General features: G+C 72.6%; 37 protein-coding genes and 1 pseudogene. 15 read left to right on the top strand and 23 right to left on the bottom strand.

Going from position 1 to position 40,522, the window contains the following annotated elements; genetic code table 11:
- Positions 1–485: 485 nt before the first annotated feature.
- On the top strand, positions 486–1,295 hold the full coding sequence (locus KBB57_RS15370) for a folate-binding protein (protein ID WP_290751933.1): 810 nt from the start codon (positions 486–488) through the stop codon (positions 1,293–1,295).
- Here the strand turns inward: KBB57_RS15370 and KBB57_RS15365 are convergent.
- From KBB57_RS15365 to KBB57_RS15305, 13 genes are all read right to left on the bottom strand, one after another.
- On the bottom strand, positions 1,270–2,061 hold the full coding sequence (locus KBB57_RS15365; protein ID WP_290751930.1) for an inositol monophosphatase family protein: 792 nt from the start codon (positions 2,059–2,061) through the stop codon (positions 1,270–1,272). The two genes, KBB57_RS15370 and KBB57_RS15365, sit on opposite strands and share 26 nt — an antisense overlap.
- A 66-nt stretch (positions 2,062–2,127) precedes the next feature.
- Positions 2,128–2,388, bottom strand: a complete 261-nt coding sequence (locus KBB57_RS15360) for an EF-hand domain-containing protein (protein ID WP_290751928.1) — start codon at positions 2,386–2,388, stop codon at positions 2,128–2,130.
- Between the two features lie 282 nt (positions 2,389–2,670).
- Positions 2,671–4,242: an FGGY-family carbohydrate kinase gene (locus KBB57_RS15355; RefSeq protein ID WP_290751925.1), complete on the bottom strand. Its 1,572-nt coding sequence runs from the start codon at positions 4,240–4,242 to the stop codon at positions 2,671–2,673.
- A gap of 265 nt (positions 4,243–4,507) precedes the next feature.
- A complete protein-coding gene (locus KBB57_RS15350; protein WP_290751922.1) occupies positions 4,508–5,188 on the bottom strand; it encodes an HAD family phosphatase in 681 nt (226 codons plus the stop codon).
- Positions 5,189–5,212: 24 nt separating this feature from the next.
- On the bottom strand, positions 5,213–6,697 hold the full coding sequence (locus KBB57_RS15345; RefSeq protein ID WP_290751920.1) for a mannitol dehydrogenase family protein: 1,485 nt from the start codon (positions 6,695–6,697) through the stop codon (positions 5,213–5,215).
- 12 nt (positions 6,698–6,709) lie between these two features.
- Positions 6,710–7,498, bottom strand: coding sequence for an SDR family oxidoreductase (locus KBB57_RS15340; protein WP_290751918.1), 789 nt, complete (start codon positions 7,496–7,498; stop codon positions 6,710–6,712).
- 44 nt (positions 7,499–7,542) lie between these two features.
- Positions 7,543–8,313, bottom strand: coding sequence for an L-iditol 2-dehydrogenase (locus KBB57_RS15335; RefSeq protein ID WP_290751916.1), 771 nt, complete (start codon positions 8,311–8,313; stop codon positions 7,543–7,545).
- A gap of 19 nt (positions 8,314–8,332) precedes the next feature.
- Entirely contained in the window at positions 8,333–9,343 is a 1,011-nt protein-coding gene (locus tag KBB57_RS15330) for an ABC transporter ATP-binding protein (RefSeq protein ID WP_290751915.1), read from the bottom strand.
- Positions 9,344–9,355: 12 nt separating this feature from the next.
- Positions 9,356–10,180: a carbohydrate ABC transporter permease gene (locus tag KBB57_RS15325; RefSeq protein WP_290751913.1), complete on the bottom strand. Its 825-nt coding sequence runs from the start codon at positions 10,178–10,180 to the stop codon at positions 9,356–9,358.
- 10 nt (positions 10,181–10,190) lie between these two features.
- On the bottom strand, positions 10,191–11,060 hold the full coding sequence (locus KBB57_RS15320; RefSeq protein WP_290751910.1) for a carbohydrate ABC transporter permease: 870 nt from the start codon (positions 11,058–11,060) through the stop codon (positions 10,191–10,193).
- Between the two features lie 117 nt (positions 11,061–11,177).
- On the bottom strand, positions 11,178–12,485 hold the full coding sequence (locus tag KBB57_RS15315; protein WP_290751907.1) for a sugar ABC transporter substrate-binding protein: 1,308 nt from the start codon (positions 12,483–12,485) through the stop codon (positions 11,178–11,180).
- Between the two features lie 126 nt (positions 12,486–12,611).
- Positions 12,612–13,562 carry a sugar-binding transcriptional regulator gene (locus tag KBB57_RS15310; protein WP_290751904.1) on the bottom strand — a complete coding sequence of 317 codons (951 nt, stop codon included), beginning with the start codon at positions 13,560–13,562 and terminating at the stop codon, positions 12,612–12,614.
- A gap of 97 nt (positions 13,563–13,659) precedes the next feature.
- Positions 13,660–14,388 (bottom strand): intradiol ring-cleavage dioxygenase, encoded by a 729-nt coding sequence (locus tag KBB57_RS15305; RefSeq protein WP_290751901.1) that lies wholly within the window; start codon positions 14,386–14,388, stop codon positions 13,660–13,662.
- 162 nt (positions 14,389–14,550) lie between these two features.
- On the opposite strand from KBB57_RS15305, the gene KBB57_RS15300 reads away from it, so the two are divergent.
- Genes KBB57_RS15300 through KBB57_RS15290 form a run of 3 tightly spaced genes read left to right on the top strand, consistent with a single transcriptional unit; the run spans position 14,551 to position 19,642 of the window.
- Entirely contained in the window at positions 14,551–15,177 is a 627-nt protein-coding gene (locus KBB57_RS15300; protein WP_290751899.1) for a TetR/AcrR family transcriptional regulator, read from the top strand.
- A gap of 8 nt (positions 15,178–15,185) precedes the next feature.
- On the top strand, positions 15,186–16,367 hold the full coding sequence (locus KBB57_RS15295; RefSeq protein ID WP_290751897.1) for an efflux RND transporter periplasmic adaptor subunit: 1,182 nt from the start codon (positions 15,186–15,188) through the stop codon (positions 16,365–16,367).
- Complete coding sequence (locus KBB57_RS15290) at positions 16,364–19,642, top strand: efflux RND transporter permease subunit (RefSeq protein ID WP_290751895.1); 3,279 nt, start codon at positions 16,364–16,366, stop codon at positions 19,640–19,642. Before KBB57_RS15295 ends, KBB57_RS15290 begins: the two co-directional genes overlap by 4 nt.
- Positions 19,643–20,511: 869 nt before the next feature.
- Here the strand turns inward: KBB57_RS15290 and KBB57_RS15285 are convergent.
- The 3 genes from KBB57_RS15285 to KBB57_RS15275 form a co-directional block, all read right to left on the bottom strand.
- A complete protein-coding gene (locus tag KBB57_RS15285) occupies positions 20,512–21,507 on the bottom strand; it encodes a P1 family peptidase (protein ID WP_290751893.1) in 996 nt (331 codons plus the stop codon).
- Positions 21,508–21,520: 13 nt separating this feature from the next.
- A complete protein-coding gene (locus KBB57_RS15280; RefSeq protein WP_290751891.1) occupies positions 21,521–22,261 on the bottom strand; it encodes a glucose 1-dehydrogenase in 741 nt (246 codons plus the stop codon).
- A 408-nt stretch (positions 22,262–22,669) separates the two neighbouring features.
- Complete coding sequence (locus KBB57_RS15275) at positions 22,670–23,506, bottom strand: universal stress protein (protein ID WP_290751889.1); 837 nt, start codon at positions 23,504–23,506, stop codon at positions 22,670–22,672.
- Between the two features lie 126 nt (positions 23,507–23,632).
- Here KBB57_RS15275 and KBB57_RS15270 point away from each other — a divergent pair, with 126 nt between their 5' ends.
- The gene (locus tag KBB57_RS15270) at positions 23,633–23,854 is read left to right on the top strand and encodes a hypothetical protein (protein ID WP_290751887.1); all 222 of its coding nucleotides are present in this window, start codon (positions 23,633–23,635) and stop codon (positions 23,852–23,854) included.
- A 151-nt stretch (positions 23,855–24,005) separates the two neighbouring features.
- Positions 24,006–25,346 (top strand): MATE family efflux transporter, encoded by a 1,341-nt coding sequence (locus KBB57_RS15265; protein ID WP_290751884.1) that lies wholly within the window; start codon positions 24,006–24,008, stop codon positions 25,344–25,346.
- Here KBB57_RS15265 and KBB57_RS15260 read toward each other — a convergent pair.
- Positions 25,327–25,740 carry a RidA family protein gene (locus tag KBB57_RS15260; protein ID WP_290751882.1) on the bottom strand — a complete coding sequence of 138 codons (414 nt, stop codon included), beginning with the start codon at positions 25,738–25,740 and terminating at the stop codon, positions 25,327–25,329. The two genes, KBB57_RS15265 and KBB57_RS15260, sit on opposite strands and share 20 nt — an antisense overlap.
- 650 nt (positions 25,741–26,390) lie before the next feature.
- Here KBB57_RS15260 and rimO point away from each other — a divergent pair.
- Entirely contained in the window at positions 26,391–27,812 is a 1,422-nt protein-coding gene (rimO, locus tag KBB57_RS15255) for a 30S ribosomal protein S12 methylthiotransferase RimO (protein WP_290751880.1), read from the top strand.
- Here the strand turns inward: rimO and KBB57_RS15250 are convergent.
- Positions 27,791–28,267, bottom strand: coding sequence for a hemerythrin domain-containing protein (locus KBB57_RS15250; protein ID WP_290751878.1), 477 nt, complete (start codon positions 28,265–28,267; stop codon positions 27,791–27,793). The genes rimO and KBB57_RS15250 overlap by 22 nt on opposite strands.
- An 89-nt stretch (positions 28,268–28,356) precedes the next feature.
- On the opposite strand from KBB57_RS15250, the pseudogene KBB57_RS15245 reads away from it, so the two are divergent.
- A pseudogene (locus KBB57_RS15245) lies at positions 28,357–28,785 on the top strand (Rrf2 family transcriptional regulator); the annotation flags it as partial.
- A gap of 15 nt (positions 28,786–28,800) precedes the next feature.
- Here the strand turns inward: KBB57_RS15245 and nagA are convergent.
- Genes nagA through KBB57_RS15225 form a run of 4 tightly spaced genes read right to left on the bottom strand, consistent with a single transcriptional unit; the run spans position 28,801 to position 32,604 of the window.
- Positions 28,801–29,964, bottom strand: a complete 1,164-nt coding sequence (gene nagA, locus KBB57_RS15240) for an N-acetylglucosamine-6-phosphate deacetylase (protein WP_290751877.1) — start codon at positions 29,962–29,964, stop codon at positions 28,801–28,803.
- On the bottom strand, positions 29,961–30,995 hold the full coding sequence (locus KBB57_RS15235) for an SIS domain-containing protein (protein WP_290751874.1): 1,035 nt from the start codon (positions 30,993–30,995) through the stop codon (positions 29,961–29,963). Before KBB57_RS15235 ends, nagA begins: the two co-directional genes overlap by 4 nt.
- The gene (locus KBB57_RS15230; RefSeq protein WP_290751872.1) at positions 30,992–31,762 is read right to left on the bottom strand and encodes a GntR family transcriptional regulator; all 771 of its coding nucleotides are present in this window, start codon (positions 31,760–31,762) and stop codon (positions 30,992–30,994) included. Before KBB57_RS15230 ends, KBB57_RS15235 begins: the two co-directional genes overlap by 4 nt.
- Positions 31,759–32,604: a BadF/BadG/BcrA/BcrD ATPase family protein gene (locus KBB57_RS15225; protein WP_290751869.1), complete on the bottom strand. Its 846-nt coding sequence runs from the start codon at positions 32,602–32,604 to the stop codon at positions 31,759–31,761. The genes KBB57_RS15230 and KBB57_RS15225 overlap by 4 nt, the downstream gene beginning before the upstream one ends.
- 120 nt (positions 32,605–32,724) lie before the next feature.
- Between KBB57_RS15225 and KBB57_RS15220 the strand changes: the two genes are divergently transcribed.
- Positions 32,725–33,612, top strand: coding sequence for an N-acetylmuramic acid 6-phosphate etherase (locus KBB57_RS15220; RefSeq protein ID WP_290751866.1), 888 nt, complete (start codon positions 32,725–32,727; stop codon positions 33,610–33,612).
- A 46-nt stretch (positions 33,613–33,658) separates the two neighbouring features.
- Positions 33,659–34,924, top strand: a complete 1,266-nt coding sequence (locus KBB57_RS15215; RefSeq protein WP_290751864.1) for an ABC transporter substrate-binding protein — start codon at positions 33,659–33,661, stop codon at positions 34,922–34,924.
- Positions 34,925–35,072: 148 nt separating this feature from the next.
- Here KBB57_RS15215 and KBB57_RS15210 read toward each other — a convergent pair whose 3' ends face one another.
- The gene (locus tag KBB57_RS15210) at positions 35,073–35,324 is read right to left on the bottom strand and encodes a hypothetical protein (protein ID WP_290751863.1); all 252 of its coding nucleotides are present in this window, start codon (positions 35,322–35,324) and stop codon (positions 35,073–35,075) included.
- Between the two features lie 197 nt (positions 35,325–35,521).
- Between KBB57_RS15210 and KBB57_RS15205 the strand changes: the two genes are divergently transcribed.
- From KBB57_RS15205 to KBB57_RS15185, 5 genes are all read left to right on the top strand, one after another.
- Positions 35,522–36,430: a carbohydrate ABC transporter permease gene (locus KBB57_RS15205; RefSeq protein WP_290751860.1), complete on the top strand. Its 909-nt coding sequence runs from the start codon at positions 35,522–35,524 to the stop codon at positions 36,428–36,430.
- Between the two features lie 169 nt (positions 36,431–36,599).
- The gene (locus tag KBB57_RS15200; protein ID WP_290751858.1) at positions 36,600–37,439 is read left to right on the top strand and encodes a carbohydrate ABC transporter permease; all 840 of its coding nucleotides are present in this window, start codon (positions 36,600–36,602) and stop codon (positions 37,437–37,439) included.
- A gap of 217 nt (positions 37,440–37,656) precedes the next feature.
- Positions 37,657–38,685 (top strand): Gfo/Idh/MocA family oxidoreductase, encoded by a 1,029-nt coding sequence (locus tag KBB57_RS15195; RefSeq protein WP_290751856.1) that lies wholly within the window; start codon positions 37,657–37,659, stop codon positions 38,683–38,685.
- A 10-nt stretch (positions 38,686–38,695) separates the two neighbouring features.
- Entirely contained in the window at positions 38,696–39,697 is a 1,002-nt protein-coding gene (locus KBB57_RS15190; RefSeq protein ID WP_290751853.1) for an ABC transporter ATP-binding protein, read from the top strand.
- A 71-nt stretch (positions 39,698–39,768) separates the two neighbouring features.
- Complete coding sequence (locus tag KBB57_RS15185; protein ID WP_290751849.1) at positions 39,769–40,095, top strand: hypothetical protein; 327 nt, start codon at positions 39,769–39,771, stop codon at positions 40,093–40,095.
- Positions 40,096–40,522: the final 427 nt, after the last annotated feature.

Raw genomic sequence — 40,522 nt, 5'->3', positions numbered from 1 at the left:
GAAGGATTGGCGCCGCATCGCGACCCGATACGACCGCTGCGCCCACACCTTCTTCTCTGCGATATGCCTCGCGGCAACCGTCCTGTTTTACTTGAGCAATGAGTCCTGACCCTATAATTCGAAATATTTTTCGCAAACATTTTGAATATAAACGGTGAAAATCACTGCACAGTCATCAGCGCCGCATTTCGCGGCGCCGTTCGACTCACTTCGAACTGGCGCCTTCTCCGCCCCGGCCGCTCCGCCCCGAGCAGGTTGACATGCGCATGTCAACCTGCGGGAGCCGTCGCGAGGCGAGACGGCGCCGTTGGTCGGCCCTTGCAGCCTCCGTCGTGTAGCGCGAACCCTCCGGCGACGTTCCGCTAACAATTACATGAAATCAACCTCTTAGCCAATTGCCAGGCGTGGACAGCCCGTTCGGGACGGCGTGGACCAAGCCTCCGCCTGCCCTCGCCGTCGCCGCCCGGCCGTGCTAAGCCCGGACCATGACCGAGACAGTCACACGGGGAATGGCGGCGACCGACCGGGCGACGCTCAGGGTCGGCGGGCCGGAGGCGCGCGACTTCCTGCAGGGGCTGGTCTCGAACGACGTGCGCCGGCTGGCGGAAGGCGCCGTCTACGCGGCGCTGCTGACGCCGCAGGGCAAGTACCTCTTCGACTTCTTCCTCATAGCCGACGGCGACGACGTGATCCTCGACGTCGCGGCCGCGCGCGCCGCAGCGCTGGCGCAGCGGCTGGCGATGTACCGGCTGCGGGCGAAGGTGACGATCGCGCCGGCCGGGCTGGAGGTCGCCGTCGGGCTCGGGCCCCTGCCCGCGGGCGGGCTCGTCGTCGCCGACCCGCGCGCGGCGGCGATGGGCTGGCGGGCCTACGTTGCCGACGCGGCCGCGTTCGTGGCCGGGATGGCGCCGCTCGATCCGGCGGAGATCGCGGCGCGGCGGGTGGCGCTCGGCGTGCCGGAGAGCGGGGTCGAGCTGGTCCCGGACGACAGCTACATCCTCGAGATGGGCTTCGAGCGGCTGAACGGCGTCGACTTCCGCAAGGGCTGCTATGTCGGGCAGGAGGTCACGGCGCGGATGAAGCACAAGACCGAGCTGCGCAAGGGCCTCGTCCGCGTCGCGGTGGCGGGCGACCCGCCGCCGCCGGGAACGGAGATCGCCGCGGGGGGCAAGCCCGCGGGGACGCTCTACACCACCGCCGGGGGCGAGGGCCTCGCCTATCTGCGCCTCGACCGGGCCGGCGGCGAGATGCGCGCCGGGGATGCGGTCGTCACGCTGCCCGAAGGAGCTTCGTGAGCGGCTCGAAGACGTTGGCGTTGCCGGCGACCACGCCGCCGCCGGCCAGCGGGTCGCCGCCCTCGGCGAGCGGGCCGGTCAGGCCGCCCGCCTCGCGCACGAGCAGCACGCCCGCGGCGAGGTCCCAGACGTTGAGGCCGCGCTCCCAGAACCCGTCGACCCGCCCCGCCGCCACATAGGCGAGGTCGAGCGCCGCCGAGCCCATGCGCCGCACCCCGGCCGAGACGCTCGCGACCGCGGCGATCTCGCGCAGGGCCGGCGGCAGGTCGGTGCGGGCGCCGAAGGGGATGCCGGTGGCGAAGATCATCTCCAGCATGTCCTTGCGCCCCGAGACGCGCAGGCGGCGGTCGTTCACGTAGGCGCCGGCGCCCTTCTCGGCGACGAACATCTCGTCCTTGGCCGGATCGTAGACCACCGCGGCGACGATCTCGCGCTTGTGCTCGAGCGCGATCGAGATCGACCAGTGCGGCATCCCGTGCAGGAAGTTGGTGGTGCCGTCGAGCGGATCGACGATCCAGCGCCGGGTCGGGTCGGCGCCCTTCACCTCGGCGCTCTCCTCGCCGACCCAGCCGTAGTTCGGCCGCGCCTCGGTCAGCTCCTCGCGGATCAGCTGCTCGGCGCGGGTGTCGGCGCGGCTGACGAAGTCGCCAGGTCCCTTGGAGGAGACCTGGAGGTTCTCCACCTCGCCGAAGTCGCGCAGGAGCGACCGGGCGGCCTTGCGGGCCGCCTTGATCATTACGTTCACGTTGGCGGACGCCTGCGCCATACCCTGCCCTCCCGCTCCGGCCCGCGCCCTATAGCGGGGCGCGGGCGCGGCAGGAAGGGGGGCGACTCAGCGGGAGCGGAACATCGCGTTGACGACCGCCTGGAAGGTCGGGAACTCCGAGGCGTCGATCACGCCGTCGTGGTTGAAGTCGGCCTTGTCGAAGGTGACGCGCTGCAGGCCGGGGATCAGCTGGCGGGCGCGGGTGAAGGTGAGCCCGTCCGGGCTGTAAGCCGCGCTGCGGAGCGCCGCCATGTTCGTCGGCCGCGCCTCGGCGGGGACGGCGAGCGTGGTGGCCGCGAGGATGGCGGCGAGGAGAAGGGCGCGCATGGGTTCGCTCCTGTTCGCTGGGCGATCACCGGCGGGCGGCGGGGCGCGGCGGCGCCGCGCGTTCGCTCGTCCCGGGCGATGCGATGGGGTTGGGCGCTCGCCCCCGCCTGCGCCTCGACGGGCGTCGCTTGCGGAGGCAGGGGTGGCAGGGGTGGCGGTACGAGCTGTCACATCGGGGTCTCCTTTGACAGGTCGCTGCGGGGCGCAGTGTAGGACCGCGGCGCGCCGGCGGAAAGGCGCAATGGCCCCTTGCGCTCCGGCGGCCGGCGGGAGGGCCGCGCCCTACGGCGCCGCGAGGGCGTCGAGGCCGGCCTGCGCGGCGGCGAGGGCGGCGAGGGCGGCGCGGTCGCGGGCGATGCGGGGGGCGGCCGCCGGGTCGGGGTCGCGGACCGCGCCGTCGCGCGCCATCGCCGCGCCGGCGGCGGCGAGGCCGGCGTGGAGGCCGGCGGCCGTGGCGGCGGCCATCGCCGTGCCGAGGAGGGTCGCGTCGGGCGCGGCGGATTCGACGATGCGCCGGCCGGTGGCGTCGGCGTAGAGCTCCATCAGCAGCGGGTTGCGGATATGGCCGCCGGCGACGTGGACGACGTCCGCTCCCTGGCCGTGGGCGACGAGATGGTCGAGGACGGCGGCGAGGCCGAGGGCGATGCCGACGCAGGCGCGCCAGTAGAGCCGGGCGAGCGCGTCGAAGGAGGCGTCGAGCGGCAGGCCGGCGACGGCGCCGAGCGCCTGCGGGTCCGGGTCCGGGCCGCGGCGGCCGTGGAAGTCGGGCAGGACGTGCAGGCGGGGGGCGAGGTCGGGCGTGGCGGCGCGGAGCTCGCGGACCCGGGCGATGACGCGGGCGTGGGTCTCGCGGCCGGGCTCGAGGCCGCGGAGCGCCAGCACGTGGTCGAGGAGCGCCCCCGAGGCGGACTGGCCCGCCTCGCGCATCCAGAGGCCGGGGAGCGCCACGTCGAGATAGGGCCCCCAGACGCCGGGGAGCGGCCGGGGCGTGGGGCCGAAGCCCATCAGGCAGGAGGAGGTGCCGGCGATGAGCGCGACCCGGCGCCCGGCCTCGGCCGGCGCGAGGCCCCCGAGGAGGCCGAGCGCGCCGGCATGGGCGTCGATCAGCCCGGCGGCGACGCGGGTGGCGGGGGTCAGGCCGAGGTCGCGGGCCGCGTCCGGCGTGAGCGGCCCGAGGTCGGCGCCGACCGCGGTGGCCGTCTCCGGCTGGCCGGTGCGGGCGCGCAGGTCGTCGAGGCCGACCGCGTCGAGGAAGTCCTGCGGCCAGCCCGCGGGCTCGTCGGCGAGGAAGCCCCACTTGCTGGCGAGGGTGCAGCGGGAGCGGGCGGTGGCGCCGGTGGCGCGCCAGGACAGGAAGTCGGCGAGGTCGAAGGCGAGGCCGGCGCGGGCCCAGGCGCCCGGCAGGCGGCGCTTCAGCCACATGAGCTTCGGGATCTGCATCTCCGGCGACAGCGTCCCGCCGGAGCGGGTCACGACGCGGTGGTCGAGGCGCGAGGCCTCCGCCGCCTCGGCGACGGCGCGGTGGTCGTGCCAGAGGATGGTGTCGCGGGAATCGTCGCCGGTCGTCGAGACGCCGAGCGGGCGGCCGGCGCGGTCGCGCAGCACGAGCGAGCAGGTGGCGTCGAAGGCGAGGCCGGCGACGTCCTCGGCGCGCGCCCCCGCCTCGGCCCGGGCGGCGCGCAGCGCCGCGGCGGCGGCGGCCCAGACCTGCTCGGAGGCGTGCTCGGCATGGCCGTCGGCGCTGCGGTGGATGTCGAGCGGCGCCTCGGCGCGGCCGAGGAGCCGCCCCGCGGCGTCGAGCACCCCGGCCCGCGCGCTGGCCGTGCCGACGTCGATGGCGGCGACGAGCGGCATTCAGGGGGCCGTCGCGCGCGGGGCCGGGACGCGGCCGGACGGATCGCCTGCCCTCGGGGCGGGGAGACGGCGAAGCCCGCGCGACGCGGCAGCGCGCCGCGAGCGCGACGGCCGGGCTGGCGGGACGCCGACGCGGCGCCCGGGTCCGGCCGGCGCAGCCGGGCGGAACCGCTCCGGGCGGGCGTGAGCGTCCGGGACCGGCCGGGAGGCTAACACACGTGTTAGGTAGGTCAACTCATTGAATTTACTGAATGATCCGGATCGCTCAGGCGACGAGGGCGGGGAGGTCGCGCATGTCGGCGAGGATCGCGTCGGGGCGGAGCGCGGCCACGCGGGCGCGGTGCTCCTCGGTCGACGCATGGCTCCCCCCGGTGAACGCCGCCACCCGCATCCCGGCGGCCTGCGCCGCGCGGATGCCCGCGGGGCTGTCCTCGACCACCCAGCAGGCCGAGGGAGCGTAGCCGAGGGCGGCGGCCGCGTGCAAGAAGAGGTCGGGCGCCGGCTTGCCGTGCGCGACCATGGTGGCGGAGAAGGCCCGGCCGGCGAAGCGGGGCCAGAGGCCGGTCACGGTCAGCGAGAGCTCGATCCGCTCCGGCTGCGACGAGGAGGCGACGCAGAAGCCGCAGGGCAGGCGGTCGAGCGCCTCGGCGATGTGGGGGATCGGCCTCAGCTCGGCGCGGAAGGCGGCGTAGAGCCGGGCGCGCATGTCGGCGAGCGCGGCGTCGGTCAGCTCGACGCCGAAGTCGGAGGCGAGGATCGCCCGGGTCGAGGCGAGGCTGCGGCCGAGGAAGCGGGCGTCCGCCTCCTCGTGGGTGATCGTCAGCCCGGCGCTGGCGAGGGTCTCGAGCAGCAGGCGGAAGGCGATCGGCTCGCTGTCGACGAGGACCCCGTCGCAGTCGAAGACGACGAGGCCCGTGGTCGTCCGCGCCGCCATCCGCGTCGCCATGCGGGCCCCCGTCCCCCGCCGGCCTCAGCCGGCGAGGTAGCGCTGCAGCGTGGCGGCGGCGCCGTCGGACCAGAGGGCGCGCAGCCAGCGGCCGAAGGGCTCGACGAACTCCGGCGCGTCCGCCGCGCGGCCGTAGATGTCGCGCATCTCGAGCCAGGCCGCCGGGTTGTCGCGGGCGGCGCGGGCGCGCTCCTGCAGGCGGTCCCAGCTCGGATCGTTTGGCTCGATCGTCTTGCCGCCCTCGGTCGTGCCCTCGCAGTAGCGCGCCCAGAGCGCGCTCTCGAGCGCCAGGCCCTCGACGGGCAGGCCGCGGTCGAGGCGGTCGAGGATCGAGGGGATGATGAACTTCGGCTGCCGGTTCGAGCCGTCGAGGCAGAGGCGGCGGATGGTGTCGCCGATCTTGGGGTTGAGGCAGCGCTCCTCGACCTTGGCGAAATAGGCGTGGAGGTCGGTCCCCGGCACCGGCGGCACGATCGGGATGATCTCGTCCTTCTCCACCTTCTGCAGGAAGGCGCGGACCAGCGGGTGCTCCATGCCCTCGTGGACGAAATGCACGTCCATCAGCCCGGCGGCATAGGCGATGATGGCGTGGCCGCCGTTGAGGATGCGGATCTTCATCATCTCCCACGGGGTGACGTCGGAGACGAACTCGGCCCCCGCCGCCTCGAAGGCGGGGCGGCCGGCGGTGAAGCTGTCCTCGACCACCCATTGCAGGAAGTCCTCGCAGAACACCGGCCAGGCGTCCTCGACGCCGAACTCGTCGCGGGTGATCGCGCGCTCGCGGTCGGAGGTCGCCGGGGCGATGCGGTCGACCATGGCGTTCGGGAAGGCGACCTCGGCGCGGACCCAGTCGGCGAAGGCCGGGTCCTGCGCGGCGGCGAGGCCGGCGACGGCTTCGCGGCAGACGTTGCCGTTATGCGGCACGTTGTCGCAGGACATCACCGTGAACGGCCCGCGCCCGGCGGCGCGGCGCGCGGCGAGGCCGGCGAGGATCAAGCCGAACACCGTCTTCGGGTCGCGCGGGCTCTTCGCGTCGGCGACGATGGCGGGGTTCGCCGGGTCGAACTTTCCGGTCGCCGGGTTCACGAAGTAGCCGCCCTCGGTGACGGTCAGCGAGACGATGCGGGTCGCCGGATCGGCGAGCGCCGCGACGATGGCGCCGCCGTCCATCGGCGGCAGGAAGTCGGTCATCACCCCGGTGACGCGCGCGGCCGAGACGGCCGCCGACTGCTCGACCACGGTCGAGAGCAGGTCCTGGCCCATCAGCGCGTCGCGCATCTTGACGTCGTAGGGGGTGACGCCGGCGCCGACGATGGCCCAGTCGCGGTCCTTCCCCTCGTTCATCAGCCGGTCGAGATAGACTTGGAGATGGGCGCGGTGGAAGTTGCCGACGCCGAAATGCAGGATGCCGGGCGACAGGTCGGCGCGGGCATAGGCGGGGCGGGCCACGCGGTCGAGCTTCGGCAGATTGTCGAGCGAGAGGGGCGTCGCGCGGGTGGTGGTCGCCATGGATGGGCCTCCTCAGATGGTGCGGAGCATGCCGCCGTCGACGTGGAAGGTGGAGCCGACCGCGTAGGACGCGCGGGGGGAGCAGAGGAACACCATGAAGTCGGCGAGCTCCTCGACCGTGCCGAAGCGGCGGATCGGCGCGTGCTCGTCGGCGACGGACTGGAGGTAGCCCTCCCAGTCGCCGCCCGTGCCGGCCGAGAGCTGCTTCGCCGTCTTGACCCAGTCCGGGGTGAGGATCAGCCCGGGGTTGACGGTGTTGACGCGGATGCCCTTCGGGATGAACTCGGTCGCCATGTTCTTGGAAAGCATCAGCAGCGCCGATTTCGTCACATTGTAGATCGGCTCGTACCAGAGCGGCTGCACGGCGCAGATCGAGGCGTTGTTGAGGATGGCGCCGCCGCCCTTCGCCTCCATCTGCGGCACGAGGCCGCGGGCGAGGCGGACGGCGGCCATGACGTGCAGCTCCCAGTAGGCCTGCCACTTGTCGTCCGGCGCCTCCATGATCGTCTCGTTCGAGCCGGTGCCGGCGTTGTTGACGAGGATGTCGGCGCCGCCGAGCGCGCGGGCGGCCTCGACGAGGCCGGCGCAGCCCTCGGCCGTCGCCACGTCGCAGGCGTGGCCGACGACGTCGACGCCGCTCTCGCGCGTCAGGTCGGCGGCGGCGGCCGTGGCGCGGGCGCCGTCGCGGGCGGCGATGAGCACGCGCGCGCCCTCGCGGGCGAAGGCGCGCGCGACGCCGAGGCCGATGCCGACGCTGCCGCCGGTCACCACCGCGAGCTTGCCGGAGAGGTCGAGATCCATGGGTCAGCTGGCTCCGTGGCGGCGGGACGGTCGGGCGGCGCCGGTCAGCTCATCCATTGGCCGCCATCGACGTTGTAGGTCTGGGCGAGGATGTAGTCGGCCTCCTTCGACGCCAGGAACACCGCCATGCCGGTCAGGTCCTCGGGCGTGGCGAAGCGGCCGGCGGGGACGCCGGCGGCGACCTCGGCCTTCTTCTGGCCGGGCTTCTTGCCCTCGAGCTTGGCGAACATGGAATCGACATGCTCCCAGTGCTCGCCGTCGACGACGCCGGGCGCGATGGCGTTCACGTTGATGCCGTGCTGGATCAGGTTCAGGCCCGCCGACTGGGTCAGCGAGATCACCGCGGCCTTGGTGGCGCAGTAGACGGCGACGAGGCTCTCGCCGCGGCGGCCGGCTTGCGAGGCCATGTTGATGATCTTGCCGCCCCTGCCCTGCCTGATCATCTGCCGGGCCGCCGCCTGCATGGTGAAGAGCGTGCCGGCGACGTTGACCGAGAAGAGCCTGTCGTAGCTCTGGCGGGTGATGTCGGCGATGTTGTCGGCGTCGAAGAGCGCGGCATTGTTGACGAGGATGTCGAGGCCGCCGGCGCGCTCCGCCACCGCGGCGATGGCCGCGTCGATGGAGGCCTGGCTGGTGACGTCGAGCTTCACCGCGTAGGCCGCGGGGCCGATCTCGGCGGCGGTGGCCTCGGCGCGCTCCAGCGCGACGTCGCCGATCGCCACGGTCGCGCCCTCGGCGACGTAGGCCTTGGCGAAGGCGGCGCCGATGCCGCGCGCGGCGCCGGTGATGAGCGCGGACTTGCCTTGCAGTCTCATGGTGTTCTGTCCCGTGATTTCAGTAGATCGCGAGGCCGTTCGCGTCGAAGCGGTGGATCTTCGAGGGGTCGGGCGTCAGCCAGACCTCGTCGCCGTGATGGACCGGGACCTCGCCGGAGGCGCGGACGTTGAGGGTGCCGAGGCCCTCGGTGTGGACATGGACGAAGGTGTCGGCGCCCAGATGCTCGGCGACGCCGACCTTGCCCTTCCAGACGCCCTCGACGGGCTGGCGCGAGACGGCGATGTGCTCGGGGCGCACGCCGATCGTCTTGCAGGCGTAGCGGGTCGTCGCCTCGGGGCCGGTGACGAAGTTCATCGTCGGCGAGCCGATGAAGCCGGCGACGAAGAGGTTCTTCGGACGGCGGTAGAGCTCGAGGGGGCTGCCCACCTGCTCGATGTTGCCGGCGTTGAGGACGACGATCTTGTCGGCCATCGTCATCGCCTCGACCTGGTCGTGGGTGACGTAGATCATCGTCTTGCCGAGCGACTGGTGCAGCTCGGAGATCTCGAGCCGCATCGTGCCGCGGAGCGCGGCGTCGAGGTTGGAGAGCGGCTCGTCGAAGAGGAAGGCCGCCGGCTGGCGCACGATGGCGCGGCCGATCGCCACGCGCTGGCGCTGGCCGCCGGAGAGCTGGCCGGGGCGGCGCTCCAGGTAGTTGGTGAGGTTCAGGATGCGGGCGGCGTTGGCCACCTTCTTGTCGATGGTCGCCTGGTCCTCGCCGGCCATCTTGAGCGGGAAGGCGATGTTCTTGCCGACCGTCATGTGCGGATAGAGGGCGTAGGACTGGAAGACCATGGCGAGCTGGCGCTTGGCCGGGGCCTCGTTGGTCACGTCGCGGCCGTCGATCATGATCTTGCCGGAGGTGGTGTCCTCGAGCCCGGCGATCAGGCGCAGGAGCGTCGACTTGCCGCAGCCGGAGGGGCCGACGAAGACCACGAACTCGCCGTCCTCGATGTCGAGGTCGAGCTTCGGGATGATGACGGTGGCGCCGAAGGACTTGTTGACGTCGCGGAGCTGGATGTTGCCCATGGGTCTGTTCCCTTACTTCACGGCGCCGAAGGTCAGGCCGCGGACGAGCTGCTTCTGGCTGAACCAGCCCATGATGAGGATGGGAGCGATCGCCATCACCGAGGCCGCCGAGAGCTTGGCCCAGAAGAGGCCCTGCGGGCTGGAGAAGCTCGCGATGAAGGCGGTCAGCGGCGCTGCGTTGGTGGTGGTGAGCAGGATCGTCCAGAACGACTCGTTCCAGGCGAGGATGATGTTGAGGAGCAGCGTCGAGGCGATGCCCGGCACCGCCATCGGCGTCAGCACGTTCCAGATCTCGCCCCAGAGCGTGGCGCCGTCCATGCGCGCCGCCTCGAGGATCTCGCCGGGGATCTCGCGGAAGTAGGTGTAGAGCATCCAGATGATGATCGGCAGGTTGATCAGCATCAGCACGATGGTGATGCCGATATGGGTGTCGAGGAGCCCCATCCAGATGAAGAGCAGGTAGATCGGCACCAGCACCGCCGCCGCCGGCATCATCTTGGTGGAGAGCATCCACATCAGCACGTCCTTGGTCCGCTTCGTCGGCGAGAAGGCCATCGCCCAGGCGGCGGGGATGCCGACGATCAGGCCGAGAACCGTGGATCCGACGGCGATGATCACCGAGTTCATGAACGGCTTGAAGTAGTTCTGCTGGGTCTGGACGGCGTGGTAGGCCTCCAGCGTGAAGGACGGGAAGAGCGTGAAGCCGCTGATCGCCTCCTGCTCCGTCCGGAGCGAGGTGATGATCGTGTAGAGGATCGGGAAGAAGATGATCAGGGCCACGACCCAGGCGGCGATCGTGTAGCCGACGCGGGTGCGGGTGGGGACGGCGCGGGCCATGTCGCTCTCCTCAGTCCAGGTTCTTGCCGACGGCGCGCATCAGGAAGATCGCGACGATGTTGGCGAGCACGACCGCGACGATGCCGCCCGCCGCCGCGCCGCCGACGTCGTTCGAGAGACGCGCCGCGCGGTAGATCAGGAACGGCAGGTTGGTCGAGGCGTAGCCCGGGCCGCCGTTGGTGGTGACGAGGATCTCGGCGTAGACCCCGAGCAGGAAGATCGTCTGGATCAGCACCACGATGGTGATGGCGCGGGCCATGTGCGGCAGCGTCAGGTGCCAGAAGCGGCTCCAGATCCCGGCGCCGTCCATCTCGGCCGCCTCCTTCTGCTCGCCGTCGAGCGATTGCAGCGAGGTGAGCAGGATCAGCGTCGCGAAGGGCAGCCATTGCCAGGCGACGATGACGATGATCGAGGCGAGCGGATAGGAGGCGAACCAGTCGACCGGTTGCAGCCCGAGGAAGCGGGCGATGTCGGCGGTGACGCCGTAGCCGGGGTGGAGGATCATGTTCTTCCACACCAGCGCCGCGACGGGCGGCATGACGAAGAACGGGGAGATGACGAGGATGCGCACCACCCCCTGCCCGAAGATCGGCTGGTCGATCAGGATCGCGATGGCGATCCCGAGGCAGACGGTGATCGCCAGCACGCCGACGACGATGGCGAGCGTGTTGCGGATCGCCTGCCAGAAGGCCGGGTCGGTCAGGAAGTACTGGTAGTTCTCGAACCCGGCCCAGCCGCCGGCGGCGGGATTGAGCAGGTTGTAGTAGCGGAACGAGAAATACACCGTCATCGTGAGCGGCACGATCATCCAGATCAGCAGAAGGACGATCGCGGGCAGGCGCATCAGGCGCGCGATGCCTTCGGTCTGTCGGGTGGCCATGACGTCTCCCCCTGGGGTCGGCCGCTCGGGAACGGCGGCTCTTGCGAGGTCGGGAAGGGGCCGCCCGGACCGGTGCGGGACCGGCCGGGCGGCAGAGGCGCCGGGAGGAAGGGCGCCTTACTTGTAGCCGGCGCGCCGCATCTCGCGCTCGGTCACCGACTGCGCCTGCGCGAGCGCGTCGTCGACGCTCGACTGGCCGGCGAGGACCGCGGAGAACAGCTGGCCGACATTGGTGCCGATCGACTGGAACTCCGGGATCGCGACGAACTGGCCGCCGATATAGGGCACCGGCTTCACCGTCGGCTTGGTGATGTCGGCCGCGTCCATCGCCGCCTTGGCCTCGTCGGCGAAGCCCGCCGCGTCGAGGTAGTTCTGGTTCTCGTAGAGCGAGGTGCGGGTGCCCGGGGGCACGTTCGCCCAGCCCTCCTTCGAGGCGACGAGCTCGGTATAGGCCTTGTCGGTCGCCCACTGGATGAAGGTCTTGGCCGCCTCGGCGTTCTTCGAGCTGGTCGGGATCGCGAGGTTCCACGACCACAGCCAGTTGCCGTGGTTGTCGACGCCGTCCTTGTGCGGGTAGATCGTGTAGGCGACCTTGTCGGCGACGGTCGACTGCTTGGGATCGGACACGAACGAGCCGGCGGAGGTGGCGTCGATCCACATGCCGCACTTGCCCTGCTGGAAGAGCGTCAGGTTCTCGTTGAAGCCGTTGGACGAGGCGCCCTGCGGGCCTGCGTCCTTCATCAGGTCGGCGTAGAACTGCAGCGCGTCCTTCCACTCGGGGCTGTCGAACTGCGGCTTCCACTGCTCGTCGAACCAGCTCGCGCCGAAGGAGTTCGCCATCGAGCTGATCAGCGCCATGTTCTCGCCCCAGCCGGCCTTGCCGCGCAGGCAGATGCCGTTGACGCCCGTCGAGCGGTCGGTGATCTTGCGCGCCGCCTCGCCGATGAACTCCCAGGTCGGGTCCGCGGGCATGGTGAGCCCGGCCGCCTCGAAGAGGTCGGTGCGATACATCAGGAAGGCGCTCTCGCCGTAGAACGGCGCGGCGAAGAGCTTGCCGTCGACGGTCAGGCCGCCACGGATCGCCGGCAGCATGTCGTCGACGTCGTAGGCGGCGTCGAACTCGAGCGGCACCAGCCAGCCCTGCTTGCCCCAGATCGGCACCTCGTAGTTGCCGATGGTCAGGATGTCGTACTGGCCGCCGCCGGTGGCGATGTCGGTGGTCACCCGCTCGCGCAGGATGTTCTCCTCGAGCGTGACCCAGTTCACCGTGATGTCCGGATGCGCCTCGGTGAACGCCGAGGTCAGGCCCTGCATCCGGATCATGTCGCCGTTGTTGACCGTCGCGATCGTGATCGTCTGCGCCTGCGCCGCCACGGCGAGCCCGAGGACGGACGCCGCCCCCAGAAGTAGGGTGATCGTTCTCATGATTCCTCCGGTTGGTCTGCCCTTCATGGGCATTTGCTATCGTTGTGGGCAATTACTCATGCACGGCGGCGAGTCTGTCAAGCAGATCCTTAACGCGGTCCGCGTCGCGGGCGTCCGGAAAATCGCTCATGCGAGCAGGGCCTCCGCCGTGGCCTCGTCCGTGACGACGGCGTTGGCGAGGCCGCCGCGCAGCGCGGCGCGCAGCGGCGCGATCTTGCGGGGTCCCTTGGCGATCGCGAAGACGGTGGCGCGGTCGCGCGGCGGGATCGGAGCGCTGGCCACCCGGCGGTTGACCCCGTCGGTGAGGAGCCGCCCTTCCCCGTCGAAGGCCCAGCCGCAGATCTCGCCCTCCGCCCCCGCCGCCTTCAGCGCGTAGAGGTCCTCGCGGCCGAGGAAGCCGTCGACGAAGAGCGGCGCCGCGTCGTCCATCTCGCCGACCCCGATGAAGGCGACGTCGGCCGCCGCGGCGAGCTCGAGCGTCGAGCGGATCAGCGCCAGTCCGTGCATGACCGCCCGCTCCTCCTCGGAGGCGAGAAACACCGGAAGCGGCAGGGGAAAGCGCCGCGCCGTCACCGCTTCCGCCATGGAGAACACCACGTTGTAGTACGCGGCCGATCCGTCGGGGCCGATGCTCCCGGTGAGCGACACGACGCGGTGCTGCGGGCAGGAGATCGGCGGCAGGTGCTCGACCACCGACTTCAGCGTCCGCCCGCTGCCGATGCCGACCACCAGCGGATCCGGCCGGCCGAGCCAGCGCATCATCTCCGCGGCGCCGGCCTCGCCGATGCCGGCGAGGCCGGCGGCGTCGTCCGGGTCGGTGGGGACCACCTCGGCCCCGCGCAACCCGTAGCGCTCGCGCAGCCGCGCGCCGAGCTCGAGGCAGCGGGCGATCGGGTGGTCCATCCAGACCTTGACGAGGCGCGCCTCGACGGCGAGGGACACCAGCCGCTGCGCCGCCTGGCGCGAGATGCCCATCTGCGCCGCCACCTCGTCCTGGGTCCGCCCGGCGATGTAGTAGAGCCAGCCGGCGCGGGCGGCGTCGTCGAGGCGGTCGGTGGCGGCGCGGGCTCGCGACATGAGGTCGCCCCTTCGGTCATTCGCCCGCAGAATGAACAAACGCCCGCGAAACGCAAGCGCATCGCTCCGGGGGTCGCCGTGCGTCGCGCGACGCGACCTATCCGGATCGCGAGCGGCGCGCGCGCGGATCGACGCCCACCACCAGCGCGGCGGCGATCCCGTCGCGGCGCATCTCGACGTCGGCGAGGGTGGCGGAGCCGCCGGCGGCGGCGATGCGGTCGTTGGCGTTGAAGGTGGTCGGCCGGCCGCCGCGGCCGTCGTAGGGCGCGACCTCGGCGTAGACCCGGCGGCTCAGCGCGTCGGGGAAGAAGAGCTGGCTGGTCAGCACGCGGCCGCCGTCGAGCCGCGCCTTGAAGTGGATGTGCGGGGCCCGTCCGGGATACCAGCCGGGATAGAGCGTGCGGAACCGCGCCACCCCGTCGGCGCCGGCGGGCTGCGCGCCGCGCAGGAAGGTGGTCCCCGGGCGCTGGCCGACGCCCGAATAGGCCCCGAGCGCGTCGCATTGCCAGATCTCGACCCGGGCGCCGGGGATGGGCGCGCAGTCGGCGTCGACCACCTGCAGGGCGAGCTCGACCGGCAGGCCGGGCAGGCCCTCGGTCACGTCGGCGCGGTCGAGGCGCGGGTCGAGGTAGAACGGCCCCTCGGTCAGCTCCGGCGTCGCCCGGCAGACCTCCGCGGCGATCAGCCCGGGCGCGCGCGCCGCCCGCGCCGCGGCCCAGGGACCGGCGGGCGCGGCCAGGGCGGCCCAGGGGGCCGCGGGGGCGAGCGCGAGGGCGGCGAGGAGGCGGCGGCGGAACGGCCGGGCGGGAGGGTCGTCGCGGGTCATTCCCCTACCCTGCCCCGCTCGCGGGCGTTCGCGGCCTCACGATCGCGCGACGCGGGCCGGCGCGGCCCGGGCAAAGGTTAATTCTTCGCGTGAATGAACGTTCATTCTCGTGTATAGGGGCCGAGTCGCGCGCGGCTCGCGCGGCGGCGCGGGGGACGGGGTTTGGAAGAGGCAGGGAGCGATCCGCGGGCGCTGGGGATACTCGACAGCGTCAAGGCGATCTTCGCCAGCAAGGGCTTCGACGGGGCGTCGATGCAGGACCTCGCGCGCGCCGCCGGCATGAGCGCGGGCAACTTCTACCGCTACTTCCCGTCGAAGAGCGCGATCATCGAGGCGATGGTCGAGCGCGAGCTCGACGAGGTGCGGGCCAAGTTCCGCGCCATCCTGCGCTCGCCCGACCCGCTCGCCACCTTCCGCGCCACCGTCGCCGAGCGCATCGCCTGCGGCGACGTCTGCGACGCGGCGATGTGGGCCGAGATCGAGGCGGCGGCCACCCGCAGGCCCGAGTTCGCCGCCCTCCTCGACCGCGTCGAGGACGAGATCGTGCGCAGCCTCGTCGCGGTCTTCGCCCGCATCGGCGGACTGAGCGAGGCCGCGGCGGCCGCCCGGTTCGGCGCCCATGCCGGGCTGGTGCTGATGCTCGTGCAGAGCGTGTCGCTGCGCTGCGGCGCGCGCCGGGCGCCGGGCGCCAACGACGAGATGGTCGCGCTGGTCGAGCGCACCATCTCCTTCATCCTGTCCGAGGTCCTCCTCGCCGGCCGGCCGGCCGAAGCGGCCGCCGCATCCTGAGAACGCGCATGCGCCTGATCCTTCTCCCCGCGCTCCTCCTCCTCGCGCTCGCCCCGGCCGCCCGGGCGAGCGACGACGCCGCCCCCGCCCTCGCCGAGGCCGGCGCGCCCGCGATCACCGTCTCCACGGTCGCGACCGCCCACCTCGTCGACCGCGTGCGCGGCTCCGGCATGATCGGCCCCGTCGAGCAGGTGCTGGTCTCCCCGCAGATCGAGGGCCAGGCCATCGAGTCGATCGAGGTCGAGGTCGGCGACTGGGTCGAGGCCGGCCAGGTGATGGCCCGGCTCTCCGACGCGGCGCTCCAGCTCCAGCACAGCCAGCTCGAGGCGAGCCGCGCCACCGCCGAGGCGACGATCGCGCAAGGCGAGGCGCAGCTCGCCGAGGCCGAGGCGCTGCGCGACGAGGCGCTGCGCGACCGCGACCGCGCGGTCAGCCTCGCCGCCCGCGGCGCCGCCTCGGGCGCGGCCGCCGACACCGCCCGCTCGACCGCGGCGGCGGCGGCGGCGCGGATGAACGCCGCGGCGCAGGGGCTGAACGCGGCCCGCGCCCAGCTCCGCCTCGTCGACGCCCAGCTCGCCGACATCGACCTCCAGCTCCGCCGCACCGCCGTCGCGGCGCCGGTCGCCGGCCGGGTCACCGAGCGCGACGCCACCATCGGCGCCATCGCCAGCATGGCCGGCGAGCCGCTCTTCGCCATCGTGCGCGACGGCGCGCTCGAGCTCCGCGCCGACGTCGCCGAGCAGGACCTGCTGAAGCTCGCCCCCGGCCAGAAGGCGCAGCTCGGCATCGTCGGCCTCGCCGGGCCAGTCGGCGGCGAGATCCGCCTCGTCGAGCCGACGGTGAACGAGACCTCGCGCCTCGGCCGCGTCCGCATCGCCATCGACGATTCCGCCCGCGTCCGCTCCGGCATGTTCGCGGACGCCGAGATCCGCGTCCGCGAGGCCGAGGCGCTCGCCGTGCCGATCTCGGCGGTGAACGACGGCGCGGTGCTGCGCGTCACGGGCGACGTGCTCGAGAGCGCCCGGATCGTCACGGGCATCCGCGACGGCGGCCTCGTCGAGGTGGTCGACGGCCTCGCCGCCGGCGACGTGGTGGTGACCAAGGCCGGGGCCTTCGTGCGGCCCGGCGACCGGATCAACCCGGTGCCGGCCGCCGCGACGGCCGCGCCCACGGCGGAGGCGCGGCCGTGAACTTCTCCGCCTGGGCGATCCGCAAGCCGATCGCGCCCCTCCTCGCCTTCGCGATGCTGCTGCTCCTCGGCTGGCAGAGCTTCAACACGCTGCCGATCACCCGCTTCCCCAACATCGACGTGCCGCTCGTCGCCGTCACCGTCGCGCAGGAGGGCGCGGCGCCCGCCGAGCTGGAGACCCAGGTCACCAAGGAGATCGAGGACGCCGTCGCCGGCATCGCCGGCGTCAAGAACGTCAACTCCACGATCAGCGACGGCATGTCGCAGACGCTGATCGAGTTCCGCATGGAGGTCCCGACCGACCAGGCGGTGCAGGACGTCAAGGACGCCATCGACCAGATCGTCGGCGACCTGCCCGGCGACATCGAGGCGCCGACGGTCACCCGCATCGACGTCGAGGGCCAGGCGATCCTCACCTTCGCGGTCTCCTCGCCCGACATGTCGATCGAGGAGCTGTCGTGGTTCGTCGACGACACCATCTCGCGGGCGCTGCAGGGCAGGCCCGGCATCGGCCGGATCGACCGCTACGGCGGCGCCGACCGCGAGATCCGCATCGAGCTAGACCCGGCCCGGCTCGACAGCTACGGCATCACCGCGGCGATGGTGAACGCCCAGCTCCGCGAGACCAACGCCAACCTCGGCGCCGGCCGCGGCAAGGTCGGCGGCCAGGAGCAGGCGATCCGCGCCCTCGGCGACGCCGCCTCCGCCGACAGCCTCGCGGACACGACCATCGCGCTGCCCTCGGGCCGCTTCGTCCGGCTCGGCGACCTCGGCGAGGTGATCGACACCTACGAGGAGCCGCGCTCCTTCGTCCGCGTCGACGGCAAGCCTGTGGTCACCTTCGCGGTCTTCCGCGCCAAGGGCGCGAGCGAGGTCTCCGTCGCCGAGACGGTCAACGCGACGCTCGCCGACCTGCGCGCCGCGCATCCCGAGGTGTCGATCACGCTCGCCGACGACACGGTGTTCTACACCTACGGCAACTACGAGGCGGCGCTGCACACGCTCTTCGAGGGCGCGCTCCTCGCCGTGCTCGTCGTGCTCCTCTTCCTGCGCAACTGGCGGGCGACGCTGATCACCGCGGTGGCGCTGCCGCTCTCGGCGATCCCGACCTTCTGGCTGATGGACCTGCTCGGGTTCTCGCTCAACCTCGTGAGCTTCCTCGCCATCACGCTCGCCACCGGCATCCTCGTCGACGACGCCATCGTCGAGATCGAGAACATCTCGCGCCATATCCGCATGGGCAAGACCCCCTACCGCGCCGCGGTCGAGGCGGCCGACGAGATCGGCCTCGCCGTCATCGCCACGACGATGACCATCGTCGCGGTGTTCGTCCCCGTGTCGTTCATGCCCGGCATCCCCGGCCAGTACTTCCGCCAGTTCGGCCTCACCGTCGCCATCGCGGTGATCTTCTCGCTGCTGGTCGCGCGCCTCATCACGCCGATGATGGCGGCCTACCTGATGCGCGACAGCGACGCCGCCGACCATGGCGAGCCGAAGGACGGGCCGTTCATGCGCGCCTACCTCTGGCTGGTGCGCACCACGCTCCGGGCGCGCTACCTGACGCTCCTCGCCGCCATCGGCGTCCTCGCGGTGTCGCTGTTCTTCATGCTGCGCATCCCGGGCAGCTTCATCCCGCCGGAGGACGTCTCGCGCATCCCGATCAGCGTCGAGCTGCCGCCCGGCGCGACGCTCGCCGAGACCGAGGTCGCCGTCGACCGGGTGCGCGAGCTCGTCGGCGGCGTCGAGGGGGTCGACAGCGTCTTCGTCCTCGGCGGCGCCTCGCCGACCGGCGACCTCGACGTGCGCCGCGCCTCGGTCACCGCGCTCCTCGAGAAGCTCGACCACTCGATCCTGCGCAAGCTCGCCTCCGGCCTGCGCGACATTCCCGTCCTCGGCGCCCTCGTGCCCGAGATCGCGCCGCACGGCCGCCTGCGCCCGCAGAGCCAGATCGAGGCGGAGATCTTCGACAAGCTCGCCACGGTGCCCGACATCCGCGCCTTCAAGCTCAACGACCGCGGCGAGCGCGACCTCTCCTTCAGCGTGCTCTCCTCCGACGAGGCGAGCCTCGCCGAGGCGGTCGGCCGGCTCGAGGCGGCGCTGCGCGGCGATCCGCTCCTCGCCGACGTCGCCTCCGAGGGCGCCCTGCCCCGCCCGGAGATCCAGGTCACTCCCCGCCTCGCCGAGGCGGCCCGGCTCGGGGTGACCACCCGGCAGATCGCCGAGACGGTGCGGGTCGCCACCATCGGCGACATCGACGCGGCGCTCGCCAAGGTCTCGGTCGACGACCGGCTGATCCCGGTGCGGGTGCAGCTCTCCGAGGACGTCCGCACCGACATCGGCCGCATCGCGGCGCTGAAGGTCACCACCGCCTCCGGCGCGACCGTGCCGCTCAACGCGGTGGCCGACGTGGTGGTCGCCGAGGGCCCGAACAGCATCGAGCGGCTGAACCGCCAGCGCCTCGCCACCATCGGCGCGAACCTGCCTCCCGGCGTCGCGCTCGGCACCGCCTCGGCGCGGTTCAACGAGCTGACCCGCGCGGTCGAGCTCCCCCCCGGCGTGCGCATCGCCGAGGCGGGCGACGCCGAGATCCAGGCCGAGATGCAGCAATCCTTCGGCAACGCGATGGTCATGGGCCTGATGCTGGTGCTGACGGTGCTGATCCTCTTGTTCCACAGCGTGATCCAGCCCTTCACCATCCTGTTCTCGCTGCCGCTGGCGCTCGGCGGCGTGGCGGCGGCGCTGATCGTGACCGGCAACGCCATCTCGATGCCGGTGCTGATCGGCTTCCTGATGCTGATGGGCATCGTGACGAAGAACGCCATCCTGCTCGTCGACTTCGCCATCGAGATGCGGGCGCAGGGCATGGACCGGGTGACCGCGCTGATCGAGGCCGGCCACAAGCGGGCGCGCCCCATCGTGATGACCTCTATCGCCATGTCGGCGGGGATGCTGCCCTCGGCGCTCGGCGTCGGCGAGGGCGGCGCCTTCCGCGCCCCGATGGCGATCGCGGTGATCGGCGGCATCATCGTCTCGACGCTGCTCAGCCTCGTGGTGGTGCCGTCGTTCTTCCTGATCATGGACGACCTGCAGCGGCTGCTCGCCCGGGTCTTCGGCCGCTTCGTCGGCCGCAAGGAGCCCGATCCGGAGACGCGGTCGCCCGAGGAGGTCGCCGCCGCGCTCACCGCCAGCGAGAGCGAGATCGACGCCCTGCGCCAGCGCATCGACCGCCTGGAGAACCCGCCCCCCGGCGGCCGCAGCGGCCTGCACGTGGCCTGACGCCGACCACGCCGGCCGCCGGCGCGGCGAAGGCGGCGCTTTCGCCCGTCGCGCCGATGCCTCGCGGGCGGTCAGAGCCGGCAAGGGTCCAGCCCGCGTCACGCGGGCCTCGTGACCCCCTGCGCGACGGTGAAGCCGAAGCCCGCCCGGAACCAGGTCGCGACGCCGACGCCAGACGGATTTGACCCGCGGCAAATCCGTCCGCGATCGCCCCTGCGGGGGGCGAGCGCGTTGCCGCGCTCGCCGGGGCGATCACGGACGGATTGCGCGCTTCCGGAGAAATCTTCACCCCTGACGGCTTCCGCGCGCAACCGCGCTCCAGCCGTCGGCGCGGCGAAAGCCGTGCTTTCGCTTGTCGCGCCGGGCCTCGCGGGCAAGCCCGCTTCGGTCGCTCGGGGCCGCGTGGATCCGGCAGGGCAGGCGTCGTGCAATGTGGTCACGCGCCAGACTGCACGACAGTGGAGAGAAACCCCGGTCGGGAGAGTGCGGGACGGCGCCGCCAGACGGATTTGACCCGTGGCAAATCCGTCCGCGATCGCCCCTCGGGGGGCGAGCGCGATTCCGCGCTCGCCGGGGCGCTCACGGACGGATTGCGCGCGACGGAAAAATCTGGACCCCCTACGGCTTACGCGCCAACGCGCTCCAGCCGTCGGCGCGGCGAAAGCAATGCTTTCGCTTGTCGCGCCGCAGCCTCGCGGGCAGAGCCCGCTTCGGTCGGGGGGAGCGACGCGGCCTCGGGCGGCGACCGGCTCCTGTCGTGCAGTCTGGTCACGCGGGTAATCTCCCATTTACCCCTACGTAGAATCAATGGCTTACGCAATTTTCACGCGTGAACAGCCTCGGCTCGCGGCCGGCTCGCCCGTCCGCCCTCAGCCGGCCATCGCGCTCCAGCACGGCAGCAGGTCGCCCGGGGCCGGGGTCGCCGCGTGGACGCCGCGGGCGATCGCCCGGGCGAGGCACAGCGCGGCGGCGTGGCCGAGCTCGGCGCGGCGGCGGGGATGGACCTCGCCGGGGGCGCCCGTCGCCACGGCGAAGACGAGGTCGCCGTCGCTGATCGAGTGCGACGGCACCAGCGCCCGGGCGATGCCGTCCTGCGCCGCCTCGGCCATCCGCCGCGCCGCCGCCTTGTCGAGCCCGGCGTCGGTCGCGACGATGGCGATCGTGGTGTTGCCGGCGTGGAAGCCCGGGCCCGGCTTGCCCGGCGGCATCCCCGGCGCGACGCGCCGGCCCGCAGGCCCGAGCCCGCCGAACTCGTCGCCGATCTCGAAGACCCCCGCCCAGAACTCCCGCCCGCCCGGCACCACCGCCTCGCCCATGGCGTTGACCGCGACGAGCGCCCCCACCGTCTCGCCGGTCGCGAGCCGCAGCGACGCCGAGCCGAGCCCGCCCTTGAGGCGCGCCGTCATCGCCCCCGTCCCCGCCCCGACGGAGCCGAGCGCGAAATCCTCCGCCGCGGCGGCCAGCGCCGCGGCCCCGAGGCCGCGATAGGGGTTGACCGCCCAGGCCTTGTCGCCGCCGTTCGCAAGGTCGAAGAGGATCGCCGCCGGCACGATCGGCACCCGATGCCCCCCGGCCGGATAGCCGCGCCCCGCCGCGGCCAGCGCGTCCGCCACGCCGGAGCCCGCGTCGAGCCCGAAGGCCGAGCCGCCGGCGAGCACGATCGCGTCGACCGCCTCGACCAGCAGCCCCGGCGCGAGCAGGTCGGTCTCCCGCGTCCCCGGCGCGCCGCCCATCACGTGGACGGCCGCGGTGAACGGCCGATCCGCCGTCAGCACCGTCGCCCCGGACTTCAGCCGCGCCTCGGCGGCGTTGCCCACCCGCAGCGGGGCCACGTCGGTGATCAGGTTGCGCGGGCCCGGGACCATGGGGACCATCGCCTCAGATGCACCGCCCGCCGTCGACCTCGAGCGCCACGCCGGTCAGCATCGAGGCCTCGTCCGAGCACAGGAACGCCGCCGCGTGGCCGAGATCCTGCGGCGTCGAGAACCGGCCGAGCGGGATCGTCGCGAGGAACTTCGCCCGCATCTCCGGGGTGTCCTCGCCGAGGAAGCTCTTGAGGAGCGGCGTCTCGCCCGCCACCGGGCAGAGCGCGTTGACCCGCAGCCCGAAGGGCGCGAGCTCCACCGCCATCGCCTTGGTGGCGGTGATCATCCAGCCCTTCGAGGCGTTGTACCAGCTGAGCCGCGGCCGCGGGCTCAGCCCCGCCGTCGAGGCGATGTTGAGGATCGCCCCCCGCCCCCGCGCCTTCATCTCCGGCACCACCCGGCGGGCCGTCAGGTAGACCGACTTGGCGTTCACCCGCAGCACCCGGTCGAACTCGTCCTCGGCGACGTCCTCGAGCGGCGTCGGCAGGTGGGTCACCCCGGCGTTGTTCACCAGGATGTCGAGCGGCCCGAGCGCGCCGAGCGCCGTCGAGATCATGTGCCCGACGCTGTCGCCGTCCGAAACGTCGGCCACCACGAACTGCGCGTCCAGCACGCAGGCCATCGCCTCGACCGCCTCGGCGTTGACGTCGGCGATCATCACCGCCGCGCCCTCGGCGCGGAACGCCCGCGCGATCCCCGCCCCGAACCCCGAGGCGCCGCCCGTCACCAGCGCGGTCCTGCCTTCCAGCCGCACGAGCCGCCTCCCGATCCGAAACGCGCCCGGCGAGATTGCGGGCCGCCCCGGCGGAATGCAAGCGACGCGGCCCCTCGGACGCCGGGTCATGCGCGCCTTTGCGCAGAGCGGCGTCGGCTCGCCGATCGCCGCCGCGCTCGACGGCTTCATCGGCAGCACCGCGGTCGGCCACGACAAAGGCGCCGCGGCCGAGGAGATCATGAGCCGGGTCAGTCCGCCGGAGATCCGCGGCCGCCGCGCGGCCGAGCAGAAGCTCTTCCGCGACGGCGTACACCCCGACCGGGCGATGCCGGACTATCCGGTCGAGGGCAAGGGCAAGGGCAAGGTCACCGCCAGGCCCCTGCGCAGCCTGCCCGCCGGCGACGTCGCTGCGATGGCGCGCCCCGGCCGACCGGGGGCGGCCCCGCCTCAATGCGCCATCAGCACCGGGACGCCGGTCGAGCGGATCGTGCTCGTCGTGGTGCCGCCGAAGATGCGCTGGCGCAGCCGCGAATGCCCGAAGCCGCCCATCACGATCAGGTCGGCCCCGATGTCGACCGCGGCGCGCTGCAGGATCTCCGCGACCTCGCGCCCCTCCTTGGGCACCCGCCGCACCTCGACGCTGATGTCGTGCCGGCCCAGATAGGCCGCGAGATCGGCCCCCGGCTCCGGCCCGTGCCCCTCGAAGGAGGGCACCGGGTCGATCAGCACCGCGACCACCGCCTCGGCCCCGCGCATCAGCCCGATCGCGTCCAGCACCGCCTTCGACGCCTCGACGCTCGCGTCCCAGGCGATCATGATCCGCCGCGCCGCCGGGAAGGCGCAGTCGCCCTTCGGCAGCAGCAGCACCGGCCGGCCCGATTCGAAGAGCGCGCCGTTGATCACCCAGCTCTGCGCCAGCTCGACGTCGGCGACCTCCGGGGTGATCAGCGTCAGGTCGGCGTAGCGCGCATAGCGCGCCACCAGCGTCGCGATGGCGCCCCGGTCGACGTATTGCGACTGCGCCGTGAACGGGGCGCCGCGCTCGCGCAGCCGCGCCTCGATCGCCTGCGCCCGCTCGCGCGCCAGATCCTGCCCGTCGCGGATCTCGTTGGCCCAGATGTCGTTCGACACCACCCCGTAGGGCGAGGACGGCGGCGGCGGCGCGACGCCGAGCGCGAGGATGACCAGATGCGCGCCGAGCCCCTCGGCGATGCGCGCGGCGCGATCGATCTCCGCGTCGTCCTGCTCCACGCCCACGACGAGAAGGATGGTCCTGAAGTCCATGGCGGTTCTCCCTCCGGGCCTGGCTCCGGGTTAGCGCGCGCGCCCCGCCGCGGCAATGCGATACATCAATGTCCAATCGCCCGCGGGGCGTGCTAGGCTCGCCCGAGTCCCAAGGGAGAGCCGACGATGGCGTTCGAGGCGCTGAAGGTGCAGATCGCGAGGATCCTCGACGAGATCGAGCGCCAGCCGGAGGATCCGCACGCGCTGCAGGAGAGCCTGCGCGAGAAGCTCGCCGAGATGCGCGACCTCGGCCTGCCGCTCCCCCAGGACCTCGTCGAGCTGGAGGCGGCGCTGGAACAGGGCCTCGAGCTGCCGGCCCTCGACGGCGAGCCCGACGAGGAGGCCTGAGCCCGCGGGCCTCGCCGTGAGGCCGCCGCGCGACGAGCCTTAGCGCCCCCCGGCCCCCGGCCGCGCCCCCTTGCCGGCTGTCGCCTCTCCACCCCCGCCATTCGCCCGGGCGCATTGCGCCCGCCGCGCCCGCAGACTAGGGCTGCGCGCCATGGACGCGTCGGACCAGAACACCATCGGCCGGCACGTCGTTCGGACGCTCGTCCTCGCCTGGCCGATGATCCTCAGCCGCGTCGGCATCGTCACGATGTTCGCCATCGACGTCGTCGTGCTCGGCCGCGCCGGGGCGGAGGAGCTCGCCGACTACGTCCTCGGCCTCTCGATCAACGACAGCCTCGTCGGCATGACCATCGGCCTGATGATCGGCGTGCCCGTCCTCGTCGCCCGCTCCGCCGGGGCCGGCGACGACGCCGCCGCGGGGCGGATCTGGCGGCGCGGCCTCGGCTTCGCCGTCGCCGTCGGCCTCTTCCTCGCGCTCGCGCTGCAATGGGCCGAGCCGGTCTACCTGCTCTCCGGCCAGACGCCGGAGCTCGCCGCCCGCGCCGCGCGGGTCACCCGGCTCGTCGCCCTCGGCCTGCCCTGCATCGCCGCCTACGCGGTCAGCGCCTCGCTCCTCGAGGCGCTGCACCGGCCGGGCGTGGCGCTCGTCGCCATCCTCATCGCCAACATCGCCAATCTCGGGCTGAACGTCCTCCTCGTCTTCGGCGCCGGCCCGATCCCGCCGCTCGGCGCCCCCGGCGCCGCGCTCGGCAGCGCCTGCGTCAGCCTCGGGCTCGCCGTCGGCATGGCGGCCTACGTGCGCTTCTTCTTCCCCGGGCGGGAGCGCTACGGCATCCTCAACCCCGGCGTCGCGCCGCCCTTCCGCCAGCAGGTCCGGCTCGGCCTCGCGTCGGGGACCTCGTTCCTGTTCGAGGCCGGGGCCTTCACCATCGTCACCCTGCTCGTCGGCCGGCTCGGCGTGCTGCCGCTCGCCGCCCACGGCGTGCTCTTCCAGTTCCTGGCGCTCACCTTCATGGTCGCCTTCGGCATCGCCGGAGCGACGCAGGTGCGGGTCGGCAACGCCTGGGGGCGGCGCGACGCCCGCGGCATCGCCATGGCCGGCTGGACCGGGCTGGCGCTGGCCGCCCTCCTCACCGGCGCGGCGACGCTCGCCTATGCGAGCTTCCCCGCGGCGGCGATCGGCGCCTTCACCGACGACCCGGCCGTCCTCGCCGCCGCGATCCCCGTCATGTTCTGGGTGGCGCTCGCCACCGTGTTCGACGGCGGCCAGTCGGTGATGAACGCCGCCTGCCGCGGCCGCGGCGACGCCTGGCTGCCGACGCTCCTGCATTTCGGCAGCTACTGGCTGGTGCTCGTGCCGCTCGCCTGGGCGCTCGCCTTCCCCGCCGGCCAGGGCCTCGCCGGCATCTACCAGGCGATCGGCATCGCCAGCGTCGTCTCGCTGACCGCGCTGGCCCTGCGCTTCCGCCGGCTCAGCCGCGGAACGCCGTGACCTCGATCTCGACCTTCATCTCCGGCCGGATCAGCGCCGCGACCACCGTCGAGTTCGCCGGCCGCACCTCCCCGAGCGCGGCCCTGAGCGCCGGCCCGATCGCCGGATGGTCCGCCGGATCCGCGAGATAGATCACCGTCCGCACCACGTCCGCAAACGAGAACCCCGCCTCCGCGAGCGCCTTGCCGATGGTGGCGAGCGCATTCTCCGCCTGCCGCCCCGGGTCCTCCGGCATCGACATCGTGACGTAGTCGTATCCCGTGGTCCCGGCGACGAAGCACCAGTCCCCCTGCACGACGGCGCGGCTATAGGCGAACTCGGCCTCGAAGGGCGATCCGGTCGAGATCAGGCGGCGGGTCACGGGTGCGGTCTCCTGTTGCGGACGCGCCCACATAGCGGCGACGCCCCCGCCCGCGCAATGCGCCGCCGCAGATCGAGGGCCGCCTCGGGGGCCGCCGGCATCCGATGTCGCGCAGCCTCTCCGGCGCCTCGACCGGGCAAGCCCCGCCGGAGGCGGCGCCCTGACGGCGGCCGCCGCCGTTAACCGCCCGTAAAAAAGTGGCAAGCCGGATTCCGGCCGGATTCCAGCCGCCACACTGCACGACACCTGTCTGCCCTGCTGACTCCACGAGGCCCCGAGCGACCGAAGCGGGCTTGCCCGCGAGGCCCGGCGCGACAGGCGAAAGCATGGCTTTCGCCGCGCCGACGGCTGGAGCGCGGTTGCGCGCGGAAGCCGTGAGGGGCGCAGATTTCTCCGGAAGCGCGCAATCCGTCCGTGAGCGCCCCGGCGAGCGCGGAATCGCGCTCGCCCCCCGAGGGGCGATCGCGGACGGATTTGCCACGGGTCAAATCCGTCTGGCATCGGCGTCGCGACCTGCTTCCGGCCGGGCTTCGGCTCTACTGTCGTGCAGTGTGCCAGCCGCGTTCCAGCCCGGGTTTTTCCCGCCGTTCCAACCGGATGGCCGCCGTCCCGGCGAGAAGCGCGGTTTCCTGCGGAATCCGCCCGCTTTCCAACGTCCGGCGCCGCGGCTATACGCGCGCGCCATGAGCCTCAACCCGCCCAACCTGCGCCCGGACCTCGCGCCGGCCCCGCGCCTCGACCCCGGCCCCCGCGGCCCCGGCCCGCGCATCGGCATGGTCTCGCTCGGCTGCCCCAAGGCGCTGGTCGACAGCGAGCGCATCCTGACCCGCCTGCGGGCGGAGGGCTACGCGATCTCGCCCGATTACGCCGGGGCGGACGCGGTGATCGTCAACACCTGCGGCTTCCTCGACAGCGCCAAGGCCGAGAGCCTCGAGGCGATCGGCGAGGCGATCGCGGCGAACGGGCGCGTCATCGTCACCGGCTGCCTCGGGGCGGAGGCGGAGACGATCCGCGCGGCGCATCCCGCCGTGCTGGCGGTGACCGGCCCGCACCAGTACGAGGCGGTGCTCGACGCCGTCCACGACGCAGCGCCGCCGGCGCCCGATCCGTTCGTCGACCTGATCCCGGCCTCGGGCATCAGGCTGACGCCGCGGCACTACGCCTATCTAAAGATTTCCGAGGGCTGCAACCACAAGTGCAGGTTCTGCATCATTCCGGACATGCGCGGCCGGCTGGTGAGCCGGCCGGCCCGGGCGGTGCTGCGCGAGGCGGAGAAGCTGGTCGCGGACGGGGTGCGCGAGCTGATCGTCATCAGCCAGGACACCTCCGCCTACGGCGTCGACCGCAAGCATGACGCTACCCCCTGGCGCGACCGCGACGTCCGCGCCCACATCGTCGACCTCGCCCGCGAACTCGGCGCGCTCGGCGCCTGGGTGCGGCTGCAATACGTCTACCCCTACCCGCACGTCCGCGACCTGATCCCGCTGATGGCCGACGGCCTCGTCCTCCCCTATCTCGACATCCCCTTCCAGCACTCGCATCCGGACACGCTCCGCCGCATGGCCCGCCCGGCGGCCTCGGCGCGGACGCTCGACGAGATCGCCCGCTGGCGCGCCGCCTGCCCGGACATCGCGCTGCGCTCGACCTTCATCGTCGGCTTCCCCGGCGAGACCGAGGCGGAGTTCCGGCACCTCCTGGACTGGCTCGACGAGGCCCGGCTCGACCGGGTCGGCTGCTTCCAGTACGAGAACGTCGCCGGCGCCCGCGCCAACGCCCTCCCCGACCACGTGCCCGCCGAGGTGAAGCAGGAGCGTTGGGACCGCTTCATGGAGAAGGCCCAGGCGATCAGCGCCGCGAAGATGGCGGCCAAGGTCGGCCGCACCCTCGAGGCGCTGGTCGACGAGGTCGACGCCGAGGGCGCGACCTGCCGCACCTGGGCCGACGCGCCGGAGATCGACGGGTCGCTCTTCATCGACGAGGGCTTCGAGGGGCTGCGCTCCGGAGACCTCGTCCAGGTCGAGGTCGAGGAGGCCGCGGACTACGACCTCTGGGGCCGCCTCGCCGCGCCGCCGGCCCGCCAGGGTCAGTCGGAGGGAGCGGCGTAGCGCGGGAAGAGCACCCGCTCCTCGGCGTAGATATGGGCGATCAGGTCGTCGGCGAGCCGCTCCAGCGCCGCGCAGAGCCGGGAGCATTCCTCCGGCGCGTCGGCCGGGGCGCGGTAGCCGTTCGAAAGCTGCTCCATGCGCACGAGGAACTCGACGTTGTCGTCGTGCTCGGCCCGCATGACGGCGATCCCCGCCGCCAGCCGCGGGCTCGGACCCTCCTGCATCAGCGGGAAGATGCAGTACTCCTCCCGCAGCATGTGCTCCTCCTGGCTCGACGCCAGCTCGGCGAGCAGCCCGGCCACCCCGTGCGGCGCGTCCCGACGCTCCCGCGCCGCCGCCTCGACCGCGCGGGCCTGCGCGACGAGCTGCGGCAGCGTCGCGCGGAAGGCGGCATGCTGGGAGAGCGCGAGCCGGATCAGCGTCTCGCTCGGGACGAAATCGAGCCCGTCCGCCATGACCGCCGCGCCCCGGGAATTGGGTTCCGATCGGCCGACGAGCATGGCTCCTCCATCAAGAGACGAAATACGCATCTAGGATTCCACTTATGCGCGAAAGAGGGATTGATGGGAAGCGCTTTCTGCGCCACATCGTTCACATGCGCCTGACGCTCTTCACCGACTACGGCCTGCGGACGCTGATGCGGCTCGCCGCGGAGCCGGCGCAGATCTTCACCACCGAGGCGATCGCCGCGGAGCTGCGCCTGTCGCGCCACCACCTGACCAAGGTGGTGGGCTCGCTCGCCCGGGCCGGCTACGTCGAGACGTTGCGCGGCGCGGGCGGCGGCTTCCGGCTGGCGCGCCCGGCCGGCGACATCTCGATCGGCGCGGTGGCGCGCCGCCTCGAGGCGGGCCAGCCGCTCGTCGAATGCTTCCGCGACGACGGCGGGGCCTGCACGCTCACCCCCCGCTGCCGGCTCAAGGGGCGGCTCTTCTCGGCGCGCGAGGCCTTCTTCCGCGAGCTTGACGCGATGACCCTCGCCGAATGCGTGCTATCCGCGACCGGGCCCGAGGGGCTCGCCGCCGCGCCAGACGCCGCGGAGGGCCAGCCGGTCGTCGAGATGGACGAGATCGGCGCGCGCCCCGGGCGCCAGCCGGCCGAGGTCGCGCCGGCCGAGGACGTCGGCCGGCGCGGCCGTCGCCAGCGCCAGCGCGGCCGCGAGGTCGAGACCGACCTCGCCCGTTAGGGTGCGGATGCAGTGGGGAAGGTCGCAGTCGGCCCCCGCCAGCGTGCCGTCCTCCAGCGTCAGCCGGCCGTCGCGGCGCAGGATCCGCCGGCCGCCGAGGCGGAACTCGGTCATCGCCGTCCCCGCCGGCGCCATCGCGTCCGTCACGAGGAAGAGCGCGCCCGGGCCGCGCTTGGCGGCCAGCGCCACCCGCAGCGGCTCGACCGCTACGTGGACGCCGTCGGCGATCAGCCCGGCGCTGGCGCGGCCGTCGTCGAGCGCCGCGCCGACGAGGCCGGGCTCGCGGTGCCCGAGCGGGCTCATGGCGTTGTAGAGATGCGTGACCAGCCGCGCCCCGGCGTCGAGCGCCGCGCGCGCCTCGGCGGCAGTGCAATCGGCGTGGCCGAGGCTGACCATCGCCCCGGCCGCCGCCAGCCGGGCGACCTGCGCCGGGCTCGCCGCCGCCGGCGCGAGGGTGACGATCAACGCCGGCAGCCGCGCGGCGGCGTCCGAGAGCGCGGCGACGTCCGCCTCGGTCATCGGCCGGATCAGCGCCGGGTCGTGCGCGCCCTTGCGCCGCGGATCGAGATGCGGCCCCTCGAGATGCAGCCCGAGGAACCCCGGCACGCCCTGCTCCGCCGCGGCGACGCCAGCCGCGATCACCGCGGCGGTCGCCTCGGGCGTGTCGGTGATCAGCGTCGGCAGGAGCCCGGTCGTCCCCAGCCGCCCGTGCGCCGCGCAGATGCGGGCGATCCCGGCCGCCCCGCAGGCGCCGTCGAGCATGATCCCGTCGCCGCCGTTCACCTGGAGGTCGAGGAAGCCCGGCGCGAGCGTGCCCCCCGCCAGCCGCACGACCTCGCCCGGCGCGCCCGGCGTCTCGCCCGCCGGCAGGACGGCGGCGATGTGGCCGTCCTCCGCCGCCACGGCGTGGTCCGGCAGCAGGCGCGCGCCGTCGAAGACGGTCGCGCCGGTGAAGATCCTGCGGCTCATCGGGTCTCCGTCACCTTGCGCAGGTTGGGCGGCGCGTCGGGGTTGAGGCCCCGACGCCGCGCCAGCGCCTCGATGAAGAGATAGAACGCCGGCGCAAGCGCCAGCGGCGCGACGAGCGGATGCATCCCCTCCACGGCGGGCAGCGCGACCACGCCGGCGCCGCCGCCCTTCGCGGTCAGGAACACGTCGGCCCCCTGCCGCGCCAGGCGGTCGGCCGTGGCGATCACCTGCGGCAGCGCGGCGTCCTCGACGGCGAGCGCCAGCACCGGGAACCCGGCGCCGACGATCGCCGAGGGACCGTGCAGCACCTCGGCGGCGGAATAGCTCGCCGCCTGCACGCCGCAGGTCTCCTTGAACTTCAGCGCCACCTCGGAGGCGATCGCCCAGGCCGGCCCGCGCCCGAGCACGTAGAGCGAGGCGGCCCCCTCCAGCCGGTCGGCGAGCGGCGCCCAGTCGCAGCCGAGCGCCCGGCGGAAATCCTCCGGCGCCGCCGCCACCGCGGCGCGCAGGCCTTCGTCCTCGCGCCACTCGGCGAGGAGCGCCAGCCCTGCGAGGACCGAGGTCACGAAGGTCTTGGTCGCCGCGACGCTCCGCTCCGGCCCGGCATGGAGCGCCAGCGTGTGGTCCGCCGCGGCGGCCAGCGGCGCATCCGGGTCGTTCGAGATGGCGATGGTCAGCGCGCCGCCGTCGCGGGCGCCCTCCATCATCGCCACGATGTCGGGGCTCTGGCCCGACTGCGACACCCCGATGCAGGCGGCGTCGCGCAGCTTGAGCTTGCGCCCGTAGATCGAGGCGATCGAGGGCCCCACGGAGGCGACCGGCACCCCGGTCTCCAGCTCGATCGCGTATTTGAGGTAGGTCGCGGCGTGGTCGGACGAGCCGCGCGCCACCGTGGCCACCAGACGGGGGTCCTGCTTGCGCAGCGCCTTCGCCGCCGCGGCGATCGCGTCGCGGGCCCCCTCGAGGAACCGGGCCGCGGCGGCGGGGATGTCCTCCACCTCCGTCCGCATGAAGGTCGTCGTGTCGGTCATCCGTCGTTCTTCTCCGCTTCCTGCGCGAGGCGGAGCTCCGCCACGAAATCATAGGCGTCGCCGCGATAGACCGAGCGGGTGAGCTCGAGCGCGCGGCCGCCGTCGAGATAGGAGATGCGCTCGATGCGGAGCCCCGCCACCCCCGGGGCGACCCCGAGCAGCTCCGCGTCGCGCTCGCCGAGGTTCGCCGCCGAGATGCGCTGCACCGCCCGCACCGGCCGCCGGCCGCGCGCGCGCAGCGCGGCGTAGAGCGAGGCGCCGACCGCCTCCGGATCGGGCAGGTTCGCCTCGGCGAGCGTCGCCCGCTCGATGGCGAGCGGCACCCCGTCGGCGAGGCGCAGCCGGTCGAGCCGCGCCACCCGCTCGCCGGCGGCGAGCGCCAGCGCCATCATCTCCTCCGGCGAGGCGGCGAAGACGCCGCGCTCCAGCCAGACCGACCGCACCTCCTTGCCGCGGCGGGCCATGTCCTCGGAGAACGAGGTGAGCTGCGACAGCGACTGCTCGACCTTCTCCAGCCGCGGCGCGACGAAGGTGCCCGAGCCGCGGCGCTGCACGAGCTGCCCCGAGGCGACGAGCGCCGCGACCGCCTTGCGCACGGTGACGCGGCTGAGCCCCGTCAGCGCCGCGAGCTCCCGCTCCGGCGGCAGCGCATCGCCGGGCGCGAGCGCGCCCGCGGCGATCGCCTCGCCGATGCGCCGGCCGAGCTGGAGGTAGAGCGGCCCGCGCCCCGGGTCGGCGAAGTCGCCGGGAACGAAGAGCGCGGTCACGCCAGCTCCCGCGCCAGCGCCAGCGCGCCGTCGAGCGCCGATCCCCGCGCCGGCCGCACCAGCGCGCCGTAGCGCGTTGCGAGCCGGTCCGCGTAGTAGGGCCCGAGCCCGCCGAGGAAGCACACCGCCCCCGGCCCCGGCGCAAGGAGCAGGTCGATCGCCGCGGCGGCGTCCGCCACCGCCGCGTCGAGGATCCCCGCCGCGCCGTCGTCGTCCGTCGCCGCGATCATCCGCGGGGCGAAGGCCGCGAAATCCGCCGGCCGCGCGCCACGCGCCCAGGCGACCAGCTCCTCCGGCCCGCCCGCCTCCGCGACCACGGCGGCGAGAAGCTTTGAGCCCGGCGCCAGCCCGTCATGGGCGAGCAGCGCCGCCTCGCAGAGGCTGCGCCCGAGCCGCGCGCCCGAGGCCTGGTCGCCGAGCAGGAAGCCCCAGCCGCCGATGGTGCGCACCGCGCCGCCGCGCTGCGCCGCGAAGACCGACCCCGTTCCCATGGCCGCGATCACGCCGTCGCTGGCCCCGAGCGCGCCCCGCGCCGAGATCAGCGCATCGCTCACCACCCGCGCCCGGGCGAAGGGCAGCCCCTCCGCCAGCTGCTCGGCCCGCCCGCGCACGTTCGCCCCGGCGAGCCCCAACGCGGCCACCAGCTCGCCGAGGCGCGCGCCGGCGCCCGAGGCCGCCAGCGCCGCCTCGGCCGCGGCGACCACGCTCGCCCGCGCGCCTTCGGGGTCGCTGAACACGTTCGCCGCCCCCCCGGCGCCCTCGCCCAGCACAACGCCGTCCGCATCGGCCACCGCCGCGCGGCAGCCGGTGCCTCCCCCGTCGATGCCGAGATAGAGCGTCATCCAGCGAGTCTCCCTGACGCTGCGGATAATACCAAACTGATGCCAATGCGCAAGGGATGCACTTCCCTCTGGACAATTGGTATTCTTTTGGCATCATCATCGCGTCAGGGAGAATCGCCCATGCCCCTCGCCGCCACCGAGGCGCGCCACCCGGCCGCCAAGGGCCTGCAGGACCGCCCGCTCGCCGAGGCCGCCGCCGCGCTGGCCGAGGCGCAGGTCGCGGCGGCGGCGGCGGTGCGCGCCGCCCTGCCGGCGATCGCGGAAGCGGCCGAGGCGGCGGCGACGACGCTCGAGACGGGCGGCCGCCTCGCCTATGCCGGCGCCGGCAGCTCGGGCGTCATGGCGCTCGCCGACGCGCTGGAGCTGCCCGGCACCTTCGGCCTCGCCCCCCACCGCGCCCCCGTGCTCCTCGCCGGCGGCGCCGCCACGCTCCTGCACATGACCGGCGCCGTCGAGGACGACCCGGCCGCCGCCGCGGCCGGGGTCGCCCGGCTGGGGCTCGGACCCGCCGACGCCCTCGTCGCCGTCTCCGCGAGCGGCGCCACCCCCTACACGCTCGCCGCCGCCGAGGCGGCCCGCGCCGCGGGCTGCACGGTGATCGCGGTCGCCAACGTCGCCGGCTCGCCGCTCCTGAGGCTCGCCGCCCGCCCCGTCCTCCTCGACACCGGCGCCGAGGTGGTGGCCGGCTCCACCCGCATGGGCGCGGCGACGGCGCAGAAGATCGCCCTCAACATGATCTCGACGCTGGCCGCCCTCCGCCTCGGCCATGTCCACGACGGCCTCATGATCAACCTCGTCGCCGACAACGCCAAGCTGCGCGCCCGCGCCGCCCGCATCGTCGCGGAGCTTGCCGGCGTCACCCCCGAGGCCGGCGAGGCGGCGCTCGCCGACGCCGGCGGCGCGGTCAAGCCCGCCATCCTGCTCGCCGCCGGGGCCTCCGACCCCGCGGGCCGGCTCGCCGCGGCGCAGGGCCGCCTCGGCCCCGCCCTCGCGGCGCTCCACCGATAAGCAACCGGGGCCGCCCGACGGCCTCCGACACAGGGAGAGAAGAGAGATGAACCGACCGACCCTCCGGGCCCTGCTCCTCGGCGCCAGCTGCCTCGCCGGCGCGGCGCAGGCCCAGGACGTGACGCTGACCATCGAGAGCTGGCGCAACGACGACCTGCCGATCTGGCAGGACCAGATCATCCCCGCCTTCGAGGCCTCGCATCCCGGGATCAAGGTAGTCTTCGCCCCCTCCGCCCCGACCGAGTACAACGCCGCCCTCAACTCCAAGCTCGACGCCGGCACCGCGGGCGACCTGATCACCTGCCGGCCCTTCGACGCGAGCCTCACGCTCTACGACAAGGGCCAACTCGCCGACCTGACCGACCTCGCCGCCATGGCGAACTTTTCCGACGTGGCGAAGTCCGGCTGGTCGACCGACGACGGCGCCCACACCTTCTGCGTGCCGATGGCCTCGGTCATCCATGGCTTCATCTACAACAAGACCGCCTTCGACGAGCTCGGCATCACGCCGCCGGCGACGACGGACGAGTTCTTCGCCGCGCTCGACAAGATCAAGGCGGACGGGACCTACATCCCGATGGCGATGGGCGCCAACGACCAGTGGGAAGCCGCGACCATGGGCTACCAGAACGTCGGACCGAACTACTGGCACGGCGAGGAAGGCCGGCTCGCGCTGATCAAGGGCGAGCAGAAGCTGACCGACCCGCAATGGGTCGCGCCGTTCGCGGAGATCGCGCGCTGGAAGGACTACCTCGGCGACGGCTTCGAGGCGCAGACCTATCCCGACAGCCAGAACCTCTTCACCCTCGGCCGCGCCGCCATCTACCCGGCCGGCTCGTGGGAGATAGCGCCCTTCCGCGCGCAGATCGCGGGAGCCTTCGAGATGGGCGCCTTCCCGCCCCCGGTCGCGAAGGCCGGCGACGAGTGCTACATCTCCGACCATGTCGACATCGCCATCGGCATGAACGCGGCGACCAAGAACGCCGACGCGGCCAAGGCCTTCCTCGAATGGGTGGGCACGCCCGAGTTCGCCAAGCTCTACGGCAACGCGCTGCCCGGCTTCTTCCCGCTGCAGAAGGAGGCCGTCGCCATCGAGGACCCGCTGGCGCAGGAGTTCCTGTCCTGGCGCGAGAAGTGCCACTCCACCATCCGCTCGACCTACCAGATCCTGTCGCGCGGCACCCCGAACCTCGAGAACGAGACCTGGAACGCCTCGGCCAACGTCATCCGCGGGACGGAGACGCCGGAGGCGGCCGCCGCCCGGCTCCAGCAGGGCCTCGCCTCCTGGTTCGAGCCGCAGAAGGGCAACTGAGTTCTGCCGCGACTGGCCCCGCCCGCCCGAATCCGCGGGATCCCGGGCGGGGCTCTTTCTTGAGGCAGGACGCGCGCTCACGAGCCTGCGGCAGCGGCCCGACCCAGAGCACAGGAGCCACGTCATAACCGAGCCGAAGCGCGCCCTCTCAGGCTCCCCCGAGCTTGCCATAGGCCTTGACGAACGCCGCCTCAGTTTCAGGAGGCAGCGAGGGAAGGGTCTGAGTGGCGATGATGTCGCGAGAAATTTGCTCCAGTTCCTCACGCGCGATGTGATGGTCGCTCAAGGCGAAGGCGTAGGCACGATCCAGCGGTTCGGCGGGAACGAAACCGCAGGATTTACACGGCACAAGGACGCCAAATTTCATGGCTCCGCAGCCGACACACACCGCCGTCGTCATGGTTTTTCTCCGAGTTTTCAGATCGCAACGGATATTGCTCCTTCGAGACGTGAGCTTCAATCGCGAATCGCCAGCCAGGTTCAAAATTTCATATTAAATATCAATATCTTGAAAGATTCCTCCTTCGCTCTGGCGTCATCGGGCCGCCATCGGTTGGCAGCGATTCGCGGATCGCTCCACACTGTCGAGAGGGCGCCATGAAACCCTTCCGCTGGCATATAATCGTGTTCCTCGCCCCGGCGGTCGTCGTCTACACCGCGGTGATGATCCTGCCGCTCTTCGCCACGCTGAACCTCGCGCTCTTCACCCGGGGGCCCGAGGGCGAGGCCTTCGCCGGGCTCGCGAACTTCCGCACCCTCTTCGGCGATCCGCGCTGGTCGGCGAGCTTCTGGAACGCGCTCGGCAACAACGCCTGGTTCTTCCTGATCCACATGCTGGCGCAGAACCCGATCGGCGTGGCGCTCGCGGCCATCCTCTCCTCGCCGCGGCTTCGTTTCGCGGCCTTCTACCGCACCGCGATCTTCGTCCCGACCGTGCTCTCCTTCGTCATCGTCGGCTTCGTCTGGAAGCTGATCCTCTCGCCGATCTGGGGCATCGCGCCGGGGATGCTCGCGAGCCTCGGCCTCAAGTCGCTGTTCGCGCCGTGGCTCGGCCAGGAGGAGACGGCGCTCACCACGCTGGCGCTGATCTCCGTCTGGCAGTTCGTCGGCATCCCGATGATGCTGATCTACGCGGCGCTGCTCTCCATCCCCGAGGAGGTGATCGAGGCGGCCGAGATGGACGGGATCACCGGCTGGGCGCAGTTCTGGAAGATCAAGCTGCCGCTGATCCTGCCGGCGATCGGCATCATCTCGATCCTGACCTTCGTCGGCAACTTCAACGCCTTCGACCTGATCTACGTCAGCCAGGGCGCGCTCGCCGGGCCGAACTTCGCCACCGACATCCTCGGCACCTTCCTCTACCGCACCTTCTTCGGCTTCCAGCTCCAGCTCGGCGACCCGCACATGGGCGCGACGATCGCGACCGCGATGTTCGTCATCATCCTCGTCGGCGTCTGCATCTATCTCTTCGGCATCCAGACGCGGCTCCGCCGCTACCAGTTCTGAGGGCCGGCACGTGACGAGCCCCGCCCCCGAAGAGACTGTAAACCTTCGTGAAAATTGCGTTGACGGATCGGAGAAGGTGATGGAATTACAATGCCTTGATCCGAATATCACGCGTGCGACCGCGCGTCGCGGCGCCCGCCGCGGCGCGGTCGCGGCCCGGCCCTGACCCATGGCCCAGGCCCGCGCCTCCCTCGCCCGCTCCGCCGCCGCCCACGGCGTGCTGATCCTCTACACGGCGATCGCGCTCTTCCCGGTCTTCGTGATCGTGGTGAACGCCTTCAAGTCGCGCCGCGCCATCTTCTCCGAGCCGCTGGCGCTGCCCACCCCCGCCACCTGGGACCTCGTCGGCTTCCGCACCGTGCTCCAGCAGGGCGACTTCCTGCTCTACTTCCAGAACTCGCTGATCGTGACCGTGGCCTCGCTCGCCTGCGTGCTGCTCTTCGGGGCGATGGCGGCCTTCGCGCTCAGCGAGTACCGCTTCCGCGGCGCCACCCTGATGGGCCTCTATCTCGCGCTCGGCATCATGATCCCGATCCGCCTCGGCACGGTGGCGATCCTGCAGCTCATGGTCGCCTCCGGCCTCGTCAACACCCTGCTGGCGCTGATCCTCGTCTACACCGCGCAGGGGCTGCCCCTCGCGGTCTTCATCCTCTCGGAATTCATGAAGACCGTCTCGGACGACCTGAAGAACGCCGGCCGCATCGACGGGCTCAGCGAGTACACGATCTTCTTCCGCCTCGTGCTGCCGCTCGTCCGGCCGGCCATGGCCACCGTGGCGGTGTTCACCATGATCCCGATCTGGAACGACCTCTGGTTCCCGCTGATCCTCGCGCCGGCGGAGGCGACCAAGACCGTGACCCTGGGCGCCCAGGTCTTCATCGGCCAGTTCGTGACCAACTGGAACGCCGTCCTCGCCGCTCTCAGCCTCGCGATCCTGCCCGTCCTCGTCCTCTACCTGATCTTCTCCCGCCAGCTCATCCGGGGCATCACCTCGGGGGCGGTGAAATGACCCCTGCCCCCGCCGCCTCCGCCCGCCTCCGGCGGCCGGACCCGGGCGCCGCGTCGAGGTCATGCCTGCTCCGCCGTCCCGCCCGCGGCGCGCGGCGCCGTGGCGCGAGCGTCGCCGCCTTCCCGCCCGACCGTCACGCAGGTCCGGATACGCCGGGCCCTGCATCGACTTCTCACCCCCCGACCCCTCCCTTGCCGCCCGCATGTCCGGTGACGCCATGACCCCCCTCCGCACGCTCGTCGTCGGCCTCGGCTCCATGGGCCGGAGCCACGCCCTCGCCTATCACGCCGACCCCGCCTTCGAGATCGTCGGGCTGGTCAACCGCTCGGACCCCGGCCTCCCCGAGGCGCTGTGCGGCTATCCGCTGACGGGCGACTTTCCCGAGGCGCTCGCCCGGCTGAAGCCCGACCTCGTCTCGATCGCCACCTATTCCGACAGCCACGCCGACTATGCCTGCGCCGCCATGGACGCAGGCGCGCATGTCTTCGTCGAGAAGCCGCTCGCCACCAGCGTGGCCGACGCGGAGCGCGTGGCGGCGAAGGCCCGCGAGACCGGGCGCAAGGTCGTCGTCGGCTACATCCTGCGGCATCATCCGAGCTGGCAGCGGCTCATCGCGGAGGCGCGCGCCCTCGGCGGGCCGTACGTTTTCCGGCTCAACCTCAACCAGCAGTCGTCCGGGCCGACCTGGGAGACCCACAAGGCGCTGATGCGGACCACGCCGCCGATCGTGGATTGCGGGGTCCACTACGTCGACGTCATGTGCCAGATCGCCGACGCGAAACCCGTCGAGGTGCGCGGCATGGGGCTGCGGCTGTCGCCGGAGATCGCGGCGGAGATGTACAATTACGGGCACTTCCAGGTGCTGTTCGAGGACGGCTCCCTCGGCTGGTACGAGGCGGGATGGGGGCCGATGATGTCGGACACGGCGTTCTTCGTGAAGGACGTGGTCTCGCCGAACGGCGCGGTGTCGATCCGGATGCCGGAGACCGCGAGGTCCGATGACATCGACACCCACACCAGGACCTCGACCATCCGCCTGCACCGGGTCGGCGAGGCCGACCGGGACCTCAGCATGGCCGACGAGCCCGGCCACCAGGCGCTCTGCGACCGCGAGGCCGCCTTCGTCGCCGCGGCGATCCGGGACGACGCCGACCTTTCCCGCCACCTCCAGGACGCGGTCGCCTCGCTCGCCGTCTGCCTCGCGGCGGACGAGAGCGTGCGCTCGGGCCGTCCCGTCAAGCTCTGAGGGGACCCCGATGGGCCAGCTCGAACTTCGCGCCGTGACCAAGTCCTTCGGCCAGACCGACGTCATCAAGGGGGTCGACCTCGGCGTCGCCGACGGCGAGTTCTGCGTCTTCGTCGGCCCCTCCGGCTGCGGCAAGTCCACGTTGCTGCGGATCATCGCCGGGCTCGAGGACGCGACGGCGGGGGACATCCTGATCGACGGCCGGCGGGTCAACGCCACGGCGCCGGCGGACCGGGAGATCGCCATGGTGTTCCAGAGCTACGCGCTCTATCCGCACCTGACGGTCCGGGACAACATGGCGCTCGGGCTGCGGCAGGCGGGCACGGCGAGGGCGGCGATCGAGGAGCGGGTGGGGGCGGCGGCGCGGATGCTGTCGCTGGAGCCGCTGCTCGCCCGGCGGCCCTCGGAGCTCTCCGGCGGGCAGCGCCAGCGCGTCGCCATCGGGCGGGCCATCGTGCGGACGCCGAAGCTCTTCCTCTTCGACGAGCCGCTCTCGAACCTCGACGCGGCGCTGCGGGTCGCCACCCGGATCGAGATCGCGCGGCTGCATCGCGAGCTGAAGGCGACGATGATCTACGTCACCCACGACCAGGTCGAGGCGATGACGCTCGCCGACAAGATCGTGGTGCTGAACGCCGGGCGGATCGAGCAGGTGGGGGCGCCGATGGAACTCTACAACAACCCGGCCAACACCTTCGTCGCCGGGTTCATCGGCAGCCCGCAGATGAACTTCCTCGACGCGCCCGCCCTCGGCGCGCGCGGCAAGACCCTCGGGATCCGGCCCGAGCACCTCGCGCTCGACCGCGAGGCGGGGGCGATCCGGGGGGCCATCTCGCATGTCGAGCACCTCGGGGGCGAGACCAACGTCTATGTCCGGACCGAGGCGCACGGCCTCCTCACCGTCCGGCGCTTCGGGGAGCACCGCTTCGCGGTCGACGAGGTCGTCCACCTGACCCCGGACCCGGCGCGGGCCTTCCACTTCGACGCCGACGGGCGGCGGCTCGCGGCCTGAGCGCCGCCGAGCTTGCCGCACGGGCGCGGCGGGCTCATGCTTTGGCGTCGGAGCCGGGAGGGAGGCGCGCGATGTCGATCTACCCCGTGGTGCGGTCCGCAATGCAGGACCCCGAGCCCTATGTCGGCCTGCTGCACGAGGACTTCCGGTTCGTCCGGCACCAGACCGGGACGACGCTGGACCGCGCCGAGATGGCTGCACTGATCCGCGGCCTCGCGGCGAGCGGCGGCGTCGCCATCCACCATCAGCGGCTTATCTACGAGAACGCCGACGTCCTGATCGACCACAGCCTCATGGACTTCCCCGACGGGACCCGCGAGGCGGTGCTGCATGTCCATCTGCTTCGGGACGGAAAGATCCTTCGGACCGAGACCGGGGCGACGCCGGTGTCGAGATAGGCAGGGACGCTCCGGCCGAAGGGGGCGTCGTTCACGCTGTTCACGCGTGAAAACTCGCTAACCCATTGATTTCCAAGTTAACCGGAGATTACCGTCCACGAGGCCCACACTGCACGACAGTGGAGAGAAACCCCGGTCGGGAGAGTGCGGGACGGTGACGCCAGACGGATTTGACCCGTGGCAAATCCGTCCGCGATCGCCCCTCGGGGGGCGAGCGCGATTCCGCGCTCGCCGGGGCAATCACGGACGGATTGCGCGCGACGGAGAAATCTGGACCCCCTACGGCTTACGCGCCAACGCGCTCCAGCCGTCGGCGCGGCGAAAGCCTTGCTTTCGCTTGTCGCGCCGCAGCATCGCGGGCAGAGCCCGCTTCGGTCGGGGGGAGCGACGCGGCCTCGGGCGGCGACCGGCTCCTGTCGTGCAGTGT

The organism is Amaricoccus sp., assembly GCF_017993425.1.
GTDB lineage: Bacteria > Pseudomonadota > Alphaproteobacteria > Rhodobacterales > Rhodobacteraceae > Amaricoccus.
This window is presented reverse-complemented; position numbering and strand designations above follow the sequence as displayed.

What these genes read in the sequence shown, in the direction of transcription:
- KBB57_RS15370 (WP_290751933.1), top strand. Translation starts at nt 486, where the DNA reads ATGACCGAGACAGTCACACGGGGAATGGCGGCGACCGACCGGGCGACG.
- KBB57_RS15365 (WP_290751930.1), bottom strand. Translation starts at nt 2,061, where the DNA reads ATGGCGCAGGCGTCCGCCAACGTGAACGTAATGATCAAGGCGGCCCGC.
- KBB57_RS15360 (WP_290751928.1), bottom strand. Translation starts at nt 2,388, where the DNA reads ATGCGCGCCCTTCTCCTCGCCGCCATCCTCGCGGCCACCACGCTCGCC.
- KBB57_RS15355 (WP_290751925.1), bottom strand. Translation starts at nt 4,242, where the DNA reads ATGCCGCTCGTCGCCGCCATCGACGTCGGCACGGCCAGCGCGCGGGCC.
- KBB57_RS15350 (WP_290751922.1), bottom strand. Translation starts at nt 5,188, where the DNA reads ATGGCGACGCGGATGGCGGCGCGGACGACCACGGGCCTCGTCGTCTTC.
- KBB57_RS15345 (WP_290751920.1), bottom strand. Translation starts at nt 6,697, where the DNA reads ATGGCGACCACCACCCGCGCGACGCCCCTCTCGCTCGACAATCTGCCG.
- KBB57_RS15340 (WP_290751918.1), bottom strand. Translation starts at nt 7,498, where the DNA reads ATGGATCTCGACCTCTCCGGCAAGCTCGCGGTGGTGACCGGCGGCAGC.
- KBB57_RS15335 (WP_290751916.1), bottom strand. Translation starts at nt 8,313, where the DNA reads ATGAGACTGCAAGGCAAGTCCGCGCTCATCACCGGCGCCGCGCGCGGC.
- KBB57_RS15330 (WP_290751915.1), bottom strand. Translation starts at nt 9,343, where the DNA reads ATGGGCAACATCCAGCTCCGCGACGTCAACAAGTCCTTCGGCGCCACC.
- KBB57_RS15325 (WP_290751913.1), bottom strand. Translation starts at nt 10,180, where the DNA reads ATGGCCCGCGCCGTCCCCACCCGCACCCGCGTCGGCTACACGATCGCC.
- KBB57_RS15320 (WP_290751910.1), bottom strand. Translation starts at nt 11,060, where the DNA reads ATGGCCACCCGACAGACCGAAGGCATCGCGCGCCTGATGCGCCTGCCC.
- KBB57_RS15315 (WP_290751907.1), bottom strand. Translation starts at nt 12,485, where the DNA reads ATGAGAACGATCACCCTACTTCTGGGGGCGGCGTCCGTCCTCGGGCTC.
- KBB57_RS15310 (WP_290751904.1), bottom strand. Translation starts at nt 13,562, where the DNA reads ATGTCGCGAGCCCGCGCCGCCACCGACCGCCTCGACGACGCCGCCCGC.
- KBB57_RS15305 (WP_290751901.1), bottom strand. Translation starts at nt 14,388, where the DNA reads ATGACCCGCGACGACCCTCCCGCCCGGCCGTTCCGCCGCCGCCTCCTC.
- KBB57_RS15295 (WP_290751897.1), top strand. Translation starts at nt 15,186, where the DNA reads ATGCGCCTGATCCTTCTCCCCGCGCTCCTCCTCCTCGCGCTCGCCCCG.
- KBB57_RS15285 (WP_290751893.1), bottom strand. Translation starts at nt 21,507, where the DNA reads ATGGTCCCGGGCCCGCGCAACCTGATCACCGACGTGGCCCCGCTGCGG.
- KBB57_RS15275 (WP_290751889.1), bottom strand. Translation starts at nt 23,506, where the DNA reads ATGGACTTCAGGACCATCCTTCTCGTCGTGGGCGTGGAGCAGGACGAC.
- KBB57_RS15270 (WP_290751887.1), top strand. Translation starts at nt 23,633, where the DNA reads ATGGCGTTCGAGGCGCTGAAGGTGCAGATCGCGAGGATCCTCGACGAG.
- KBB57_RS15265 (WP_290751884.1), top strand. Translation starts at nt 24,006, where the DNA reads ATGGACGCGTCGGACCAGAACACCATCGGCCGGCACGTCGTTCGGACG.
- KBB57_RS15260 (WP_290751882.1), bottom strand. Translation starts at nt 25,740, where the DNA reads ATGTGGGCGCGTCCGCAACAGGAGACCGCACCCGTGACCCGCCGCCTG.
- rimO (WP_290751880.1), top strand. Translation starts at nt 26,391, where the DNA reads ATGAGCCTCAACCCGCCCAACCTGCGCCCGGACCTCGCGCCGGCCCCG.
- KBB57_RS15250 (WP_290751878.1), bottom strand. Translation starts at nt 28,267, where the DNA reads ATGGCGGACGGGCTCGATTTCGTCCCGAGCGAGACGCTGATCCGGCTC.
- nagA (WP_290751877.1), bottom strand. Translation starts at nt 29,964, where the DNA reads ATGAGCCGCAGGATCTTCACCGGCGCGACCGTCTTCGACGGCGCGCGC.
- KBB57_RS15235 (WP_290751874.1), bottom strand. Translation starts at nt 30,995, where the DNA reads ATGACCGACACGACGACCTTCATGCGGACGGAGGTGGAGGACATCCCC.
- KBB57_RS15225 (WP_290751869.1), bottom strand. Translation starts at nt 32,604, where the DNA reads ATGACGCTCTATCTCGGCATCGACGGGGGAGGCACCGGCTGCCGCGCG.
- KBB57_RS15220 (WP_290751866.1), top strand. Translation starts at nt 32,725, where the DNA reads ATGCCCCTCGCCGCCACCGAGGCGCGCCACCCGGCCGCCAAGGGCCTG.
- KBB57_RS15215 (WP_290751864.1), top strand. Translation starts at nt 33,659, where the DNA reads ATGAACCGACCGACCCTCCGGGCCCTGCTCCTCGGCGCCAGCTGCCTC.
- KBB57_RS15210 (WP_290751863.1), bottom strand. Translation starts at nt 35,324, where the DNA reads ATGACGACGGCGGTGTGTGTCGGCTGCGGAGCCATGAAATTTGGCGTC.
- KBB57_RS15205 (WP_290751860.1), top strand. Translation starts at nt 35,522, where the DNA reads ATGAAACCCTTCCGCTGGCATATAATCGTGTTCCTCGCCCCGGCGGTC.
- KBB57_RS15200 (WP_290751858.1), top strand. Translation starts at nt 36,600, where the DNA reads ATGGCCCAGGCCCGCGCCTCCCTCGCCCGCTCCGCCGCCGCCCACGGC.
- KBB57_RS15195 (WP_290751856.1), top strand. Translation starts at nt 37,657, where the DNA reads ATGACCCCCCTCCGCACGCTCGTCGTCGGCCTCGGCTCCATGGGCCGG.
- KBB57_RS15190 (WP_290751853.1), top strand. Translation starts at nt 38,696, where the DNA reads ATGGGCCAGCTCGAACTTCGCGCCGTGACCAAGTCCTTCGGCCAGACC.
- KBB57_RS15185 (WP_290751849.1), top strand. Translation starts at nt 39,769, where the DNA reads ATGTCGATCTACCCCGTGGTGCGGTCCGCAATGCAGGACCCCGAGCCC.